Annotated in this window: 52 protein-coding genes; 9 read left to right on the forward strand and 43 right to left on the reverse strand. The window is 60.6% G+C overall.

The window, feature by feature from the left end:
• The first annotated feature begins 192 nt into the window (after positions 1-192).
• From H3O04_RS11315 to H3O04_RS11325, 3 genes are all read left to right on the forward strand, one after another.
• A complete protein-coding gene (locus tag H3O04_RS11315; protein ID WP_059856669.1) occupies positions 193-375 on the forward strand; it encodes a hypothetical protein in 183 nt (60 codons plus the stop codon).
• Between the two features lie 32 nt (positions 376-407).
• A complete protein-coding gene (locus H3O04_RS11320; protein ID WP_059856671.1) occupies positions 408-662 on the forward strand; it encodes a hypothetical protein in 255 nt (84 codons plus the stop codon).
• A 90-nt stretch (positions 663-752) separates the two neighbouring features.
• Positions 753-1,301, forward strand: a complete 549-nt coding sequence (locus tag H3O04_RS11325; RefSeq protein WP_202587681.1) for a hypothetical protein — start codon at positions 753-755, stop codon at positions 1,299-1,301.
• Between the two features lie 9 nt (positions 1,302-1,310).
• Here H3O04_RS11325 and H3O04_RS11330 read toward each other — a convergent pair whose 3' ends face one another.
• Positions 1,311-1,991, reverse strand: a complete 681-nt coding sequence (locus H3O04_RS11330) for an SOS response-associated peptidase family protein (RefSeq protein ID WP_202587682.1) — start codon at positions 1,989-1,991, stop codon at positions 1,311-1,313.
• Positions 1,992-2,075: 84 nt separating this feature from the next.
• Here H3O04_RS11330 and H3O04_RS11335 point away from each other — a divergent pair, with 84 nt between their 5' ends.
• Positions 2,076-2,405: a hypothetical protein gene (locus H3O04_RS11335; protein ID WP_202587683.1), complete on the forward strand. Its 330-nt coding sequence runs from the start codon at positions 2,076-2,078 to the stop codon at positions 2,403-2,405.
• A gap of 145 nt (positions 2,406-2,550) precedes the next feature.
• Positions 2,551-3,279 (forward strand): transcription elongation protein SprT, encoded by a 729-nt coding sequence (locus tag H3O04_RS11340; protein ID WP_202587684.1) that lies wholly within the window; start codon positions 2,551-2,553, stop codon positions 3,277-3,279.
• Between the two features lie 82 nt (positions 3,280-3,361).
• Here the strand turns inward: H3O04_RS11340 and H3O04_RS11345 are convergent, their stop codons facing one another.
• The 41 genes from H3O04_RS11345 to H3O04_RS11545 all read right to left on the reverse strand — a co-directional run bounded on the left by H3O04_RS11345 (position 3,362) and on the right by H3O04_RS11545 (position 37,159).
• Positions 3,362-5,020 carry a HEPN domain-containing protein gene (locus H3O04_RS11345; protein WP_202587685.1) on the reverse strand — a complete coding sequence of 553 codons (1,659 nt, stop codon included), beginning with the start codon at positions 5,018-5,020 and terminating at the stop codon, positions 3,362-3,364.
• 52 nt (positions 5,021-5,072) lie between these two features.
• Positions 5,073-5,405 (reverse strand): hypothetical protein, encoded by a 333-nt coding sequence (locus H3O04_RS11350; RefSeq protein ID WP_202587686.1) that lies wholly within the window; start codon positions 5,403-5,405, stop codon positions 5,073-5,075.
• A 47-nt stretch (positions 5,406-5,452) separates the two neighbouring features.
• Positions 5,453-6,025: a hypothetical protein gene (locus H3O04_RS11355; protein WP_202587687.1), complete on the reverse strand. Its 573-nt coding sequence runs from the start codon at positions 6,023-6,025 to the stop codon at positions 5,453-5,455.
• Positions 6,026-6,129: 104 nt separating this feature from the next.
• Positions 6,130-6,597, reverse strand: coding sequence for a DUF2514 family protein (locus H3O04_RS11360; protein ID WP_202587688.1), 468 nt, complete (start codon positions 6,595-6,597; stop codon positions 6,130-6,132).
• A gap of 1 nt (position 6,598) precedes the next feature.
• A complete protein-coding gene (locus H3O04_RS11365; protein WP_202587689.1) occupies positions 6,599-7,138 on the reverse strand; it encodes a glycoside hydrolase family protein in 540 nt (179 codons plus the stop codon).
• Positions 7,125-7,340, reverse strand: a complete 216-nt coding sequence (locus tag H3O04_RS36085) for a hypothetical protein (RefSeq protein WP_237666246.1) — start codon at positions 7,338-7,340, stop codon at positions 7,125-7,127. The genes H3O04_RS11365 and H3O04_RS36085 overlap by 14 nt, the downstream gene beginning before the upstream one ends.
• A 166-nt stretch (positions 7,341-7,506) precedes the next feature.
• Positions 7,507-8,259: a hypothetical protein gene (locus H3O04_RS11375; protein WP_202587690.1), complete on the reverse strand. Its 753-nt coding sequence runs from the start codon at positions 8,257-8,259 to the stop codon at positions 7,507-7,509.
• Positions 8,260-8,595: 336 nt separating this feature from the next.
• Positions 8,596-12,768 carry a TipJ family phage tail tip protein gene (gene gpJ / locus H3O04_RS11380; protein ID WP_202587691.1) on the reverse strand — a complete coding sequence of 1,391 codons (4,173 nt, stop codon included), beginning with the start codon at positions 12,766-12,768 and terminating at the stop codon, positions 8,596-8,598.
• Complete coding sequence (locus H3O04_RS11385; protein ID WP_202587692.1) at positions 12,765-13,337, reverse strand: tail assembly protein; 573 nt, start codon at positions 13,335-13,337, stop codon at positions 12,765-12,767. The genes gpJ and H3O04_RS11385 overlap by 4 nt, the downstream gene beginning before the upstream one ends.
• Positions 13,337-14,107 (reverse strand): C40 family peptidase, encoded by a 771-nt coding sequence (locus tag H3O04_RS11390; RefSeq protein ID WP_442862824.1) that lies wholly within the window; start codon positions 14,105-14,107, stop codon positions 13,337-13,339. Before H3O04_RS11390 ends, H3O04_RS11385 begins: the two co-directional genes overlap by 1 nt.
• A complete protein-coding gene (locus H3O04_RS11395) occupies positions 14,104-14,787 on the reverse strand; it encodes a phage minor tail protein L (protein WP_202587693.1) in 684 nt (227 codons plus the stop codon). The genes H3O04_RS11390 and H3O04_RS11395 overlap by 4 nt, the downstream gene beginning before the upstream one ends.
• Positions 14,784-15,239, reverse strand: a complete 456-nt coding sequence (locus H3O04_RS11400) for a phage tail assembly chaperone (RefSeq protein WP_202587694.1) — start codon at positions 15,237-15,239, stop codon at positions 14,784-14,786. Before H3O04_RS11400 ends, H3O04_RS11395 begins: the two co-directional genes overlap by 4 nt.
• A 10-nt stretch (positions 15,240-15,249) precedes the next feature.
• Positions 15,250-18,072 (reverse strand): hypothetical protein, encoded by a 2,823-nt coding sequence (locus H3O04_RS11405; protein WP_202587695.1) that lies wholly within the window; start codon positions 18,070-18,072, stop codon positions 15,250-15,252.
• A 5-nt stretch (positions 18,073-18,077) separates the two neighbouring features.
• The gene (locus H3O04_RS11410; RefSeq protein WP_202587696.1) at positions 18,078-18,422 is read right to left on the reverse strand and encodes a phage tail protein; all 345 of its coding nucleotides are present in this window, start codon (positions 18,420-18,422) and stop codon (positions 18,078-18,080) included.
• 3 nt (positions 18,423-18,425) lie between these two features.
• On the reverse strand, positions 18,426-21,746 hold the full coding sequence (locus H3O04_RS11415) for a phage tail tape measure protein (RefSeq protein ID WP_202587697.1): 3,321 nt from the start codon (positions 21,744-21,746) through the stop codon (positions 18,426-18,428).
• Positions 21,736-22,161 (reverse strand): HK97-gp10 family putative phage morphogenesis protein, encoded by a 426-nt coding sequence (locus H3O04_RS11420; protein WP_124504358.1) that lies wholly within the window; start codon positions 22,159-22,161, stop codon positions 21,736-21,738. The genes H3O04_RS11415 and H3O04_RS11420 overlap by 11 nt, the downstream gene beginning before the upstream one ends.
• Positions 22,133-22,468 carry a phage tail assembly protein T gene (locus H3O04_RS11425; RefSeq protein WP_202587698.1) on the reverse strand — a complete coding sequence of 112 codons (336 nt, stop codon included), beginning with the start codon at positions 22,466-22,468 and terminating at the stop codon, positions 22,133-22,135. Before H3O04_RS11425 ends, H3O04_RS11420 begins: the two co-directional genes overlap by 29 nt.
• Positions 22,469-22,497: 29 nt before the next feature.
• Positions 22,498-22,860: a hypothetical protein gene (locus H3O04_RS11430; RefSeq protein ID WP_175660580.1), complete on the reverse strand. Its 363-nt coding sequence runs from the start codon at positions 22,858-22,860 to the stop codon at positions 22,498-22,500.
• 80 nt (positions 22,861-22,940) lie between these two features.
• Positions 22,941-23,423 carry a phage tail tube protein gene (locus H3O04_RS11435; protein WP_175768494.1) on the reverse strand — a complete coding sequence of 161 codons (483 nt, stop codon included), beginning with the start codon at positions 23,421-23,423 and terminating at the stop codon, positions 22,941-22,943.
• Position 23,424: 1 nt separating this feature from the next.
• A complete protein-coding gene (gene gp17 / locus H3O04_RS11440) occupies positions 23,425-23,775 on the reverse strand; it encodes a tail completion protein gp17 (protein ID WP_202587699.1) in 351 nt (116 codons plus the stop codon).
• Positions 23,762-24,127 (reverse strand): phage head closure protein, encoded by a 366-nt coding sequence (locus tag H3O04_RS11445; protein ID WP_442862825.1) that lies wholly within the window; start codon positions 24,125-24,127, stop codon positions 23,762-23,764. Before H3O04_RS11445 ends, gp17 begins: the two co-directional genes overlap by 14 nt.
• A 1-nt stretch (position 24,128) precedes the next feature.
• A complete protein-coding gene (locus H3O04_RS11450; RefSeq protein ID WP_202587701.1) occupies positions 24,129-24,473 on the reverse strand; it encodes a head-tail connector protein in 345 nt (114 codons plus the stop codon).
• On the reverse strand, positions 24,470-24,643 hold the full coding sequence (locus tag H3O04_RS11455) for a hypothetical protein (RefSeq protein ID WP_202587702.1): 174 nt from the start codon (positions 24,641-24,643) through the stop codon (positions 24,470-24,472). The genes H3O04_RS11450 and H3O04_RS11455 overlap by 4 nt, the downstream gene beginning before the upstream one ends.
• A gap of 69 nt (positions 24,644-24,712) precedes the next feature.
• Positions 24,713-25,981, reverse strand: coding sequence for a phage major capsid protein (locus H3O04_RS11460; protein ID WP_202587703.1), 1,269 nt, complete (start codon positions 25,979-25,981; stop codon positions 24,713-24,715).
• Between the two features lie 6 nt (positions 25,982-25,987).
• On the reverse strand, positions 25,988-26,827 hold the full coding sequence (locus tag H3O04_RS11465) for a head maturation protease, ClpP-related (protein WP_202587704.1): 840 nt from the start codon (positions 26,825-26,827) through the stop codon (positions 25,988-25,990).
• The gene (locus tag H3O04_RS11470; protein WP_337249630.1) at positions 26,824-28,029 is read right to left on the reverse strand and encodes a phage portal protein; all 1,206 of its coding nucleotides are present in this window, start codon (positions 28,027-28,029) and stop codon (positions 26,824-26,826) included. Before H3O04_RS11470 ends, H3O04_RS11465 begins: the two co-directional genes overlap by 4 nt.
• A gap of 71 nt (positions 28,030-28,100) precedes the next feature.
• The gene (locus H3O04_RS11475; protein WP_202587722.1) at positions 28,101-29,825 is read right to left on the reverse strand and encodes a terminase large subunit; all 1,725 of its coding nucleotides are present in this window, start codon (positions 29,823-29,825) and stop codon (positions 28,101-28,103) included.
• A gap of 2 nt (positions 29,826-29,827) precedes the next feature.
• Complete coding sequence (locus tag H3O04_RS11480; RefSeq protein ID WP_202587706.1) at positions 29,828-30,370, reverse strand: terminase small subunit; 543 nt, start codon at positions 30,368-30,370, stop codon at positions 29,828-29,830.
• Between the two features lie 167 nt (positions 30,371-30,537).
• Positions 30,538-30,936, reverse strand: coding sequence for an HNH endonuclease (locus tag H3O04_RS11485; protein WP_202587707.1), 399 nt, complete (start codon positions 30,934-30,936; stop codon positions 30,538-30,540).
• Positions 30,936-31,172, reverse strand: a complete 237-nt coding sequence (locus H3O04_RS11490; protein ID WP_202587708.1) for a hypothetical protein — start codon at positions 31,170-31,172, stop codon at positions 30,936-30,938. The genes H3O04_RS11485 and H3O04_RS11490 overlap by 1 nt, the downstream gene beginning before the upstream one ends.
• Positions 31,173-31,313: 141 nt before the next feature.
• Positions 31,314-31,877: a hypothetical protein gene (locus tag H3O04_RS11495; RefSeq protein WP_202587709.1), complete on the reverse strand. Its 564-nt coding sequence runs from the start codon at positions 31,875-31,877 to the stop codon at positions 31,314-31,316.
• A gap of 189 nt (positions 31,878-32,066) precedes the next feature.
• Positions 32,067-32,252 (reverse strand): hypothetical protein, encoded by a 186-nt coding sequence (locus tag H3O04_RS11500; RefSeq protein WP_202587710.1) that lies wholly within the window; start codon positions 32,250-32,252, stop codon positions 32,067-32,069.
• A 13-nt stretch (positions 32,253-32,265) separates the two neighbouring features.
• Positions 32,266-32,511 carry a phage portal protein gene (locus H3O04_RS11505; protein WP_202587711.1) on the reverse strand — a complete coding sequence of 82 codons (246 nt, stop codon included), beginning with the start codon at positions 32,509-32,511 and terminating at the stop codon, positions 32,266-32,268.
• Positions 32,508-33,209, reverse strand: a complete 702-nt coding sequence (locus H3O04_RS11510) for a phage protein NinX family protein (RefSeq protein WP_237666248.1) — start codon at positions 33,207-33,209, stop codon at positions 32,508-32,510. The genes H3O04_RS11505 and H3O04_RS11510 overlap by 4 nt, the downstream gene beginning before the upstream one ends.
• 10 nt (positions 33,210-33,219) lie before the next feature.
• On the reverse strand, positions 33,220-33,561 hold the full coding sequence (locus H3O04_RS11515; RefSeq protein ID WP_202587713.1) for a hypothetical protein: 342 nt from the start codon (positions 33,559-33,561) through the stop codon (positions 33,220-33,222).
• Positions 33,519-34,025, reverse strand: coding sequence for a nuclease domain-containing protein (locus tag H3O04_RS11520; protein ID WP_237666249.1), 507 nt, complete (start codon positions 34,023-34,025; stop codon positions 33,519-33,521). Before H3O04_RS11520 ends, H3O04_RS11515 begins: the two co-directional genes overlap by 43 nt.
• Positions 34,022-34,435 carry an Lrp/AsnC family transcriptional regulator gene (locus tag H3O04_RS11525; protein ID WP_176307923.1) on the reverse strand — a complete coding sequence of 138 codons (414 nt, stop codon included), beginning with the start codon at positions 34,433-34,435 and terminating at the stop codon, positions 34,022-34,024. Before H3O04_RS11525 ends, H3O04_RS11520 begins: the two co-directional genes overlap by 4 nt.
• Positions 34,436-34,513: 78 nt before the next feature.
• On the reverse strand, positions 34,514-35,116 hold the full coding sequence (locus tag H3O04_RS11530; protein ID WP_237666250.1) for a DUF1064 domain-containing protein: 603 nt from the start codon (positions 35,114-35,116) through the stop codon (positions 34,514-34,516).
• Positions 35,117-35,355: 239 nt separating this feature from the next.
• Entirely contained in the window at positions 35,356-36,087 is a 732-nt protein-coding gene (locus tag H3O04_RS11535) for a hypothetical protein (protein ID WP_202587714.1), read from the reverse strand.
• Positions 36,087-36,839, reverse strand: a complete 753-nt coding sequence (locus H3O04_RS11540; protein ID WP_202587715.1) for a hypothetical protein — start codon at positions 36,837-36,839, stop codon at positions 36,087-36,089. The genes H3O04_RS11535 and H3O04_RS11540 overlap by 1 nt, the downstream gene beginning before the upstream one ends.
• 95 nt (positions 36,840-36,934) lie before the next feature.
• Positions 36,935-37,159 (reverse strand): transcriptional regulator, encoded by a 225-nt coding sequence (locus tag H3O04_RS11545; RefSeq protein WP_060131747.1) that lies wholly within the window; start codon positions 37,157-37,159, stop codon positions 36,935-36,937.
• A 199-nt stretch (positions 37,160-37,358) separates the two neighbouring features.
• Between H3O04_RS11545 and H3O04_RS11550 the strand changes: the two genes are divergently transcribed.
• The 4 genes from H3O04_RS11550 to H3O04_RS11565 all read left to right on the forward strand — a co-directional run bounded on the left by H3O04_RS11550 (position 37,359) and on the right by H3O04_RS11565 (position 40,717).
• Entirely contained in the window at positions 37,359-38,078 is a 720-nt protein-coding gene (locus H3O04_RS11550) for a S24 family peptidase (protein WP_202587716.1), read from the forward strand.
• 129 nt (positions 38,079-38,207) lie between these two features.
• Positions 38,208-38,561 carry a hypothetical protein gene (locus H3O04_RS11555; RefSeq protein WP_202587717.1) on the forward strand — a complete coding sequence of 118 codons (354 nt, stop codon included), beginning with the start codon at positions 38,208-38,210 and terminating at the stop codon, positions 38,559-38,561.
• Positions 38,562-38,868: 307 nt separating this feature from the next.
• Entirely contained in the window at positions 38,869-39,900 is a 1,032-nt protein-coding gene (locus H3O04_RS11560) for a hypothetical protein (RefSeq protein ID WP_202587718.1), read from the forward strand.
• 169 nt (positions 39,901-40,069) lie between these two features.
• Positions 40,070-40,717 (forward strand): hypothetical protein, encoded by a 648-nt coding sequence (locus tag H3O04_RS11565; RefSeq protein ID WP_202587719.1) that lies wholly within the window; start codon positions 40,070-40,072, stop codon positions 40,715-40,717.
• A 203-nt stretch (positions 40,718-40,920) separates the two neighbouring features.
• Here the strand turns inward: H3O04_RS11565 and H3O04_RS11570 are convergent, their stop codons facing one another.
• Positions 40,921-41,991 (reverse strand): tyrosine-type recombinase/integrase, encoded by a 1,071-nt coding sequence (locus tag H3O04_RS11570; protein ID WP_202587720.1) that lies wholly within the window; start codon positions 41,989-41,991, stop codon positions 40,921-40,923.
• Positions 41,992-42,163 lie beyond the last annotated feature (172 nt).

Raw genomic sequence — 42,163 nt, forward strand, 5'->3', positions numbered from 1 at the left:
TGAGGCCGGACTCGAACCCACCCACAAACAAAGGAACGCTGCGCGCCATGGGAGAATAATGGGGACGAAAATGCAATCGTGGCGCAATACCCGGATCGACACGTCGCCCCCTTGACACTAGCACCAATGGTGCTAATATATCGCCTAGAGGTAGCGCACACCGCGCCGCCCGCCATCCCGGAAGGAAGAACAATGAGCACCAAGACCTTGGACACGATCAAGACCGAAGCAGAGATCGGCAAGCTGATGGCTGAAACCATGAAGCTGAACGCTGAAGCGGCGAAGATCAACCGGGAAAACCGCTGGTATCCGGTCATCTGGGCTACGGCATTCGCAGGTACTGCCCTCGCTCTCGCGAGACTCCTTGCTCACTAACTCCAAGGGCCGCCGCAAGGCGGCTTTTCTATATGGAATACACGCCTCCTACCACTGCCGATTTGCAACGGCTCAAAGCCGAACTCGGCCGCACTGGCGAACAAATGGCCGATCTGTTCGGAGTTGCCGGCGGCCAGCAATGGCGGAAATACACTGGCGGCGCAGTGCCGCGCGAATTGAGCCCGCAAATCCTCTTCTTCGGCGCGGCGCGGCTCGCGCTCACGGACGAGCAACTAGCGCTCGTGCTGAATAAGATGCGGGAGATTGGCGCGCAAATTGACCTGTAGGCGCGCCGCCCCCTCTCGAGCCGCATAACTGCCTCGCATGACACCCGCACGCCAAGCTAAAATTCGTCGGGAAAATACGGGGGAATAACAATGAACAGAATCACTGCCGCGTGCTTGGTGCTCGCGGCGTCGCTGTATGGCTGCGAACGCTCTCACGATGTCGGCCAGCATCCGCAAGACGCTGCGGCCGGATCGGGCTGGCACTTCAGGACGTTGAAGGATGCGATGACCGACAAGGTAAGGGGCATCGCTTCGCTCGAAAGCCGCGACGGCGCCAGCACGGGCGCGCTGCTCATCTTCAAGTGCGACCAGCCCGGCGCGGACAGCGTCTACGTTCAAATCAGCTTCGGCCAGTATCTCGGCGCGACGCACGAGCGCAATGAGACGCGGGACGTGCAATACCGGGTCGATGGTGGAGCGGCCCAGCGCCTCACATCGGAATATGACGACAAGTACCTGATCGTGACGGATGCGAGCGACGTGAAGCGATTCGCCGCAGCCGTCGCGAACGGGAAGCGCCTACTTGTGCGCGCAAAGACGTACCAGTATTCAGAGGTAGATACGGAATTCGACCTTTCCGACGCTGCCGCGCAAATCCGGCGCGTCGCGGAAACGTGCAAGGCAACGCCACTGATCTGACGGCGGCAGTCACACTGAGCGCGCGCCCTCCGACTGCGCCGGCTCGGCCGCCATGTCATCGGCCGGGTACAGTTGCAGCATGGCGCGCGCCGCCTCGATATTCGGCGTCGTCAGCCACTCGTCATAGTCCTCCGGCCGCACGATCACGACGGAACGCTTTTCGTCTTTCGGCTTGTGCATTCGGGACATGAGAGGGTGGCCATCAGCATTGACGGTCAGCATGGACATACCAATCAGTGACCGGCCGTCCTGATCCTCATATCGCTTCCAGATACCCGCGACACAATACGGACGCCAGCCAGCTAGGCCGATGCGATGCCACACGTTCTTGCCAGTCTCGTAGCACGGTTCATATATCCACTGAGCCGGAATCAAGCACCGCTGCCCCTCTCGCCAAGCCTTGCCATATAGGCGCGACTCTCCGACCGTTTCTGTGCGGGCGTTCATGGTGTCGAGCTTGCGCTTTTTCTTCCCGCTCTCGTCCACACGCTCCGGCTGCATAAACTTCGGCCAGAAGCCAAAAACAGCCTTGACGACGCCCAAGCCCTCCCCGGTCGCGTAGGCGATGGGCGCTGCGTAATCCGGATAGACGTGCAGTTCCCAAGGATCGCGACGGTACAGGTCGCCAATGCCAATCTTCAGCTCGTTGATGCCGGGATCTTCGTCAGGAGCTTTGTAGTTGGTACACACCGGCTGTCCCCTATTTTCGGTTCTTGACGCCCCCATCTTACCGCGCGATAAACTGTATATCCATACAGTGTTTTGGGCGAGATCATGCAGCACTATTTCATCCTGAACGACCAGAATCAACCGGTCGAGGTTGACCTCGAAACCTTCTGCAAGCACCGGGATAGAGACATTGGTGACACCACGGTTGCACCAAACACGCGTGTCTGGACGACCTTTCTAGGCGTCACGAATCACAGCGATCCGCCCGCCGAGCCTTACTTCGTGCACTACGTATTCGAGCCGGGTTACCTCTTCCGAACCGTCGATACCTACGGTTACGAAAATGCCGTCGCGCGACACAGCCGGATCGTTGAGTGGCTGGCGAAGCGCGCCGAGCGCCGACGCCAGCGAGCCGCCGCCGTCAAGGCACGATAGGCGCGCCGCGTCTCACGCTCCGCCCAACTTCACCTTCGCAGGAGGGACAGTGACCTTACAACGCACACTTTACCTCGGGTATTGACCTGCGCACAAATCACCGCCAGAATGGAGACTGTTTAAACAATATCAATAGGACTACGAAATGGCGTCGCCGGCACATTCGGAAAACGCGAAGCTCAACCGCGAGACATGGCTCAACAGCATGGCGGCGCTCATGGCTCCGCGCTTCGCGGAACTCGGAAAGCCGCTACCGAAGTTTCGCGTGACGATCGGCTGGACGAGCGGCGGAAAGAATGACCATGCGACCGGTGAATGCTGGTCGCCCCGCGTGAGCGAGGATGAGCATTTCGAGATTTTCTTGACGCCGCGCCGCTCAGACAGCATGGCAGTTGCCTGCACGCTCGCGCACGAACTGACGCATGCAGCGGTCGGGCTTGCAGAGGGGCATAAGGGCGAGTTTGCGCGCGTTGCGCGGGCGCTTGGATTCACGGGCAAGCTCACCCATGCACAACAGCCCCCAGCCCTTCAGGCGTGGATTCGCCCCATGATAGACAAGCTCGGGGCACTACCTCACGCCGCGATCATGCCGGACAGGCCGCGCACATTGATCGACCTCACTGCACTCTTGGGCGACACCAAGCCCGTCGAGGATGGGGACGAAGAAGGCGACGACGAAGGCACCGGCAAAGCCGAACCGCTGAACAACAAGCCGCCGCGCCAGTCGACGCGCATGCACAAGACCGAATGCACCGAGTGCGGATACACGGCACGCGTATCGGCCAAATGGTTAAAGGTCGGTGCGCCACTGTGTCCAGCCGGCCACGGCGCGATGGAATACGATGTTAGTGCGGTAAACGGTACGGGCGACTAACGCGGACTATGTACCGCATCTCATCGGCAAATATTGCGTGGAGCAGGTGATGCTGAAACAGTACGAGGAAACGTTTAACACGTCACTCGAACAAGAAAACGTGATTCAGTTGAAGATGGTCATCACCGTGTTCAAAGTAAAGCTTTCCAACTGTACGAACCTTTTTATCGACCGGCCGAAAAAAATCATTTGGGTCTTGTGACGCGCCCGTCGGCCTCTTCACGAAAAGTTGCTGACAGAAAAGTTCCGTTTGATGCTCCAAGAATATTGGCTCGGCACCAGGCACAATATCGAAGCAACAACATGTTTTCGTTTTCGTTTTTTGCTTGAACAATTCAAGAGTTTCGGCCGACACGGCAATGAATTCCGCACTTTCATTTACTCGATCGAGATGCAATTGATTGATTTCTGAATTCAAAACGATTCGATTCCATGTCCGGGACAAGCAATCGATAAAATCCCTCGAAGTCAGGCCGAAATCCAAGAACGCAAAATACGTCAGGAGAAGCGACAACTTATCCGTAAGTTGCGGAATTTTCGACAAAATTGCACCATCAACGTTTATCGGATTCCCGTGTGCTACGTCATCCCTGAATCGCTTCAAATCCGAAAAATTGTTGTCAGTCAAATTTACGATCTTAATTACGTCATCGTCAACTTGCGACACGACATGCTGATATTTCTCACGAAACGTATAATCTTTCGCCCCGAAGATTTCGGTCGCGAGCGCAACAAACTCGTTGCACTGCTGCTCAGTCGGAGTCGACTGCAAAGTCAGCAAACGCCCTTTAAGCGCTTCAATTTTGTATGTCGCTGATTTATTGGTTTTCTTTGGCAATAGTTTTGTCTTGAAGTCTACGTAGGAATCAAGAATGAAAACATATGCAGCGACCTTGTACTCCCAAAAATCCCGATAACGTTTCATCGACGAAAGGCGAAGCCAACTCGGATCGAGTAAATCAGAATTGAAGAATGACTGAGCTATAGTTTGCCAGTTCTGATCGAACAAATTCCGCTTTAGCAGAAATCGCATCCCACTATCTTCGTGGCCGTCGGAATCCGGGGTTTTTTCATAATAAGGAAAATAAACAGAGAAACCCTTCCCCCCCTTGCCTCTAACGCGGATAGAGATTATAGAAACTGGCCGAGCAAGCAAGATGGAAAACAGCGTACAAAGACCTGTGATAATTGAGCGAAGCTTGCTTAGCGTAAGAGCATCTTTAGAATTTTCGATCGAAAAAACAGCATAATCCCTAATTTCTCTCCCGCCATCAATTGCGACCAGCTCCGTATATGGCGCTATGGCGAGCGAAAAACTACCTAGCGGTGACGTTACATCCGCAGAGACATTGGAAGGTCTGTTTTTCCATTCAACTGAGGTGCCAACCTCTCCCGCGATCCGCTGAAACTGGAAGAACCAGTCGGCAACTTCGGTCATTTCGAATTCGGCCAAGTCAAACGCATCCACTGTGTCGCCTGCAACTATGTAATCGGCGTAGACTGCGATGAAATGAAGCTCGCAGCCGAAGAGCGTAAACACCTGTCCGTCCTGTACCGTCGCAGTCAGTCGATCATATTTTTTTCCCGCTTCTAATTTTCCGATTTCACCAAGTTTGAAGTCGAGCAAAATAGATTGCTTCGGTCCAAACGTCAAGCTAGCAGGCCCGATTGCCCCAAGCTCTTCATGGGAAACATCGACTGAAAAGATATGACTATCGCTGAACGTGAAGTTGCTTTTCATTGGGCTGGCGATGAATAAGGGTACAAGCGACTGATTGACTGCGCACGGGCAGTCAGCGGGGCATGAGCCAATGCAGCACAAGCGGTAACGCCACGCCGACAACGGTTGTAACTGCTCCTATCCCAACCGAGATAGCCGTCCACTTGGCGGCGGCTTGGTTGGCATCGCCGCTCTCGCTCACGTAATTGTTAATGCCAACAATCCAGTGTATAGCGTCTGCCGCTTCATCGCCAACCGGTGCAATTGTGCCTAGGTCTGCATAGAGCGGGCGCACCGATTTCTTGCTGGCTACGTACCATAATCTAGCTGCGTAGAAACCCGATGCCGCTGTCGCCACGGCCAAGATAACGATGATGACGATGTTTATAATCGTCGGTGCATCCATCTTGTTCCCCCCGTTTTCCTCGTATCACTTCCAGCCGTCTGTACGGTCTAGTCTAGTTGGTTATGAAACCAATGGCTGACCAAGTCCGGTATGGTTTCGAACGTGCGCCGCAGCATCGCCGTTACGTCGCCGCTCTGCAACTTGTAGTCATCGGTAGCATGGGCCAGCCGCTGCCCTGCAAAATCACAGGTGCCAATCCACGCACTTCGCACCACGTCGGCGTCCGGAAAGCAGTCAACGACTGACGGGGCAAGCCTCAACAGGAATGAACCGTCCGCGCGTTGATAGCTTTCGATCCCGATATCGCCCGGCCTACGCTCTTTGTCAGCGATAGTTTCAAGACGTGACGGCGAGCCTTTGCTTTTCAGCCCCATGAACTCCAACAAAAACCGCGAATGTATAGCGCCCATGCACCAAATGGGTTGCGCGTAGCTTAGAAGCGTCTCGCGCTGCACTTCCGGTTCAGTGCCTTCGATGCGGATTTCTACAGGCGTAAACGGGTCGTATTTTGCCCCCAAGTCGAGCGCCGACAATCCTGCGACTACTCCCCTGATGTGATAAGGGATGATCGTGTGTCGCATATGCAACAATCGGATTTCTCTCGCCTGTAGCTCGGTCATAGTCGGACTTTCGTTGCCAGCGTCAGTCAATGATACCGGCAGACCTGCGCATCCCGGACATGTGCGACGCCACGCAAAAAAGCCCGCACTAGGCGGGCTTCACTTCATTGGCTTGCGGTCAGCGCGTCGTAATCTGCTGCGCACTCGTTTCCGGCGATTCTTGCCCGGTCAAGCGCGCTTGCCAGCGCTTCATTTCGCTCGACAGATTCCCCGAACACGTCGGCAAGCAAAACGATAGCGTCGGCTCCTGCCGGGCCGTCGCCGGCAACGGCGGAACGCGCGCGGGCGACGAGGGAATCGACCGTACCGCGCAAGCTTGCAGCAGTAGCACGAGCGACAAACTCAGCAGCCAGAGCCGCGTCGCGTTGAGTCTTTGCATTGTTGGCATTCTCCGTTTGTTGATCGACCCGCCGCTGTTCCTCCTTCCGCGCCGCCGTTACGGCGTTCGCCAGCGCGTTCGCATTGTCCAGTTTCATCGCGGCAACCTGCCGATCCTTCGCGAAGTACACCACCCCGCCACCGATCAACAGCCCCACCAGAAAGACCGCTACGGCCTCCTTGATCCACTTCACGCTATTCCCCCAAGCATGCGGCGCGCTCCTTCATACGCCGCGTGTAAATGCCGTAGCAGCCATTCGCGCGCACGCTACAGTCAATCCACCTGTCACCGCGCCGAAGTAGCGCCCATTTCGGATAAAGCTCACACGCGGCCGGGAAGTCTCGCCGCCTGTACGCCTGCATGATCGACGGCGGATCATCGGGCCGGCTGGCTCGCGCCCACGAACCAAGCCCCCGGTTATACGCATAGTCGATCGCCGCGACCTTTTGCCCGTCGGTCAGGCTGTCGAATCCCGGCACCGTCTTTCGAACGCCGGCCGCGTATCCCGCCAGCGAATTCGACAACATGCCCTTGCATTCGGCCAATGTGTAGCGCCGCATGGGAACGTTCGTTTCCCCGTAACAGACGGTCGCCAACGTCCCGGCCAGCTTGTCGTTATAGGGCGTCAGGCTCACGCCCTCCGATGCCCCTGTAAGCGAGATTACGGCCGCTGCCGCCGTTGCACCGATGATTCCGACCAACCCCGCGCCACCGTACCGGTTAGTTGTGCTCATCGCCCTCCATCTCGTCAACCTCACGAGCCACCATTACATCGCCTGCCTGTGCGCGCTTATAGACTGCTTCAGCTTCCCGGATGCGCGCCTCCGCCACCCTCGCATCGAGCTTGCTTTTCTTCCACGAAAAATAGGCGTTGAGCGCGAACGTGAGAATCGCCGTCGTGACACCGGCAATAACGCCCATGTCCGTCAGCGTCAACGATGCGCCTACGCCAACCCCCGATCCCGCGTATGCCGCCGCCTCTGTCGGACTGATCTGCATATGCCCCCTTGGTTAATTTGGACGCCTTGACGCGACGCCCGCAGGGATCATAGCCAATCACTGAAATATCAGAACTTCGTCCGATTCGGCCTGATTCGCACTGTTAGAAGCGGAACCCGGCAACGTCGAGAAAGACGCTAGACCAGTCAAGCCGACATCCGTACTCCATCAACGTACCAGCCGCGCCGCCACCATCCCACGGCAACCGCCACCATGAATGAGTCGCGCGACCGCCGTTGTGCTGCCATCCGTCGATCCACGCCCCGCCACTGATCGCGGATGCTGCTTGCACAGCTGCCGATGCGACCGAGCCAGTCGGGAAGTCATACGCAGTCGACCAACCGTGTCCCGGATTGCGCATGCCTTGTTGCCACCCGTGGCCCGGCATGCCGCCGCCCACGTCTGCGCACATATTGCTGTTGAGGAACCCGACCGGGAGCATCTGCGGCGTAACCGCGTCCGCAACCAGTTCGCCCGCCGGGTTCCATACTTTCAACCCGAATGACGAACCACCGGTGAAGCTCGACAGCCGGTCGAACACGAACATTTCGAACGACGCGCCGCTGTTGAGCCCCCAGAATTCAGCAAACCAACCGCTACCGCCGGTATTGCGGCACGCGAGCATCTGTGCGGGACACGACTCCGACCGGAAAGCCACGACAGGCTGATTGGCCGAGAACGAAAACGCGGCATACGGAATCGTCACGTATTGCATGCTCACCGCCCCACCAGCGAGGGGAATCGACTGGTTTTGGAACGTCAACCGCAGGTGCTCCTTGAGCCCGAACGTCGGCGTATAGCCGTCGATTTGATACGTCGCGTTGTCGTCCGTCCTGCACCAGAAACCTGCATCCATCAGAAAACCCCAATCACCAAAAGCCCTCCCGTCACTTCCGCTTGTCCGTCCTGCTTGCCGCCGAATTGCCACGAAACAGTCGCCCCGTTGATCGTGATGCGGGGCGGGCACACATTCCAACTATTCGTTTTCCATCCAAACGTGTGCTCTCGTTGGAACGCCGCAAACAGCCGCTGCCCCTGATTCACGAGATTCTGAAGCGTGCCGTCAGTGTAAGAACCCGACCCATTGAATTGAGCCGGGATTCCTACGACTGCGACGGGCTTCCCGAGCCGGTGCGTCACGTCGACCACGAGTCGACCGTCCGGCCCCCAAATGCGAAGCCCTGTAGCCATCCTAGATATTCACTCCCAATGCTGCACGCCGTTGACCTGCGCCGTCATAAACCATGACACGACCCGGCGCAATTTCCGTCCAGCCGCTTCCGTTGTTGATACCGTTAAAGAACAGTTCTCCTGATTGCATGTCGATGATAACGCAGGGGCGTCCGTTACTTCCGATGGCCGTCGACTGTAGCCTGCCATGCACAAGAGCAAGGTCAACGCGCAGGTTATTCACGATTGCGTCGCTCATGACAACCTGCCCGCCGCTAATCGCAAACGGCGACATGAGCCCGTTACCGTTCGGATCAACGACCATGAAATTGGACGCCGCGACAACCATAGACGAGTCTCCCGACCCATCTGCGTTGAGCGTCCATCCGGCCATCACCTTCCGACCATTCGACAGCGCCTGCACCCGAACGGAGTACGTCGCGTTTACTTGCCCCTTCAGGTCGGCATATGCGTTCGCGTTGACCTGAATAGCTGCCGCGTTCTTGCCCGCTTGGGCCTGCACGTCGTCAATGCGCTTCGATTGCGCCGCGTCCGTCGTCGCCTGCACGGTCGCTTGCGCCTTGATCGCCGCATTGATGCGCGTATCCACGGCGCCGCCCGTGCCGACCGATGCCTGTAGCGCGCTGATCTGCGACGCCTGTGCCTTGTCCGTGTCCGCAAGTGCCGTGAGCGTGTTTTGCAGCGCCGCGTTGTTATCGCCCGCTGTCGCCGCCAGCGTGTCAACACGCTTGGACACCGCGCTAACCGCATCTGCCCGTGCTGACGCCTCGCTCGCGACGGCCGCTGAAATATCCTTCGCAGTCTGCGCCGTAAGTGAGTCAAGACGCGACGACAGCGCACCGTCAGCGTCAGCCCGCGCCTTCGATTCGGTCGCCACCCCCGCAGCGATGTCCTTACCCGTCTGCGCCTTCAACGCGGCAATAGAATCGACCTGCGCCCGGTCTGCTGCCGCAAGCGCTTCGACCTGCGAGTTAAACGACGCCTTGTTGCCGTCGACGGTTGCAGACAACGTTGCAACCGACTTTGCGAGTGCCGTATCCGCATCGGCCCGCGTCTGCTGCTCCTGCTTGATCTGCGCCGCAATGTTGCCGTTCACGTTCGATTCGAGCGTCACCAGCCGATCCGTCAGCGCGCTATCGCCATCCGCACGGGCCTTCATTTCGTCCTGCACCATCGCGGACAGCTTCTTGTCGCTTTTCTCGATCTCGACAGCCACTCCGCGAATGTCGGACGCCAGCGCTTCGTCGCCGTCGACGCGCGCCTCCTGCTCGCTATACACGCCCGCATACATTTCATCGCTGGCAAACGGGTCGTTATCGTCACCGATCATTTGCGGGCGGAGCTGCGCCGTCAGTACGCGCAGCCCCTTCGCAAGCGACTTGTCTGCGTCGGCGCGGATCGTCGCCTCTTCGTCAAGACGCGCCGTGTTGCCGTCAACCTCCGACGACAGGTCAACCAGCTTCCTGTCGAGCGTGTCGATTGCCTTGCCCCGCGCAATGGTTTCCGCGCTGATCGCCGCCGCGTTCGCCGTGATCTGGTCGGCCATTCCGCCGACGTGCGCCGCTGCATCGCTGGCCTGCTGCGCCGCATCCTGCGCCTGTTTCGCGATATCCGGCAGTGCATCGATCTCCGACAGCAGGTCTTGGCCGAACTGCTCACGCGTGAGCTTGTCGGTCAGCAGGTCGAGAATCAGGTTAGCGTTCGCGCTCGACTGCCCGTTAACGCCTACGCCGTCCGGGAAAAACGCGCCTACGTTGCCCGAGCGGTCAACCAGCCGCACCCAAAAGAACATCGAAACGCCGTTCGTCAGACCGAGCAACGTAGCGCGCGAGGTCGGATAGGCGTAATCGCCCTGCTTGGATTCACTGCCGTCCCGTGTCGGGTTCTTGCTGTACCAGACCTCCGTGCGCTGCGTGTCGTCCGCGCTGTGATCGGCAGGAAAGGCCCAATCGACCTCAATTTGGCCGATCTGCTCTTTCGACGCATTCAGGGAAACCACCACCGGCGGCGCACCGGTCTTACCTTCGAGCGCCGTGGGTTCGCTCCGTGTCGGAAGCGAATAGACGCCCATCGAGTTGCGAGCGCGCACGCGGGCCTGATACACGCCGCGATAGATACCCTGAACGTCCGTCGACTGGCCGCCGACCGTGCCGGCCGGAATCCACTCGCCGCTGTCCTTCTTCCATTCAACCGTATAGTCGACAGCGTTGGGCGCTTGATCCCACGCAATCGTCATCGTAGGCCGGGAAATGCCCTGATCGACAACGTAATGCACCGACACGCGCACGCCCGCAGGCGCGGCCTGCACCTTTGGCGGAACAACCGTAGTCGGGCGCTTCGAAAGCTGCGCGCCGGTGTCGATGTAGTCGTACTTGCTCGGCTCGTGCTGTACGCCGCTGATCGTGTAGGTGATCTGCCCGTTTTCGTCGTTTTCCTCTACGCCGGTAACGCGGAACAACTGCGCAACTAGGTCGTCAGATTCGAGCATCCAGACAGCACCCTTAACGCCCACCGCGTCATAGTGCTGCGTCACCGTCACCGCGCCGCCCACCGCACTGTCGACCGTGCGTTTCTGTGCTACGCCGTTCGGCATGATGACGGTAAGCGTATCGCCCGGTTTCGCCTTCACCGGCTTGTCGAGATTCACGACGGTATCCGTCATCGACCGAATGCGGCCGCCCATGCGTCGACCGGCCTTCTTGTTGTCCGCAACCGCAATCACGTCGCCCGGCATAGACAGCGTGCCGTCTAGACCAACCTTGAACGATACCGCCTGCGTCTCAACGCGCGACGAGACGAGCGTCCACAGGCCGAGCCGGTGCGCCTGCCCCTGCGAGGTCGTGCCGAACGCCGTAATGCTTGCCTTGACAACGCCATAGCGGGCCACGCCCTCGTCGTCCTGCACGGGCTCCACGGCCGCCTTGTACTGGTTCGCCGGATCGTTCCAGCCGACTTGCGCGAACGTGTAGCGGCTCTTGCGCTCCGTGCCCGTGTAGGTGAATTTCGCGTCAACTACGTTCGCGTTCGTGTAGACGTACACCGGATCGCTCGGCATGTCGGCCGTAGCGATGACGCCGCCCGCGCCCCAATACGCTTGACCGCGAAAGATCCCCGCAATGTCCTGCAACACCTTGAACGCGTCGGCGTCGGCCTGAATCACGCAGTTACAGGTAAAGCGCGGCTCCGTGCCGCCCTTTCCGTCCGGCACCATCACGTCACAATACTGCGCGATTTCGTACAGCGTCCACTTGTCGAGCGCCGACGCGTCGATATAGCGCCCGCCGCCATAACGGGGATGCTTCGCCAGGTCGTTGAACACCCATGCCGGGTTGTTCGTGTAAGCCTGTTTAAACGTTCCGTCCCACACGCCGCTGTAGGTGCGCGTCGTCGGGTTGTAATTGCTCGGCACGTCGATAATCCGACCGCGCACGAGATACCCTCGCGTCGGTACGCTCGCGAACGACTTGGCGTCAAACTGCATGCCGATCAACGCGCTATTCGGATACCGCAATTTCCGGTCGATAATCTCCGTAATCGCTTCGACGTTGACCTGATCCTGAATGAATTGCGTGTTGGCGGACGGCGTAATGCGACGCACGCGCAGCAGCCAACCTACCGATGATTTCGGCAGGTCGACGCGACACGAGCGCTCATACAGGGTCGACGTTTTCCCATCGAAAGCGCCCTGCACTACGGTCGTGTACGCGCCGCCAATCTCCGCGAGGTCGATAGCGTAGTCGACGCGATGGCCGCCGATATCGCCTGTGTCTTTGTTGGTCGACTGAAGCACCGGTACGCCGAAGCGAACGCGAACCGCGGTCAACTGCGTATTTTCAATCTGGCGCACGTAGGCCGGGTTCGTGCTGTCGAGCGGCCGGCTTACGGGGATTTCATTCTCAACAGACGGGAATCCCGCCATGTACGCCTGATCGACAGTGCCCGGCCGCGTATCGATGTTGTAGTTCGAGAAGTTGCTCGACCCGTCCGGGTTCTGCACAGGCGTCCCGTCGAGAAAGACGGATTGCAAGCCGTTCACGAGCCCAACAATCGGACCTTCGCTGATAACGTCAAGAATCTTCGCCGTTGCAGTCGAGTGCAGCGAATCGCGCGACTCCGTACCGGAGCCGCCGCCACCACCACCGCCACCGCCCGCGCCTACGATTTCCAGCCTCAAGCCTGATCCTCCGTGTAGATGCCGCTCGACGCGACCTTGCTGCCTGTCATGATTTCGCCGTACACAATCGGCACCGGCTCGCCTTGCGCTGACGAATTCACCGGGCCGTTGAAGTAGTACGACGTTCCGTTATCCGTTACGCCAGACAGGCCGCCAGTCTGGGGCGATAGCATCTGCACAACGCCGCCGAGCATCATGCTCGCGCCCATCATCATGAGCGCAGTTCCACCCGACCATGACGTGAGTGCGCCGACCACCACAAGCGCCGCGCCGAGGATGGTTTGGAATAGGCCGCCGCGCTTCGATCCCGCGATCATCGGCGCAATGCGAATCTCCGAGCGCGACGCGGGAAACTCCAGCTCGTCCCGGCCAATATTGGTTTTGTCGAGGAACACGGCGAACGTAAGCCCCATGTCTCGCGAGCGTGCGAGAAACTTCCGGAATCCCGGCACTACTGCGCAAAGCGCCCTAACGGCTTCGTGCGCCGATCCTACGGCGAGCCGATGCACCCGCCCAAACTGGACACCAGCAACGCCATAAAGGCGGATTGTCGTAAGTTCTTGCCCCATCAATTCCCCCTGTATCGAAGTGTGGTGTAGTGGCTCGCCTGCCACATGCCGCCGAAAAGCACCTTGGCCGACAGGCGGCCGACCATGTGGTGAATCATCCGACCGTCGCCCACGTAGACGCCCGCATGATTCGGTTCGTTGTTTTGGCTTAGGACGGTCATCAACATCACGTCGCCCGGAATGAGCGTCGCGTCCTTGCCGACGTTGGCAAAGCCGGCCGCACGATAGTTGTCGAGGTACAGCGAGGATTTGCCGTCATTCCACCAGCCATCGGTGCGCGGGAAGTCCGGCAACGTCACGCCGCGCTCGACCTTGTACCAATCGCGCACAATCGAGTAACAGTCGTGAACGCCGTGCACGAATTCGCGACCGATCAGTGGGGCCATGTAGCCGTCAGGTGAGAACGAACCCCACGCCTCGACACCAATCGAGCCGTCGACCTGCACGCCCACCGACACGATGATCCAGAGGTTTACACCCGCCGCTTCTGCCGTCGTGCGGTCTGCCTTCGATGGCACAGCGCGTCCGCCCGGATGCGAGTGCACGACAGCTTCAACGACTCCGACCGATTCGGCCGATATGTAGTCCTCACCGCTGATTCGAAAATTTTTCAGCGGATCATCAGCCGTATTGGCGCAACGCAGGTAAGCGAGCGGCCCGCCGCCGTCGGGCAAGACGACGAGTCCACATGCTTCATTCGGGTATGCGTCGATAGCGTGCGCCTCGATTGCGGCGCGCACACTGCCGGGCAAATCCGATATTTCGATCATGACAAAACGTCCGTGAGAAAGCCCCCAAAGGGCAATTCGCTATTCTCACCGAAGCGGCACTCGCACCCGCTCAACCTCATACTGCATCGATCAAGTGCCGGGTCGTCTACAGGTTTGTCGTTGCGGTCGAAATACTTGATCCCCGTATAGCCGCAGTCCGGCCCGCGATACTCCGACTGGCACATATTGACCATCTGGCGTGCCGGGATCTGCTGACCGCCGAAGTCGAGCGGCGACGCGAGCGTGAAGCTCACCGACACGCCGCTTACCTCTTCCGCCTTTTGCTCAACGCGCCAGATTTCCACCGCCATTTCTGCCGTTGGGTCGGCCGCCGGGTTGCCGCCCGGGAAGTTGCGCGCATCCAGATACTTCGCGAGCGTGCGCCGTCGCTTCACTGTCGCACCCACGAAGTCATCGAGAACAACACACAGCGCGCTGATCGTCGCACCCAAATCGCCAACGTTGAGGGTTGGCGTCGGCTGCTGCGCATCGGTCGTTTTCTTGAACCCCGTTGCCTGAATCGGCCACGGGCGAAACTCTTGCCCCTGCCACCAGATAGACTGGCTCTGTAGATGCCCGTGGAATCGCATCATGTCACCGCCGATGTTGGTTGCATCAACTTCGAACAGTTCCACGATACGACCGGGCGACAACTGCTGAATGTCCCCCGTGATCGTCACTGAGTAGCAACCTCCACAGGCCGCCCATCGCCGGTCGGCTGACCGGAACGCGGGAACGCTGGCCAGTCGACGCTATGCGGGAATCCAGCCTGCTCCGGCAGGTCGCGCAACGCCTGCCTGTATTCCGCAAAACGCGCGGCAGTGGCCGTCGGCACATCTGCGCCCTGTGTCCAATCTGTCTGCGCCAACAACTGGTCGCGTTGATTACGCACCGGCGATTCTTCGTATGCCTTCCTGTGAACAGGTACACGCGCCAGAATCCAATCTGCATCCGGCTTGTCGATCCCGTCTGGCCAGCGATCGACTCGTGCATGTTCTGTTGGTGTGCCGTCGGGATTAAGCCGCCGGGCCAACAAGTAGTCGCGACCCGCTACCAAATTTGGATATTCTTGTTGGAGTACGAACAGCAATTCGTCCAAGGTCACAAATTCTTCCGACATATTGTTTTCCACTCAATCCTTATCAATTGTTGCGAAGCCACGCAAAACGAACCCACATACGATCACCATTAATCATGCGGATGCCGTTCATGACCCATGGATTGTCTCGACGAATCCAGTCCGCGTTGCCGTTACTAACGAAGACGGGGCCAACCTCTTCCAGTGCCGAGATTTGACATTGCGCGCCCCGGTCAGCACGGTTTACCTGCGCATCGTTGGCCTTATTCCATGCGTCATCAGCACGGGACGATGCATAGGTTCCACGGTTCCATGCGTCGTCCCAATGCGCAGCACCATCGGACAGCCATTGATTGCGCCACCCCATCAGAATATTTCCGTCGGTGTTGACCGCCCCCGTTCCGTTGAATCGAATGTTCCCGGCGAGCCATAACGTCCCACCGTTATCAATCGACGCGACAACAGCGTTATAGGCTGCGTTGACCCACTGCACACCGGCATTACCCGTATCCGGCCACCCGCGCATATACATCGCGGTACCGTCCCCGGCACGCTTGAATGCAATCTCGCCGTGATAGCCCGAATTCGGATCGCCTTGATACAGCCACAGACGACCGGCAATCGATGCGGTGCCCCCAAGGGTGATGTTGGTACGGGTGTCGTGCACCGCGTTGTTACCCGGCAGTAGATCGACCTGCGACATGTCGCCCGACACGCGCATGACTGCGGCCTTTACCGAACCCGCGCCGTCCGTGCCCGCGATGTTGAAGAACCCGCCCGGCCCGACATACGACATGAACGACGAATTCGCCGCCGTGTTCGTCATCAGCGTTCCGGTCTGCCCGCCGCTTGCAAGCTTGAGCCCCGTAGCGTTGATCTGGTTCGCGTTCGTGGCCCCGCTCACGTTGGCAGTTCCGTCGACCTGTAGACTCCCCTTCGTGATGACGGTGCCGGCCGCGTTGATTGCCAGCCGCGTAGCCCCTGCCGTTTCGTCGCTGATCGCGAAATCAGTAGTTCCGCGCGATGCAACGCTGTACTTGCGGCCGTTCGTGCCCGTGTTGTTCAGGAACAGCGAGGCTGTCGCGAGGTCGGCCGAGCCTTCGGCCGACAGGTGCGAGCCCTGTACCTTGTTCGTGAAGTAGCCGCCGCCTGGACTCAACAGGTCGCCGGATTCCGTCACTTGCGTGAATTTGTAGGCCGTTGACGGCCCCGAACGGACGACGAAATTACGCTTGCCCGGGTCGTTGTACAGTGCTGTGGCCGTGCCGTCACCATCGAGCCCCTGTCGATACTGCGTCGTGCCCGTGATGTTGGCCCCGGACGTTACGTTGCCCGTGGTCGTGGTGTCGCCACGAAACGACGCATTGCCCCTGACCTGAAACGCATTGGAGCCATCGTCGCCCACTCCGCTGCCGACGAGTACACGACCACCCCACGGCGCGAGCGCAATGTTTTTCTTCGTCTTGTTGTCGCCGGTCGCCGCCTCGATTGCGAGCCCACCCGAGTATGACGATGTGGAAAACAGGCCGATGTTGTCGTATTGCGGGCTGTACAGCAGCATCGCGTTACCGACGTTCAGGGCCGACGGGCCAGCGGGCGGCGCACCCGTGGCAATGAACACAGACCCGTTCGCGCCCATGGTGAGCGCGTCCGTGAAGTTCGTCCCGTAATTGTCGGTCGAATGCTGGAACACGAGCGAGCCGTCTTGCGCGCCGTTGATGTTGCTGATGATCCGCCAGCCGTTCAGGTTCGTACCTGAGGCGGCACGCATGCGAATCTCTGCGTAATCGGTACGGAGCCCGACCTTACCCCCGATCTGCAATCGCGCTTGACCATCATCCGCGATAGGGCCAGCCACGACGTTGCCCTGAGTCGGCATCAGCAGCATGGTTGCCACCGTCACACCTGTCCCGCGCGTTACCTGCAACGCGGCTTGCGCGTTCGTATAGTTGTCATTCACGGTGCGGAGCACCCATGCGCCGCCGCTGTCGTGCATGCACTCCCACTGCTTCTGATCGGTCGGCCCGCCCTCGCGCTTCATGGTGATGGACGTTTGGCCTGCGCCGCTGCCGTTCGTGGCGACGAGCGCCGCCACCGAGCCCGTGCCTACGACTTTGCCCTGAGCCTGCACCTCCGACGGCCGGATCGTGCCTTTGGCGAGGCTGTCCGTGTACGCCTTAGACGACGCCAACGTGGCCGCGTCCTGCGCGTCCACGTAAGGTTTCGACGCCGCGCCGGCCGGGCTGGAATCCGTGTACGCCTTCGCCTGCGCGAGAATTGAGGCGTCTTTCGCGTCAACGTCCGCTGTGTACGCCTTGAGCCCCATTTCCGTCGTAACATGCGAGGCGAAGTCTTTGTCATCGCCGAGCGCATCCGCCAATTCCTTGAGCGTATTTAACGCATCCGGTGCCCCACCCACGAGCGCCGTGATCTGGGCGTTCGTGTACGTCTTGGCCGATGCCAGCGTCGAGGCGTCGCCGGCATCCATCCGCGCATTCGCGGCCTGAGTAACCTTTGCATCCTGCCCGTCCGCGTACACCTTCGCATCGTTCAACCGTGCCGCGCCCACGCCGTCCGCGTACGACTTTGCACTCGTGAGCGTGGCCGACCCCACAGTGTCCGCATACGCCTTTGCCGTCGCGAGCTTCGCCGCGCCCTGCGTGTCCGCATACGACTTCGCAGACGCCAGCGTATTCGCGTCGCCCGTGGCCCGCTCCTGCTTCTCCTGATCGAGCGCTGCACCGCTATCAACGGAATCCGCCTTGCGGTCAATCGCCGCGCTGATCGCATCGAAATTCGCCTGAATCTTTTTCGCCGCCTTTCGGTAGGTATCGCCGCCCTCCCCGGTCGGCTCCTTGCCAAAATCAAGCGCCTGCAATCCTTCCATCTGCCCTATCCCTCTACGCTGAATGTCTGCTGAAACTGCGCGGTCATCGTGTACACGTTCCCGTCTTTCGTCGCCTCCGTCCACGACGGGCTGTAAAACGCCCCCGGCGAGTCCCAAAGGGGCGGCGTCCACCAAAACGCATCAGCCCCGCCAGCGGCCCGGAGAAAAGTCAGAATGGCCTTAATCTTGTCCGCGCTCCCATTGAACTGCACGGAGAACGCCGACGCTACGTTGTTAAGCCCGTCGGCTGCTCGTTGCTCGTATCCGTCTCCAAACTTCGCAGCACGAACTACCGGAGTAGCCGTACCGCTGTAGTTCGCGACCGTCGGAGTCCATCCAAACGTCAGCACCGTTTAAACACTCCCGTTTGCCATTTGCCACGCATACCCGCCCTGCCCCTTCATCTTCTGCGCGATGCGAGCGTCGATAAGCGCCTGAATGTCGGCCCTCAACCCCGGAATATCCGACGCATCCAGCCCGCCCCCGTCCGCATTCACCGTCACGTCAACGAGCGTCGTATTGCCGCCCGCCGGACGTGTCGCGCGGGCCACCGAGCCTACCGCACCGCCGGACGAAAACCTAGCGACAGAGCCGATTGAATGACCCGCATTGAGCGCGTCGAGCGCATGCACACCGATGCGGTCGACGGCCGCAGCCTTGACGACGTATTCGCCGTTCGAAAGCCATGCGGGAATACTGTCGCTCGTACCTGTTCCCGGCCCCGACACCGCGCCGCCCGTCGCGAGGTGGAACCCATATTGATTGAGCCCGGTTGTCGTGCCTACCGCGCTCCCCGCAACATCGCCACCGCCCATGAAGCCGGACACCGCCGAAACACCCATGTTCACGAGCCCGACAATCGCTTTCTGTGCCGCGATCTTCGCGAGGTCAGACAAGATGCTGCGCGTCATGTCGGCAAAGTTGAGTTTGCCGGTTTTAACGAACGTGTCGAACGTCTGCTGTAACGTGTTCGTCGTGTCGACAAAAGCCGTTTGCGCGAGAGCCATATTGTTGGCTGCCGCGTCCGCGTAGTCGTGCCACCCCTGCGTTACGCCCGTCATCCAGTCAGCCTGCATGGCGTCCATGTCAGCGTAATAGCGGCGGTTGTCCTCCAACGACTTTTCACGCCCCTGCGCGATGCGCTGTTGTGCCGCCAAATAGTCGTCGCTGCCTCGCAGTGCTTCCGGCGTCTCGCGGTCGAGCTTGGCTTGCTCATGCAGGTACTTTTGACGAATCGAACGTTCGGACGCCACGCGCTGCTGTTCCTTTCGGCCGAGCCCGATCGCCCCTAGCTGCGCCTCGTACTGCTCCGTTTGCGATTGCTGATAGTTCAGAATGTCGGCGTCGATCTGCTTGCCGCGCTCTTTCAGCTTGTTCAATTCCTCTTGCGCGTCGACCTGCTTCTGCATCTCGACACCCTTGGCCGCCGCATCGAGAATCGCATGTTTGTCCGCGAGGATTCGCTTATCCTCTGCGGTGCGCTTGTTCACCGCGATCTTTTCGATAGCTGCGATGCGCAACTGCGCGTCAAGCTGCAAACGGGCCGCCGCCGTCAGCTTTTCGCGCGTTGAAAGCTGAAGCGATAGCGCTTCGTTTTGCTTCGTGATGCCTTCGAGCAAAGTGTCATGGACAGCGGGGGCCGCGGATTTGGCCTGCTTCTGGCCGTGGTATTCACGAGCGTTCGCGGCAAGCTCCGCTTGCAGGTCTTTCGCCTGCTGCGCTGCGTACTCATTCGTGTACGTTCCTGCCGCCTTCGCCGCCGCAATCCGCGCGTCCATGCCGGCCCGAGACTTCGCGTTGGCGTCAGCTAGTTTCTGCTGCCACGTCCACGTCTTTTTCATGGCTTCGGCGTGCTGCTCGTCCATCGCGCGCGCACGGTCGACCGCCTTCGTGTGCTCCTCTTGCGTGCGCGTGGCTTCAGTCAGCCTGTCGATTTCCTTCTGCTCGGCCGCAATCTGTCGATCGAATTCGGCCGAGTTGACACCCATCGGGTTGTAATCGGAATCGTTCTTCTGCGCACGCAAGCGACGCACGTTGTCGAGGCGCTTTGTCAGTTCGTCTCCGCTGCCGCTGATACCGCGCCAGAATCGCGACCACTGCTGACCGAACGTCTCGATGTCGCCGCCCATGTCCTTCAAATCGGCCTTGACCTTGACACGGGCCGCCTCCGTAGCCGCCTGAACGAAGGTAGACCAAGCGCCAGCCTTGTCGCCCGATTCCTCCATTTTCTTGATCAGCTCGATCTGAGCTTTCGACAGGTCGTGATGCGTCTCGGCCCACTTCTGCGCGGCCTCGCCGGCCGACCCGTAGGACTGAATGAACATCTTGGCCGTATCGTCCGCCGACTGGCCGCTCAACTTCGAATACGCAACGACACCTTCCGCCACGCCCTGAAGGTCAGCGCCCACCACAACGCCGGATTTCGCCAGTTCCTTGAGTGCCGTTTTAGCATCACCAACGGATACCCCAAGGTCGCTGTGTATGGCGTCAGACAGCAAGAGCAAGCGGCCTTGCGTGAGGTCAGCAAAATTCGCCGTGAGCGCCATTGCGCCCTGGAGTTCCTTTTGCTCCTGCGTGATGTTGTGGATGCTGATATAGGCGAGCGCCGCCGCAGCGCCAACGGCGATGAATGCGCCGCCGACCGGCGTTAGCGCGTATCTCAGGACGTTGATCTGTTCGGCCAGCACCATCATCGAGCCGCCGAAGTTTTTCCACGACCCCATCGCGGCCTCATGGCCCAACACCATCAGTTCGCGTGAGATGCCGGCGTGCCCGCCTCCATGCCCGCCGCCGCCCGACTTCGCCGCGACGTTCTGAAGCGCTGCCGTCTGCGCTGCTGCCGCCTGCTTTGCCGCATCGATCTGCGCAACCTTCGCCGCGTTCGCGTCCGCAATCTGCTTGCTTGCGGTCACAGCACTTTGAGCCTGCACCGCCGCAGCCTGCGACTTGGACGCCTGCACGGCGGCTTGCGATGCGGTGTTCCACGCCTTGAACCGATCCGCCGCGCCGGCATTCGCTGCCGCCGTCTTAGCCGCCTCCGCTGCCTTGGCGTCCGCTACAGCCGCAGCATTGGCCTTGCTCGCCGCTGCCTGCGCCTTCAGATAGGCAAGCTGCGATTCGGCCGCCACGCGCCGTTCCGACGCGATCTGCGCTTGTGCCGTCGCGTCCGCACTGGCCGCCCGCAACTGGTCGGCCTGCTTCTTGTTTGCGACCTGCGCTGCGTTCGCGAGATTTTGCGCCGCCGTCTGGTTCGCGATTTCGTCCCGAGCCGCTGCCGCTGCCTCGCGCTCTGCCGTCGCCACATCGCGCGCAATCTGCGCCTGTTGCGACATCGCGGCTTTGACTTGCTCAATCTTGGCGATGTGCTGCTCTGCCGCCTGCGACACGCCGAGTTGCGCGGCCCGCAGTCGTAGCATGTCCTCGCTCGTTTGGCCGGCTGTTTGCGCCTGCTGCACGAGCGAATCCATGTAGCGCTTGACCTGCCGCTGTGCGCGCACCGAGGCGTCCGACGTGTTCTTGACGGATTCCTCGAATGCCTGTTGAGACGCCGCCGCTTTCTGCGCCGTGAGGTCGACCGTTACGCCGAACTTCTGAAAGCTCGTTTGCGCGCGCTCAAGCGCGGTATACACGCCGTCCGCATTGACGGTCAGGTTGTATTGGGTGTTATTGGACAATGCCCGCCTCCCTCATTGATTGCGACAGCGAATCGCGGATTGCCTGTAATTGCGCGTCTTTCGTTGCGTCGATAGCCGGTCGAAAGAACGGCCGCGCAGCCATCTTTGACGTGCCGTACTCGTAGAACGCCAAGTAGTACGCGTCCTTGCTCCATGTGACTGTGTACGTCGCCATCTTTCCTTCCACCGACATTTCCGGTTTGAAAGTCACGAGCAACGAATCACGACCGAACCCGACCGGAAATTGCTTACTGCCTTGATGGTGCGGCAGCGGCCCGACAGGCGCGCGCGCTTTTGCTTCCTTCAAAACGACAGAAGCCGCACTAGCAGCGGCCTTGCGTAACGCAGACTCGCCTAGTGCGGCTCCCATCTTTTGCAGCAGTTCACTAAATCCGTTCGGGTTCTGAACCTCCATTTTTAACGCCATTACGTCGCCGGTTCCCGAATAGCTTGCTCTTCATCAATGCCGTTTGCTCTGACGCATCCGCCAGTAGCACCGGCTCATTTGCCGCCTTCCCCACCTCCATCCATCCGAACACGTCCGCTGGCCCAAAGGGCTCGGGCCGTTGTTTCGTGTCTCGGTTTACGTTGTAGATCGCCGCCGCGATCCCGCCCATGCGCAAATCGTCCATTGCCGGCCCGAACCGCTCAATGTTTCCGTAGGCGAGCCATTCGGCAAACTCGGCGCTATCGACCTCCTGTTGACAGCGCCGCACCGACATTCCTAGCTCACGGGCCAGCCGGAACCAGCTTAGGCGCTCGGGGCGGCGTCGGAGTTTTTTTCCGCTTCTGCGACCGCCTTCTGGCCGATGCCATTCAGGCGCATAGCGACGGCGACGACCCGCGCCATCACGTCCGGATTCTTGCGTGTCAACGCCTCCACATCGTCAGCCGAGAAAACCGGCTTGCTCGCTTCGTCCACGACAGTCGACGCGATCATGACGCCTTGGAACCGTGACGAGCTTTGCGGCGTCGCCAGCGTGTCCATGAGCGCATCCCGCGCCGCGCCGCTCATCACGCTCACGAGAACCTCGCCGCCCCACTCCGGAACGTCGACTGACTCGCTCTTGAGGTCGAGCGCACCGAGAATTTGCTCGCGATTCAGTACCGCCACCTTTCGTACTCCTTATTCGTTTAACTGTTGCTCTACCGATGAATTAGCGGCGTATAACGTGACGCCGCGCCGCCCCGAAATTATGCGCCGCCCGACGGCGCAGGATCGTCCGGCAGACCGCCCGTTGCGACATTGCCCGGAGCAACCGGGACGACTTCACCCGTGATCGTCAGACTGATAGTCGCGGTCATGACGGCATCCACGCCGCCACTGATCGGGAACGACTTGACGAACGCTCGGAACTGATCGGCCGTGCCGTCCGGATAGACGAGTTGGTAGTCAGTCGTCGTCTGCGACTTCTGCGCGGCCAGCATAGCCGCTTGACCTGCGCCCTTCAGATTGCGGTTGACGTCCAGCGAAAACGCGCCGTTGTCCATCAGGCCCGGTTGTTTTTCCTTCGCCTTGCTGTCGAGGTCTGTAACGTCGATTTCGTTCGCACTGCCATCGAACCCGCTGAACGATTTCACGTTGTTCACCTTCGTCCACGTCGGTTTCGCGTCGCCCGGCTTGCCCGTGTTGATGTAGAACCGCGAACCTTGCGCATTGATTGCCGTGCTGCTCATATCACTCCTTGAACCAGATTGAAAAATCAAGACGGCGGCCGTAAAGCTTCGTGTCCGTCTCATATGCGCTCGTCGGCGCCCCAATGGGGACAGCACCGGCGCGCATCATAGCGCGGCGTGCCTGCTGCATGCACCGGACGGATTCCCCCTTATCCGGCGACCAGATTGCGACCTGCATACGAGCGTTTTGCAGGTCGTCCGGGTCATTATCTAGGTCGACTACGCTAACCCCGCCTACGACTTGATAAACGGCATACGGCGGCTTTGCTCCGGTCGGCGCTTGGTCAGGGTAGGTTTTCATTCCAGCGATCGAGCGCAGCGCCGCAGCGGTCAGCGAATCAGCGTCGGCCATTGTCGACCGCCGTACAAATGAGGTCGACATGCTCGCGACGAGCGAAGTCCGGCGAAACTGCGTCGACGTTGAATTGCTGCGATTTCTCGCCACCCTTGCCGAGCAACACGGCCACCATGCCCTCGTGCAACCCTTCCCGGTAGCGCACACGAATCGACGTTTTGACCTTGCCCACCGGCTGATCGGAACGAAGCACCTGCGAGCCCGAGTTACCCAGGACGTTGGCCCATACCTCGCACACTTTTACCCATGCTTCCTTTGGCTGGCCGTATGCGTCCTGCGCGTCCGGGTCGAGCGCTTCGACTCGCACGCGACGGTTATAGCTTCCTGCCTTAGTCGTTGAACCCGACACTTCACACCCCCGGAATAACGCGCCACGGCCGCAGCAGTGCGCGCGAGTTGAACGGCAGTTCCACAACCGCTTGCCCGCCCGCCGAATCCTCCCGATTCGTGTATTGCTCCGCGAACATCTTGAGGATTGCCGCCTTAATTGCCCCGTTTATCACCATGGCGAACGGGCCGGCCGTGCCGGCCTTGCTCGCGGCATCGAGCGCATCTTGATCCGGATACACGTCACGATTCAGGTACGCGAACGCCGACGCCTCTGCACCGTCGAGCAACACCGCGCATACATCATCTTCGACGCCCTCATCCTGCCGCACAAACGACAGTGCCAATGAAAGCGGAATCACGCTCATTCCGTCGCCGCCTTGCCTCGCGCCGACGCCTTCGGCTTACCGCCTTCCAGCGCTTCAGCAGCGCCGGCCGCGGATTCCAGTTCCGGCGGGCACTCGTCGCCCGGCTCATACGTAACGGGGTAAATCTCGCCATCGGGAACGCCGCGCCAAACCTTCGAAAACACTGCCATCTATCTCCCTCCATCCGAAAAAAGGGGCGGCACGCTCTCATGCGCCCGCCCCCACGTTCTACGGGCCGCTTACGCCGTCGCGCCGACCTTCATTGCGCGCAGGCATTCCGGCGTCAGCAGACCGCCGCCGACGCGCTTCGTCGTGTAGAACTGCACGTTCGGCTTGTTGGTGTACGGGTCACGCAGAACGCGCACGCCAACGCGGTCGTTGATGAGGTAGCCCCGCATGAAGTCCCCGAACATGATCGGGGCCGCACCGGCGGCAACGTCGGGCATGTCCGGCAGTTCCGTGATAGCGTAGCCCGCGAGCGTCGCAGGCTGTCCTGCGACAAGCGACGGTTGCCACAGGTAGTTGCCCGTGTTGTCCTTGAGCTTGCGCACCTTGCCTTGCGTCGTTCGGTTCATCGTGAAACGCGCATTGAGCGTGTAGATGGACGGCAGGTCATAGATGAGGTCGAAAATCGCATCGGACGTGATCGCGTTCGCGTCGCCGCTATTGACGGTCTGGATTGCGCCGAGCGGATGCTTGTCCGCGTTTACGCCGCCCTTGATGTACGTCAACAGCCCGGTCGGCTTCTTGTCGCCCGTACCTGTCAGGAAACCCATGCCCTCCTGTTTGGCGAATTCCAACTCCACTTCGGCCGCCAACCACGATTCGAGGTCGATCTCGGAATCGTCCAGCATTTGTTGCGTTGCGGCCGGGTTCGCATAGATTTCGCCGGTCGTGTAGCCAAGCGACTTGAACGCCGGCCCCTTGGTTTCCGGACGAGTCTCTTCCTCGCCAACCCAACCCGACTCCGTGCCGCGCATGTTGAACAGCTTCGAGTAGGCCGCCTTCCCGGTCGATTGCACGCGGCAGATTTGACGCATGGGCGACACGAGCACCAACTTACTGTTGATGGTTCGATCCCACTCGACCGGCGTGAGATAGCCGCCTTCCTCCGACGCGCCCTTGTTGAGCGCCGCGCGGACATCACCCTTTTGGAAATGCGCATGAAATGCGTCGGAGTACTCCTTGTCCTTGACCTTCGCGCCTGCGCCCATCTGTGCGCCCGCCATCTGCACCGCGAGCTTGTCGATCGCCGCTTGGATTTCAGACACTTCACCGTCGATTCGTTCGACCTTCGCGCGCGTATCGCTCGACGTGTGACCGTTCGCCTTCAGCTCCGCCAGCGCGCGGTCGTTCTCGGCCTTGTACGAGGCGAATGCAGTATTCACGCCTTCGATAAGCGCCTTCACGGTCGACATGTCGACTTCGGCGTGCACCGACTGAATACCGCACGCGTTGATGCCTGCGAGTGCTGCGAGAACTACCGATGCCAGCTTGCTTTTTGCCATATGTGCTTATTCCTTGATCGAGTTGATGAGGTTTTGCAGCGACGCTGCGAGTTCTGCCGCGCCGCCGCTTTTTGCCGGCTCCGACGTTGCATCCGGGCGCATTCTAGCCAACACCTCCGCGCGCTGTACGCGGCTCATTCCCGTACTTGCAAGCGCGGAATCGACAGTCGCGAGGATGCGCCGCTGCTCTGCCGCTTTGGTGTCGCCCTTCGACGTTGCCATGCCGTCCAGCAAGCCGGTTGCCATGCCGTTTTTGATGGCCTGATCCGCGCTAATCCACGTTTCCTTGTCCATCAGTGCAGCCGCATCGGTCTTGCTCATACCCGAGCGCTTCGCGTACAGGCTCGCCATTGCGTCATCGAATGGCGCGAGCGTTTCAGCCGCCGCGATGAAGTCGTGTCGGTTCCCGACCGCAACCGACCATGCGTTGTGAATCATCAGGAATGCGCCGTCGCCCATGAGGATTTTGTCCCCGGCCATTGCGATGACGGATGCCGCGCTCGCCGCCAGCCCCATGACGTTCACCGTCACTTCCGCGTCGTGTTGGCGCAGCAGGTTGTAGATTGCGACGCCTTCGAAAAAATCGCCGCCCGGCGAATTGAGATTGACCACCACGGGGACGCCTGCGCCGATACTGCGAAGCGCTGCCGCGATCCGGTTGGACGTAACGCCCGCGCCGTCCCACGTCTCACCGATAGCACCATTGATCGTGATGCCGCCAACATCGTCACCGGCGGCCGCCCTGATCTCAGGTTGCCAGCGTGCCAGCACGTCCGGGCGCGCGATCTGCTCGCCACCCTTCAGGCACGAAGCCGCCTTGATTTCCGGCAGGCTCAAAAGACTCATTGTTTAGCATCCCCCTTCAATTTCTGCGTCATCGGATTGCGTAGCTGATCGGCCACGGCGTCATTATTGCGCGGCATGTCGAGGGTGTCGCGCACCTCGTTTTGCGTCATCCACGGCGACGAGCCGCCCGCACCAAGCGCCTTGCTGAAGAATGCAGCCTGATCGTTGAGCGTACCGCGCAGTAGCGCCGCTTCGTTAAACTTGAACGCATATGCGCCAAGCTCTTTGTCGGTCAGAAAGCAGCGGGCGAGCGCCTGCTCCCACTGTACGAACCAGTGCGACAGACCGTACTGAATGAAGAACAGCGCCAGTTGCTCGACGCCCGAACCCCACGACGTATCGTCCATCATCAGCAGCGGGCGCGGCACACCGTACATGCGGGCCACTTCCTCAATCTGATGGTTCCGGTTTTCGATCTGCTGCGACGACTGTGCCGTTGTGCCGAATTGCTTCGCCTTGAGCCCTTCTTCGAGAATCATCCAATTCCCGGCGTTTTCCGCGCCGCCGTGATCCTCATGCAACGATTCCTTCAGGCGGCCGTATGCCTGATCGGATAGTGCCTCTTCGGCTTCCAACGCACCGCCCGCCATTACGCCAGTGCGAAACAACGTTTGTGTCGATTTCTCTGCCTCTTCCGCGAGGTCAAGCGCATTACGCCCGAGGCGCAACCGGGAAATTCCGCGGATGCCGTCGAGCGACACGTCACGCAGGTGCAATACCTCGCTCGACTTCAGTTCGATTTCGTTGCCGAACGGATCGACGTGATCGTAGACAACCTCGAACGATTCAGTAAGGCGCGGGCGAGTCGAGAAGCGCCGACACGGCACGATTGCCACGGGCCGATTGCCGAGCGGCGAACGAATAACTCGGCCGTAGCCGTTCCCGTCAAGTAAGGCGTGTAGCTGAATCAGGCTCTTGAATTCGTGCGGCGTCTGCCAACCGTTCGGCTTGAGCTTGATTAGGCGATGCGCCGGGTTGTTCGACTGCATGGCCTTCGTGTCGTCGGTTGCCAGCAGATTGATGGGAAGCATGCCTACCGACTCGCTGATAAGCGTCGCGCACCGCAACAGCGCCATATTGCGCAAGCTGCGCTCACCGTCTTGCCCGTCTACCTCGCCGCGCCGCACGTATTGCAGAAAGCGAGGGTCGTCCAGCCCATTAAATGTTGCGCCGCCCGACGGCGTACTCACTGCCGCGCGCACGGCTGGCTCTTGTCGCACCTCCTGTTGAGTAGTGCTACGTTTAAACAAGTTCCAAATTGCCATATCCCCCCTCAGAGTCGACGGATTCCGCGCCTCTCATAGACTGATTTCCCGCGCGCCGCCGGGTTGGTCATCATGAGCGACACGGCGTCGAATAGTGCCATCAGCGGGTCGATCTTGGCCGATCCGCTCACCTGCTTGGTAATGTTGATTGCGTTACCCACTGGCACTACTCGAGCGTTTCCAACGCACCAGTTCATCATTCGCGTTCCGCCGTGGATGAGTGCGCCCTCGACCGGCTCTGCGTCGGCCTTGCGCCCGGATGCTGCCGCGATGCGCCGCTCTGCCGTCTTGATCGCTCCGGCCAGCTTCCAGCCCTGCGAGATACCAACAATCGAATCCTCCGGGATACCCGCCTCGACCAGTGCGTCGAGAATCCCGCCGATGCCAGCCGGGTCAGCGCCTACCTTGTCGAGCAACCCCGCGTCATGAATCTGCTTGACCCGCGCCGCGACCTCCAACACGTCGTCCCCGATCTGCTCGCACACGGTCAGGTCGCCGTCGCGTTCGAAGTCACGAAGGGTCGACGCAATATCTTTGCGGCGTTCGAATACGCTTTTGTGCGCCCATGCGTGAAACCACACCAACCAGTTACGCGTGTCGCGAATGCGGCCGACCACTGCGAAGCCCAACAGGTCATCGAGCCCGCCGCCGTCGATGCCAACGTCGATCACCTCGCACTGTTCCAACAGGCTTTCGAGCGAGAGCGCCGGCTGTATCGCCGCCCCTTCCCAAAACTCCGCACCGGCCCATCGATCTGACCGCAGAGATAGACCAATCTCGACGTTCGCGTGCTTCGCGAGGAATCCGCGAAACGATTCCTCGCCCGCCTCTTTGCTCTTGCGGAACTCGCGTTCGAGGAACGCTTGATCGACCGAGTACCCGAAATTCGGGTTGACCATCGCCAGATTCTCGACCAACAGGTGTTCCTTCCGGGCGCGCATGTCGTCGGGATGCTCATATATGACCGGCACAAAGCACGGGTCATCGATCTTCCCGTCGCGCACGTCCCGCGCATATCGGAGCTTCTGTGCGAACACGCCGGCCGGCGGCTCGTTCGATTGCGTCGTGAGGTAGATAACGAAGCCCTCCGGGCGACTGGCAAGGCCGCCCGTAGCTTCCCGCAACATGTCCTCCGCGTTCGGCATCTTGCCGAACAGCCACAGTTCATCGATCAACGTGCCGACGCTCTTTTTCCCCGAAACTGTGTTGGCGTCGGCCGCAATCACCTTGAGCGTCGCGCCCATCGTGCGATGCGTAATCGTCTTGATGTGGGTCTGCACCTGAAACAGCGGATCTAGCTCGGGCTCATGCTTCACCATGTCGCGCGACGGCGCGAAGCTGTTGTTCGCGACCTCCATCGTTGGCGCAAGGATTGCGTACTCGGCCGACAGGCGCTGATTCACGAGCATGGCGGTCATCATGATTCCAGCCGCCAGCGTAGATTTACTGTTCTTCTTCGGCAGGCAGACGAACCATTCCGTAATGAGCCGCCGCCCCGGTGGGCCATACTCCCCATGCCGGTCATACGCGCCAAAGATCGACCGCACGAGGTCAAACACCCATTCCGCCGACGCTTCGCCAAACGTAGGCGATCCGGGCGCGTCAACGATCTTCAGTTCCTTGAAAATGCCGAGCGCATACTCGGCTTCCTCCGGGAAGATGGGCGGCGGAATGATCGTCTTGCCGGCCTTCAGGCGCTTGCCCCAATCCTTGCACGCCGTCGACCACTTCAACGTCATACGCGCTTACCTCCCGACGCCGCCAGCTTCGGCGGCGGCGGCCCGCCAAACTTCGACGCCGCAGCCTTCGCTGCGTCGGCTTGCTGCTCCTTCTTGCCTTGCTCACCCTTCTTAGCGTGTTTAAACGGCATGAGCGAAATAGCCGCCTGCACCCGCACCTTCTGCTCGCTCTCCCGATCGTTCATGACCGCGAGTAGAAAATCCATCGGGTCTTTAAACGTCATCAGCTTGTCGAGGTCGAACCCGGCCGCCCGCGCGGAATTCGCTGCGCGGGTTGCGGCAGCAGCCGCCTTTTTAGCGTCGTCAGCGGCTCGGCGTGCTTCCGGCGTGTCCGGAATGTCGACCGGCTCGGCGGCCGGTTTAACGCCGTCGTAGCCCTGTTTTAACAGGTAGGCTTTAACGTCTTTGTCTTTAACAAGACGCGACCCGGCCTGCGATGCCGTCGCCGCGCTGTAACCTGCCGCGATAGCCGCTGCCTTATTGGACCGCCCCGCCATGAGGGCATCAGCGAACTTCCGTTTCTTTGCTGTAAGTGCCATTAACAAAACTCTCAAAAGGGGATTTTTTCCCCGCGTGCGGGAGCGGTCGGTCTTGGCGGGTCGGGGTCAAAAAGTTTCGACACCCCCACCCCACTTTCCCAGCGATTCGTCAAGCCATTTTCTCGATTTTCGAGAAATATTTTTCGGCCTACTGGTCGTGCATCGCTCTACCGATACCCTGCACGTCGCTCGGCTCGGGCCTTCTCTCCGTCATGGTGCGGCTTACATAGCGTCTGCACGTTCGCCGGGTCGAGGCGCAGGCGGTCGTCGCCCCGGTGCGCAATGATGTGATCGCCTATCGTGCCGACCGGCTCCGCGATGCCACGCTCCGCGCACTTCAACACCACGTCGACGGGCGACAGGTGCAACATGCCAAGGTCGCGCAGGCAGTAGACGCAATGCGGATGCTCGGCAAGATGTTTCGCCCGGACACGTTGCCAGTCCGCGCCGTAGCCACGCGCCGCCGCCGTTGTCTTGCCGGCGCGCCATGAACCAGCCGTGACGGTCTTGTGCCGCGCGTCCTGCGGCTTGAGCCGTGGCCGCAATGTTTGGAGCCTCGCCGCCATTACTGCGCCGCCCGATGCGGCAACACCGCGTCGACCAGCTCTGCGTCCTGATCGTCCGCGACCACCACATTGCGCCAATTCAGGTTATCGACGTACGTGAAGCCGTCGGCCCGCACGTTCGCCGCGTACAGGCCCGGATCGCCCTTGCGGCGCATCAGCACAATCAATTCCATGTCCGCGCCGCCATACGCGCAAAGGGATACTCTCTGAATGGGTTGCTTGCTTGCGTCGCTCATCTGCCCGCCAAATAGAAAAGCCCGCGACCAGTCTCCCGGCGCGGGCTATGGGTTGATTTGTCTGCCCTTTGCGGGAGAGTCCCGATTCTACGGCGCGGCATCTGCGCAGTTCGGCACCTCCGCAAACATGGCGCCTGTGTCTTATGCCGCCTCTGCGAGCGGGAACACCTTGCGATGATCGATCAAGCCTGCGGCATCGAGCGATGCGGACAGCGCCGTGTAGCCCGCCGCCTCACGGGCAGCGACCCACTTCTGAATGACCGACCCATGCGCAGCGGCGGACGCGGAACCGACACCGTAGCGACGTGCCGCCATGTCCAGGTCAACGTGAGCGCCGAAGTGCTTGCGGACAACTGCAACACGGTATTCCTGCACGGGCAGGCCGGGAATTTCCTCTGCTGCGCACGCCGCCAATACCGCCGTGATCTGCTCAAATTCGCGCGTGAGTTTCCAGCCTTGACAGCAACGCGAGCCGCAGTCGCATCGATCCTCCCTCGCGACACGACCCGCCATGACTGCGAGAAGCTGTTGCAGCGGCAGGGCTTCCATGTGCCGCTTGATGATGCCGACCGTCCCCGCACCATCGAGCGCCTTGTCCGTATCGACCTGATCGCGCGCCGCCTGCGATTCGCCGTAATTCAGTGCGAACGACACCGCCTCATGTGCCGTCCGGAAAATCCCCGCTGCTGCTCGTTTTTCGCTCATTCTCGCTTTTGGTTGGTAAAAGAAAACGCGCCGCCAACCTTGATAGCTGACAGCGCGTTTCGATTATCCCGATCCCTTAGTGAGACTGAACATGAGCCGATTCCGCCGGCTCACTGCGTTCGTCATGTGCGCCGCATAGTGCGGTCAGGATAAGGACAAACACCGCAGCGTCTAACAGCGCCCTGCGCATTACTTGCCCTTCACCAGTTCGCCGTCCGGGTTCTTCGGGTCATACGTACCCGTGTTCGGGCCGTTCGGGTCGTATTGCGGAATGATCTCGACCTTTTGGTTCCGCAGGAACACATTGCGCACCATCGCGCCAAGAATGACCAAGACCGCGACTCCTGCAACCCCGTAGATAACCATGTCGTTCATTTTTTTATCCCTCTCAGTGAATGACCGTGAATGTGATGCCGTTGGCCGTGAGCCAGTCGCCTAGCGCATGCCGTGGCTCTGCCACCTTCGGCCACCGATATACGATTTCGATAATAGCGTCGGGCCGCTCGCTTATTTCTCCGGCGAATGGCGCGCCGGGAAACGTGACGAACGGCACGCCGTCAACGATTTCCCGCTGCGCGTGTTCCGCCAGCGCTTCGGGCACGTCGTCTCGCAGGATGAACGCAAGCGCCGTCATTCCGCCGCCACCGATACGCCGTACCGCCCGACAACCAGTGCGCGCGCCGCCGCTTCGAGGGGAGTCTCACCGACCCCGTAGCCCGCACGCTCGCTTTCTGCCCTCGCCATCCATCTGCCGCCGTCCGGGTAGACGCCGACGCGCCGGCGCTCAATCAACGCGCCGCCGTCTTTCCAGTCCGTCGACGGACGGAACGGGCTGCGCACCGAATAGGCGCGCGTGTCGACTCCCGGAATCATGAGGGCCACGCGGGTCAAATGGCATTGCCCGCCCTCGATTTCCACCGGCAGGCCCAATGCCTTGCCCGTCCAATAGTCAAGCACCGCGCCAGTCAGTTCGCCCACCATGACGCGGGCACGCTTCGAGGCAGAGCCCGGCGCATTCGGGGCGGAAAGCTCATACTCGCCCGATTCCATGAAGGGCGTCAGCGTCGACCGGTTGTCCTTCACATTGGCCGTGACCCATGCGTGTTCCGTGTCGACCATTCGCGAGCGCTCGACCAGATAGGCGCGCATCGGCTCCGGAATCCACGCCAGTACGCGCACCACGTCCGGCAGGCGGTCGCCGTTATGGACAACGCGCTTGACCGCGTACACCATCGTTTCGACCGGCGCGTCTACTGCACCGTGCCCCGTCCTCCCCTTGACTAAAAAGTGATCCTGCGTCGGGACTTGCACCAACAGCCGCGTTGCTTGCATCACCACCCCCTCACCGCGTACCGAAAAACCATTTCGAGCGCCCGCTCGACATGAACGGCGCAAGCTCGCGCGCGTTCTGGCTCACCCGCGCCGTCGCCCGGAGAACAGAGCGCGAATTCGGCCGCCAGCCTTCCGCCGACTGAAGAATCGGCCGCGCACGGGTCGGCACGTAAATGTCGACGGCAACCACGTCGGGCCGATACGAGTTGTCGGCCTTCTCGCGGATACGCCGCGCCATGAAGCAATGCGCCTCGACCGTCTCAACCGTCTTGCGCCCCTTGATCGTTACCTCAACGTCTACAGCCAGTCTCATAGCCTGATTTCCATTTTCTCGTTTCGAACCGGCTCCCATCGCCGGAAAGCTTCGTTCCACGTATCGCGCTTCTCATCGCGCGTCAGCTTGTGGCCCTGATCGTATTCAGCGTGACACCAGTAGCAGGCCGGCACCGTGAGCCCGTCCGCCACCTTCAGCCCCATACCCTTCCCTTCGTTGCGGTGTGCCGGCACGACGGTTTCATCTGCCGGCCGGCGCGGGCATATGCCGGGAATCAACAGGTAGCAGGGCTCGCCCCTACACGCCGCCAGATACTTCGCATCCTCGCCCGTGGCTTTCTTCGGCCGGGACGGCTTGCGCCGCTTGGCGGGTTTCTCATCCCGCGCCGCCGGGCCGGCGGCCTTGCGCTGGAAACCCTTCGAGGGCTTCGAGAACGTCGACCACTGACCCGGTTTCGCCTTGACCTTGAACGGCGTACGTTTGAGCGCGCGCTCACGCTTTACGCAGTCCTCACGGGGCTGCGCACGGCCCAAGCCGCTCAAGCGCTGAACCCCGCCGCCCGCTGCTGCTGGCCGACCGACGCCATGCCGTGAAATGCCTTGTACAGTTCCGGGTCGAGGTTACGCAGCCACGAATTCCGCGGCCATCGCCCGCCAAGCTCGCTATCCGGCTTACGCTTCACCGTTCGCCGGTTGTGCTTGCCGTCGAACAGGTTTTTCCCCGGCCCATACACGTACACCAGCGCTTGCGAATCCTTGGCCACGACGTGAAGCGCCTGCCCGGCATCCTCTGCCGACAACTGCCGCACGATGAAGGCGACCGTTTTTCGAGGCGTCCGCAGCGCTTCCGCGATTTGAACGACGGTACGGCGTCCGCCGTCCTGCATCAGTTCCTCGACGCGCTCGGCCGTCGACATTTTCGGAACAATGATTTCGTCTTTCCCGTTGTGCATGTTCTACATTTCGATGTGCATTGCTGCGCGCTTGCTGTTGCGCGCACCGGGCGGCCATTGCTGACCGCGCCGGAGCTACTACGTTTCTTGAACCTCGATACCGTGTACGGCACGCATCAGGTGTCGTTTCAGCGAGTACACGGGCGTTTTCATGCCCTTCACGTCCTCGACTACCTGCTTGCCGTCGCGCTCGTACACAAAATCCGCCACGTATGTCCGGGCGCGCTTTCGCTTCCCATCCATCACCACCGCCGGCGCGATTTCAAAACTCACCTGCAACCGCAAATCACTGATGATTCCGGCGCTCTGCATGCGCATGAGGTCGAAATACCTCGACCGCTCGCGCTCGCTATCGAACTTGATCCCGTCGGCCTCACACTTCCGGTTTCCGTACTTCGAGGCGTTCGCCTTCGTGCCACCGATCGACGGCGCGCCCACGCCGTCCGCAATCTCGTCAAACCCGGCATCGACGCTTGGCAAGTTGCCAGTCTTTCGGGCAATCAACCGCTGCGCTGTCGATAGCTGCGACCTAATCCGGGCCGTGCCGATGTGCGTGGCGTCGCCCGGCACGTCGATATCCCACCCCATCTGTCGCCCGCCGCCTTTCGGCTTGCGCCTACTGCCTACCGCCTGCGACAACGCTGCCCGCGCCGCCGCCAACCTCTCTTCCTTTCCTTGCATCCGCCTCCATCGCCCGGTACGCGGCCTATCCGGGCTTTGCTTCGAACCTAACCGGATTCAACCGGCACGCGCCGCCGCCAACCACGAAAACCCAATCCGGTTGATGCGCGCAGTTCCGAAACCCGAGCCGGTACATTCGCGTATGTCCCGGCCGCTCCGTTGCATGCCTGCACCCCCTGCACACCTTAGGAATGCTTACCTCTTGGTAAGCGTGTTCCCCCCGTGTTTCTCGCATCCCCTTACCCTCCGGCCATCGGCAACCCCAATGCCTCATGAGCGATACGCAGCTTGTTCAAATCGTGACTTCCGGGCCGCTCACGCTCTTCCCGCACGATTCTTTCCGCCCAACCTCTGTTTCCGCCTTTCGACTTGTTCAGCGGTGCGGCCTGCCTTGCGATCCGCTCAATCTGCTGCTGACCTTCCGCCCTGCTCGTTTCCGCCGCGCCGGGAGCCGCAAGCATCGCGACACGCTCGGGAACCGGCGGCACGCTACCCGACTGCTGCACGTGTGCCAGCGCGGCCCGAAACCGTGGAAGTAGTTGCGTATGCGTCTGTTGCAGCATGTCCCACTCACCAACCTTCGCCGCCGCCCAAAAGATCGCCGGGTTCGACCAAACGTCCTTTCCATGCTGGCGGCGACGCATCTGCTCGATTGCCTCATACAGCGCCGAGTCAACATCGATCGCCGGCTTACACGCTTCGATGAACTCGCCCCATCCCGGCGCAAACTTCATCCGCTCACAGCCCCGGATGCCGCGCCGCAAGTCACCGGGAGTCAGCTTCGCGTCTACGATCCGCTGCTCCCATGCTCGGCGCATGTTCGCGATCCCCGAATCCTCCCCACCGACCATTTCCCCGCTTTCGAACTTCGCCACGAACTGCCTGCCGAACAGGCCCAACAACTCGGCAAAGACGTAATCCATCGCGGCATCAATGCGCGACTGCTGCGCGCCGCCCGCTGCAACCTCCATCAATCCGCACCCCCATCGATCCATCGTGCATCGCCGTCAATCGTTCGGTCGTCGCGCGGCGCGTCGCAGTAACCCGCCTGACCCGGCATACCGTTCGGGAACAACGCGGCATACGATCCGGAGCGCTGTTCATCGCGTCGGCTCGGCGCTTGTTGCTTCGCACCCGCATTGTTTCGAAACCAATCCGCTTTAAAGCCCTGCCATGAGGCACCGGCCGCGTACTGGACTGCCTGCGCTGGCGTCATACCCACTTTTGCCGCCTCGCGCTGAACCGTCTCCCACACCGTCGCCGTCACCTCTTTGCCGTTGCGGGCCGTCATCCAGTCGGCTGCGTGCTGCTCGTCCACACCCTGACTTACGAGAAACGCAATTGACTGCTCGCGCTTCGAAACACGCTTTGGCGGCGCAACCGCCTTAGCTCGATCCTTGGTTTTGTTCAATCCTTGCTTAACATCAGTACTTACTAGTGTCGGATTGGCCGTATCCGGTTGAGCCGTACCCGGTTGAGCCGTATCCGGTTGAGCCGTACCCGGCAACACGGGGATTTCCGACACCAGATAGTCGTACCCCGCCAACTTCCCGGCGCTCCCTCGTGCCGCTTGCCGCGTGATGTATCCGGCCTCTATCAGTTCCGACAGGATCGCCAGTACACCGTCGCGGCGCGTATGCGCTCGCGTGCCCTCCGTTTCGTTCACTAATGCCGTTCGGCTGACTCGCCAGCCGTCAGGCTTTCCGAGTAGGTAGACCAGCATTCCCCGCGCCGCCCACGACAAACGCCGATCCTCGCTGATGGCTTTGTCGAGTATGTAAAAGTTGCTTTGTGGCCTTGCTGCGCGCTGAATCGCCACTACGCCCCCTTACGCAGAAACGCCCAATCAGCGGATGGGTGCAAATCCTCACAACACACCGCGCCGCCCGATTCCCGCTCAATCGCGATGCAGAAGGCCGCGCCGAGCTGCTGTTTCCTGCAAATCGCCTTGCGCAGATAGTTGATGCTCGTTCCGACGCGCTGCGCAAACTCGCGCTGCTTCGCCGTCGTGAGCGAGTTAAGAAAGACCTTGAGTTTTTCCATAAAGGCTCCGTTGAACCATGACGCACACTTTACTCCGGGTAACATTTTATCGCAACCGTTTTGTTACCTCGGGGAGCCTTACGCGATGAAGCCTTATTGTTTACGCACAACACCCAAGGTTCTTACCTTTGAGAAAATGTCGCCGCCCCTGTAGGATGGGAGGTAATGAACAACTAACGGGGCTCAATTCCCTTCACGCATGGACAAGTACGAACACCGCCGCCTTCGACTCACCGAAATTCGCGACGACCTGTGCAATGGCAAGGCGTCGGAACTGGCCCGGAAAATCGGGAAAACTGATTCATACGTCGCCCGCATGCTGTGGCCCGACGGCAAGGACGGGCGGAAGCGCATGGGCGGGGAAATGGTGTCGCAGGTCGAGGATGCCATCGGTATTCCGCGCGGCTCGCTGGACGGAAATGAGCCAATCCTTCGACTTGTAAGAAATGTCAAGACTGTTCAAATAACCAATACCAAAGGTAATATCAAGGGTCCGAACGTTGAAGCCGCCCCAAAATTCGGCGCGGTGCAGCGAGTCCCGCTCATATCGTGGGCGAGTGCCTTGGAGACCGAGAGATTGAATGCCGCAGTAGAAGAATGGATTGCCGCGCCGTTTCAGGTGCTGGACGAATCGTATTACCTGAGAGTGCGAGGGCTATCGATGTACAACCCGGCCGGCGAACCGTCGTTTCGCGACGGCGACCTGATCCTTGTGGAGCCGGCGCAGACTGTAGACGGGGGCGCGCTCGTATTGGTCGAAATCCCCGGCGAGCCGGAACCGCTGTTCCGCCAGGTATACGTCGAAGGCCGTGAACGCTACCTGCGAGCGCTCAACCCTGATTGGCCGGAGGGCATCACACGTCTTAGCAGCGACGCCCGCGTAATCGGCGTAATACGATCCAAAGTAGTCCGCTACTGACCCCCGCCCAAAGAGAGCCACGCCCCTGAGGGCTCTTTTTTTTACCCGAAAACTTTCCCTCGGGTATTGACCTGACAATTCCCCTTAGGTAACATCATTTCCATCGTAACGAACCGACAGGTAATCGCGATGGAAAAGGATCGAATCACGGAGTACGCGAAGGGCTGGAACGCCGCGCAGATGAATCGCCCGCTTCCCGCTGATGCGGGTCTGATTGCGGCAATCGGCTACCGCGACGTGACGCTGGCTCACCCGCAACGAGCCAAGCGACGCGCAGCAAAGAAAGAAATTCCGCAACGCGCGGAGGGCTGGCGCTTCGCAGGCGCGGCCGGTCGTTTCACGGTTTGGCACGCAGGCAAGAACGACTACCGCGTGACTGACGGCGCACAGGGTGAAGTAGTCGGCACCCGCGACCAATTCGGCCTTGCTCATGCGCTGGCGAGCCGCCTCTATGACTACTTCCGCCTTCACGTCGAGCAATGAGCGCCACGCGTCAGCACGTCCGGTGCAGGCGCTGCGAAACGCGCTGTTGCCTACCCCGCCTGCTTTCCGAATATGAGACGCCACCAGCGTGTCGCACCTGTGGTCGACGCGATTACCGCGTCGACAAATGGATGAACCGCCGGAACACCACGCTCGCATGTTGCGGGTGCGCCGGCTACTGGTTCCCCCATCGGCGCGGCTCGCTGTACTGCTGGAAACGCGCAGACGGCACGGACAGATACCCCGGCGATCCCGATTTTGCTGATCGCAATTACGACCCCGACATTCACGCCCCGAGCTACGCAGCATGAACAACCGAATCATTTCCGCGACCATTGCCGCGACCGCTACGGCAACTGCCATCGGCCTGTCTGCCGTCGCAGGCACGCAGCGCGGCGGATGGGAAAGCGAGCGCGCCCTGTTGATCGCAATGGGCGTCGTACTCGTCGTAGCGGCCCACCTGATTCCCGCATTGACGCGCGGAAAGTCTGCGCCGGCCCGACTGATCGGCTTCGCAATTTGGGCGGCGGCGATGGCGGCGACCTGCTACGGCCACGCTACGTTTTTCGTGTTCGCGGCCAGTCATGCTGGCGACGACAGGGCTAGTCACGTTACCGCCGCCCCCGTTACTGCGTCACGTGACCCTGTGACTATCGCGCGTGACCGCGCCGCCATAGCGGGCAAGCTCGCTCAGGCGCAGGCCGAGCGATGCCGTCGCGCCTGCCCCGACTTGCAGGCGCGCAGGGCAAGACTTGCCGGCGAAATTCAAGCGCTTGACGTTGAGAGCGACATGGCGGCGCGTGACTCCGCTAGACGTGACCGCGTGACCGTCGAGCGTGACGCGGCGGCGCGTGACCCGATGACCGCCGCGCTCGGCCTTTCGTCTGTCGTGATTGGGATGCTGTTCGCCGCCGTGCTTGAGGGCGTCGCCTGCCTGTGCTGGACGATTGCCCTCGCCCCTGCCGACGTGACCGCCGCCGTTACCCCCATGACCAAGCGCGCAGCCAACAGTGATGACGCCAAGCCACCGCCGGACAGGCTCGCGACCGGAGGCTTTGTGGCTACGACTCCGGTTCACGCTCCGGCCCACTTGCCGCATGAGCACGTCGTCCCGAACTCGATTGCCGAGCGCATCAGCCAAAGCGCGCTCAACAAGGCAAACCAGAAGCGCCATTCGCAGGTCGTGACCGTCGCCCGATCGGATACCGACCTAGAACGCGCCCGCGCCGCCGTAGAGGCGAATCAGCTACGGGCAACCGTCATCGAGATTCGAAAATTTCTTGGCTGTTCGCAGAGCCGCGCAGCAGCCGTCGCAAAGCAACTCAAGCAGCCTGTTTAAACATGCACTCGACCATTCCCCGAACCCTCGCGGACTACCGCGACAAGACGCAACGCATGCAGGTCTACACCCTCAAGCGACCCCGATGCCCCGCATGCGAGAAACAGACCACTACCCGCGACCTGCAAATGTTCGGCCGCTGCTACAAATGCCATACGAAGGGAAAAGCATGACAACCGATAAGAGCCGCGCTGATGCGCTGACGGAAATCACGCAGTTTCTGACTGACGTTGTAACGGCTGCCGGCCTACTGTCATATGGGCGTACCGACAAGAAGCTGGCAACGAGAATCGGTGAGCACGCAGACGAACTGCGAAAGCGTATGCACCTTCTCGCCGCATCCCCTGTCGAGCAGCCCGCAGCAGTGCCGGCGCACAAGCCGAACTGCGCAAGCCTGAACATGTTGTTGCTCACGTCGCCGCCCAAGCCCGCACCGTGCGATTGCGGTGCCGCTGCACCTGCAAACCGCCATGCGGCATTCGAGTGGTCAGAGGCTGGCGCAGATGCCGCCCGCGAATATCTGGTTCGACACCTTCGCGCGGCAGTTGGCAACGACACTTTCACTCAGTACATTCGAAGCGAGCTTGCGGGCGATTTTGCCCTGGCAATCGCAAACGCTCGCGCGGCATCTACCGACAACCCGGCGGGCTGGATACTCGTACCGGTCCAACCGACCGGCGTAATGAAAGACGCCGGGCATTGGGCGTTGCCGGTTGGCGTTGGCGGCCCATGGACAGCAGCGGCCGTCTATCAGGCAATGATTGATACCGCGCCGCCGCCGAAGGCAAACGGAGACGACAGCGGGGGCGCGCAATGATCGAAGCAGGCGAAGTCTTGAACCTCGCGCGGCGCGCAGTGCAACTCTATGCGGAGACGCACCCTCGGCCAGCACACGTGACTATCCAACAAGCGGCCGAAATGATGGGGTTGAGCCGCCACACCGTGAGCAAGATGGTCGGCATGGGGACACTCCGACTCAACAAATGCGGACGCATCCCCATCAGCCAAGTTGACGCCGCACTACAGGGTAGCTAACCGAGCGGCAATATCAGCAGCGGATTCACGGTAATACGTCCGCTGCAATATCTTGAGGTCGGCGTGGCCGCTCACCCGCGCCAAAGTCATCACGTCTACCTTCCGGGATAGTCGGGTCAATGCTTCGGCCCGGCTATCGTGAAAATGCACTGTGGCAATGGACGGGTACACAGCAGCCAGCCGCTCCCGCGCCTTTCGGAAAAGAGCGTCGAGGCTTTGACTTGAAATCGCAAAGCACCGCTCCTTATCGGCTACAACACGCAGAAGCCTCACCGCTTGCCGGGTCAACGGCACCTCACGCGGCCTACCCGTCAAATGCTGCGTCTTGTGAGGCACCCGCGCGACCCGCTTGTCGAAGTCGAGCGTGCCTTTCCCGAGCGCCAATATCTCGCCCGCGCGCATAGCCGACCGCAGCGCGATCAAAAACGCAAGCGCCGTTTCCTGCTGCAACGATTGCGGCGGAACGCCTGTGCGATAGCCCAATTGCCTACAAAGCAACTTCACCTCAAGGGGCGAAACGCGCCTGTCACGAGGCGGCGCGTCGGCGGGTAGCCGGAACCCCTCGAACGGGTTGGCATCCATCCAGCGCCATTCCTTGCGCGCGACTGAGAATGCGTTTCTCAGCCAGCTAATATCACGCAGGACTGACGCCACACCCACGGCCGGAACCTGCTGCCCATCACTCCCCACGAATCCCCGCAATCGCGCATCACGCCATTCCGCTAGATCGGGAGTCGTGACGTCGGCTAGTGTCTTGTCGGCCAGCATAGGGAAGTTGCGGAGGAACGCTCGCAGCCGCATCGACTCCGGGCGCGCGCCGCGCTTCGCCGGGATTATCTCCGCGTCGTAGCGCTCCAACATGGCGCGCAAGGTGTAGCGCTCGGCCGGCCGTTGCGCGGCCTGCTTCCGTAATTCGTGCTCGCGCGCCGCTGCCCAAGCCTTAGCTTCGCGCTGTGTTCGAAAGGTCTGTGAATCGCGAACGGGTTTGCTGGCGGGATCGGGCTTAACCGAAATCTGCGCGCGCCAACCGTCTTTGTAGGGAGTAATCGAAGCCATCGTGGGGAGTGCCTTGGGGAGAGTTTGCGTACTCAGTCCCCCAATTATCACCCAAGCGCGTCGATTTGTGCTGTACGTCTGTACAGTGGAAGGGACGCTAACCCCTTGATTTACCGTGAATCGACATAGAGTGTCGAATCACGTTTAAAGCCGTTGGTGCGTGAGGCCGGAC

It is taken from the genome of Burkholderia sp. KCJ3K979 (assembly GCF_016759955.1).
GTDB classification, from domain to species: domain Bacteria; phylum Pseudomonadota; class Gammaproteobacteria; order Burkholderiales; family Burkholderiaceae; genus Burkholderia; species Burkholderia orbicola.

Bases quoted from the DNA above. Each gene is read 5' to 3' on its own strand.
- H3O04_RS11315 (WP_059856669.1), top strand. From the start codon at position 193: ATGAGCACCAAGACCTTGGACACGATCAAGACCGAAGCAGAGATCGGC.
- H3O04_RS11320 (WP_059856671.1), top strand. From the start codon at position 408: ATGGAATACACGCCTCCTACCACTGCCGATTTGCAACGGCTCAAAGCC.
- H3O04_RS11325 (WP_202587681.1), top strand. From the start codon at position 753: ATGAACAGAATCACTGCCGCGTGCTTGGTGCTCGCGGCGTCGCTGTAT.
- H3O04_RS11335 (WP_202587683.1), top strand. From the start codon at position 2,076: ATGCAGCACTATTTCATCCTGAACGACCAGAATCAACCGGTCGAGGTT.
- H3O04_RS11340 (WP_202587684.1), top strand. From the start codon at position 2,551: ATGGCGTCGCCGGCACATTCGGAAAACGCGAAGCTCAACCGCGAGACA.
- H3O04_RS11345 (WP_202587685.1), bottom strand. From the start codon at position 5,020: ATGAAAAGCAACTTCACGTTCAGCGATAGTCATATCTTTTCAGTCGAT.
- H3O04_RS11350 (WP_202587686.1), bottom strand. From the start codon at position 5,405: ATGGATGCACCGACGATTATAAACATCGTCATCATCGTTATCTTGGCC.
- H3O04_RS11355 (WP_202587687.1), bottom strand. From the start codon at position 6,025: ATGACCGAGCTACAGGCGAGAGAAATCCGATTGTTGCATATGCGACAC.
- H3O04_RS11365 (WP_202587689.1), bottom strand. From the start codon at position 7,138: ATGAGCACAACTAACCGGTACGGTGGCGCGGGGTTGGTCGGAATCATC.
- H3O04_RS11375 (WP_202587690.1), bottom strand. From the start codon at position 8,259: ATGGATGCAGGTTTCTGGTGCAGGACGGACGACAACGCGACGTATCAA.
- H3O04_RS11385 (WP_202587692.1), bottom strand. From the start codon at position 13,337: ATGGGGCAAGAACTTACGACAATCCGCCTTTATGGCGTTGCTGGTGTC.
- H3O04_RS11390 (WP_442862824.1), bottom strand. From the start codon at position 14,107: ATGATCGAAATATCGGATTTGCCCGGCAGTGTGCGCGCCGCAATCGAG.
- H3O04_RS11405 (WP_202587695.1), bottom strand. From the start codon at position 18,072: ATGGAAGGATTGCAGGCGCTTGATTTTGGCAAGGAGCCGACCGGGGAG.
- H3O04_RS11420 (WP_124504358.1), bottom strand. From the start codon at position 22,161: ATGGAGGTTCAGAACCCGAACGGATTTAGTGAACTGCTGCAAAAGATG.
- H3O04_RS11425 (WP_202587698.1), bottom strand. From the start codon at position 22,468: ATGTCGGTGCGGCGCTGTCAACAGGAGGTCGATAGCGCCGAGTTTGCC.
- H3O04_RS11435 (WP_175768494.1), bottom strand. From the start codon at position 23,423: ATGAGCAGCACGGCAATCAATGCGCAAGGTTCGCGGTTCTACATCAAC.
- gp17 (WP_202587699.1), bottom strand. From the start codon at position 23,775: ATGGCCGACGCTGATTCGCTGACCGCTGCGGCGCTGCGCTCGATCGCT.
- H3O04_RS11450 (WP_202587701.1), bottom strand. From the start codon at position 24,473: ATGAGCGTGATTCCGCTTTCATTGGCACTGTCGTTTGTGCGGCAGGAT.
- H3O04_RS11455 (WP_202587702.1), bottom strand. From the start codon at position 24,643: ATGGCAGTGTTTTCGAAGGTTTGGCGCGGCGTTCCCGATGGCGAGATT.
- H3O04_RS11460 (WP_202587703.1), bottom strand. From the start codon at position 25,981: ATGGCAAAAAGCAAGCTGGCATCGGTAGTTCTCGCAGCACTCGCAGGC.
- H3O04_RS11465 (WP_202587704.1), bottom strand. From the start codon at position 26,827: ATGAGTCTTTTGAGCCTGCCGGAAATCAAGGCGGCTTCGTGCCTGAAG.
- H3O04_RS11480 (WP_202587706.1), bottom strand. From the start codon at position 30,370: ATGGCACTTACAGCAAAGAAACGGAAGTTCGCTGATGCCCTCATGGCG.
- H3O04_RS11485 (WP_202587707.1), bottom strand. From the start codon at position 30,936: ATGGCGGCGAGGCTCCAAACATTGCGGCCACGGCTCAAGCCGCAGGAC.
- H3O04_RS11490 (WP_202587708.1), bottom strand. From the start codon at position 31,172: ATGAGCGACGCAAGCAAGCAACCCATTCAGAGAGTATCCCTTTGCGCG.
- H3O04_RS11495 (WP_202587709.1), bottom strand. From the start codon at position 31,877: ATGAGCGAAAAACGAGCAGCAGCGGGGATTTTCCGGACGGCACATGAG.
- H3O04_RS11500 (WP_202587710.1), bottom strand. From the start codon at position 32,252: ATGAACGACATGGTTATCTACGGGGTTGCAGGAGTCGCGGTCTTGGTC.
- H3O04_RS11505 (WP_202587711.1), bottom strand. From the start codon at position 32,511: ATGACGGCGCTTGCGTTCATCCTGCGAGACGACGTGCCCGAAGCGCTG.
- H3O04_RS11510 (WP_237666248.1), bottom strand. From the start codon at position 33,209: ATGCAAGCAACGCGGCTGTTGGTGCAAGTCCCGACGCAGGATCACTTT.
- H3O04_RS11515 (WP_202587713.1), bottom strand. From the start codon at position 33,561: ATGGGAGCCGGTTCGAAACGAGAAAATGGAAATCAGGCTATGAGACTG.
- H3O04_RS11525 (WP_176307923.1), bottom strand. From the start codon at position 34,435: ATGCACAACGGGAAAGACGAAATCATTGTTCCGAAAATGTCGACGGCC.
- H3O04_RS11530 (WP_237666250.1), bottom strand. From the start codon at position 35,116: ATGCAAGGAAAGGAAGAGAGGTTGGCGGCGGCGCGGGCAGCGTTGTCG.
- H3O04_RS11535 (WP_202587714.1), bottom strand. From the start codon at position 36,087: ATGGAGGTTGCAGCGGGCGGCGCGCAGCAGTCGCGCATTGATGCCGCG.
- H3O04_RS11540 (WP_202587715.1), bottom strand. From the start codon at position 36,839: ATGCTGGTCTACCTACTCGGAAAGCCTGACGGCTGGCGAGTCAGCCGA.
- H3O04_RS11545 (WP_060131747.1), bottom strand. From the start codon at position 37,159: ATGGAAAAACTCAAGGTCTTTCTTAACTCGCTCACGACGGCGAAGCAG.
- H3O04_RS11550 (WP_202587716.1), top strand. From the start codon at position 37,359: ATGGACAAGTACGAACACCGCCGCCTTCGACTCACCGAAATTCGCGAC.
- H3O04_RS11555 (WP_202587717.1), top strand. From the start codon at position 38,208: ATGGAAAAGGATCGAATCACGGAGTACGCGAAGGGCTGGAACGCCGCG.
- H3O04_RS11560 (WP_202587718.1), top strand. From the start codon at position 38,869: ATGAACAACCGAATCATTTCCGCGACCATTGCCGCGACCGCTACGGCA.
- H3O04_RS11565 (WP_202587719.1), top strand. From the start codon at position 40,070: ATGACAACCGATAAGAGCCGCGCTGATGCGCTGACGGAAATCACGCAG.
- H3O04_RS11570 (WP_202587720.1), bottom strand. From the start codon at position 41,991: ATGGCTTCGATTACTCCCTACAAAGACGGTTGGCGCGCGCAGATTTCG.